Annotated in this window: 52 protein-coding genes (1 of these 52 running past the window's edge); 30 read left to right on the forward strand and 22 right to left on the reverse strand. The window is 48.1% G+C overall.

The window, feature by feature from the left end; translation table 11 throughout:
* A partial coding sequence (locus DXZ20_RS37300) for a PAS domain S-box protein (protein WP_250565665.1) occupies positions 1-2,294 on the reverse strand: 2,294 nt, incomplete at its 3' end.
* A gap of 235 nt (positions 2,295-2,529) precedes the next feature.
* Between DXZ20_RS37300 and DXZ20_RS07365 the strand changes: the two genes are divergently transcribed.
* The 4 genes from DXZ20_RS07365 to DXZ20_RS07380 all read left to right on the forward strand — a co-directional run bounded on the left by DXZ20_RS07365 (position 2,530) and on the right by DXZ20_RS07380 (position 5,089).
* On the forward strand, positions 2,530-2,799 hold the full coding sequence (locus tag DXZ20_RS07365) for a hypothetical protein (protein ID WP_163697391.1): 270 nt from the start codon (positions 2,530-2,532) through the stop codon (positions 2,797-2,799).
* A 91-nt stretch (positions 2,800-2,890) separates the two neighbouring features.
* Complete coding sequence (locus tag DXZ20_RS07370; protein ID WP_163697393.1) at positions 2,891-3,061, forward strand: hypothetical protein; 171 nt, start codon at positions 2,891-2,893, stop codon at positions 3,059-3,061.
* A 145-nt stretch (positions 3,062-3,206) separates the two neighbouring features.
* Complete coding sequence (locus DXZ20_RS07375; protein WP_163660930.1) at positions 3,207-4,280, forward strand: Rieske 2Fe-2S domain-containing protein; 1,074 nt, start codon at positions 3,207-3,209, stop codon at positions 4,278-4,280.
* A gap of 50 nt (positions 4,281-4,330) precedes the next feature.
* Positions 4,331-5,089, forward strand: a complete 759-nt coding sequence (locus DXZ20_RS07380; RefSeq protein ID WP_163697395.1) for a hypothetical protein — start codon at positions 4,331-4,333, stop codon at positions 5,087-5,089.
* A 302-nt stretch (positions 5,090-5,391) separates the two neighbouring features.
* On the opposite strand, the gene DXZ20_RS07385 is transcribed toward DXZ20_RS07380, so the two are convergent.
* The gene (locus DXZ20_RS07385) at positions 5,392-5,640 is read right to left on the reverse strand and encodes a hypothetical protein (RefSeq protein WP_163660934.1); all 249 of its coding nucleotides are present in this window, start codon (positions 5,638-5,640) and stop codon (positions 5,392-5,394) included.
* Positions 5,633-5,833 carry a hypothetical protein gene (locus DXZ20_RS07390; protein ID WP_163660936.1) on the reverse strand — a complete coding sequence of 67 codons (201 nt, stop codon included), beginning with the start codon at positions 5,831-5,833 and terminating at the stop codon, positions 5,633-5,635. Before DXZ20_RS07390 ends, DXZ20_RS07385 begins: the two co-directional genes overlap by 8 nt.
* Before the next feature lie 242 nt (positions 5,834-6,075).
* Between DXZ20_RS07390 and DXZ20_RS07395 the strand changes: the two genes are divergently transcribed.
* Both DXZ20_RS07395 and DXZ20_RS07400 read left to right on the forward strand, forming a co-directional pair.
* Entirely contained in the window at positions 6,076-6,291 is a 216-nt protein-coding gene (locus DXZ20_RS07395) for a hypothetical protein (RefSeq protein ID WP_163697397.1), read from the forward strand.
* Positions 6,292-6,446: 155 nt separating this feature from the next.
* Positions 6,447-6,782 (forward strand): nucleotidyltransferase family protein, encoded by a 336-nt coding sequence (locus tag DXZ20_RS07400; RefSeq protein ID WP_250565666.1) that lies wholly within the window; start codon positions 6,447-6,449, stop codon positions 6,780-6,782.
* Between the two features lie 355 nt (positions 6,783-7,137).
* Here the strand turns inward: DXZ20_RS07400 and bchD are convergent, their stop codons facing one another.
* On the reverse strand, positions 7,138-9,186 hold the full coding sequence (gene bchD, locus DXZ20_RS07405; protein ID WP_163660942.1) for a magnesium chelatase ATPase subunit D: 2,049 nt from the start codon (positions 9,184-9,186) through the stop codon (positions 7,138-7,140).
* Between the two features lie 231 nt (positions 9,187-9,417).
* On the opposite strand from bchD, the gene DXZ20_RS07410 reads away from it, so the two are divergent.
* A complete protein-coding gene (locus DXZ20_RS07410; RefSeq protein WP_163697398.1) occupies positions 9,418-9,984 on the forward strand; it encodes a hypothetical protein in 567 nt (188 codons plus the stop codon).
* A 79-nt stretch (positions 9,985-10,063) separates the two neighbouring features.
* Here DXZ20_RS07410 and DXZ20_RS07415 read toward each other — a convergent pair whose 3' ends face one another.
* From DXZ20_RS07415 to DXZ20_RS07425, 3 genes are read right to left on the reverse strand one after another with little or no spacing between them, the layout of a single operon-like run.
* Complete coding sequence (locus tag DXZ20_RS07415; protein ID WP_006517410.1) at positions 10,064-10,405, reverse strand: carbon dioxide-concentrating mechanism protein CcmK; 342 nt, start codon at positions 10,403-10,405, stop codon at positions 10,064-10,066.
* Positions 10,406-10,460: 55 nt separating this feature from the next.
* The gene (locus DXZ20_RS07420; protein WP_250565667.1) at positions 10,461-11,360 is read right to left on the reverse strand and encodes an alpha/beta hydrolase; all 900 of its coding nucleotides are present in this window, start codon (positions 11,358-11,360) and stop codon (positions 10,461-10,463) included.
* A 38-nt stretch (positions 11,361-11,398) separates the two neighbouring features.
* The gene (locus DXZ20_RS07425; RefSeq protein ID WP_163697400.1) at positions 11,399-12,208 is read right to left on the reverse strand and encodes a lysozyme inhibitor LprI family protein; all 810 of its coding nucleotides are present in this window, start codon (positions 12,206-12,208) and stop codon (positions 11,399-11,401) included.
* 168 nt (positions 12,209-12,376) lie between these two features.
* Here DXZ20_RS07425 and DXZ20_RS07430 point away from each other — a divergent pair, with 168 nt between their 5' ends.
* Positions 12,377-13,672 (forward strand): recombinase family protein, encoded by a 1,296-nt coding sequence (locus tag DXZ20_RS07430; RefSeq protein WP_163697402.1) that lies wholly within the window; start codon positions 12,377-12,379, stop codon positions 13,670-13,672.
* Between the two features lie 370 nt (positions 13,673-14,042).
* The gene (locus DXZ20_RS07435) at positions 14,043-15,023 is read left to right on the forward strand and encodes a choice-of-anchor K domain-containing protein (RefSeq protein WP_163660951.1); all 981 of its coding nucleotides are present in this window, start codon (positions 14,043-14,045) and stop codon (positions 15,021-15,023) included.
* Positions 15,024-15,137: 114 nt separating this feature from the next.
* Here the strand turns inward: DXZ20_RS07435 and DXZ20_RS07440 are convergent, their stop codons facing one another.
* Complete coding sequence (locus DXZ20_RS07440) at positions 15,138-15,908, reverse strand: TspO/MBR family protein (protein WP_250565668.1); 771 nt, start codon at positions 15,906-15,908, stop codon at positions 15,138-15,140.
* Positions 15,909-15,959: 51 nt separating this feature from the next.
* Here DXZ20_RS07440 and DXZ20_RS07445 point away from each other — a divergent pair, with 51 nt between their 5' ends.
* Positions 15,960-17,060: an ABC transporter ATP-binding protein gene (locus DXZ20_RS07445; protein ID WP_163660953.1), complete on the forward strand. Its 1,101-nt coding sequence runs from the start codon at positions 15,960-15,962 to the stop codon at positions 17,058-17,060.
* A gap of 480 nt (positions 17,061-17,540) precedes the next feature.
* The gene (locus tag DXZ20_RS07450) at positions 17,541-18,395 is read left to right on the forward strand and encodes a hypothetical protein (protein WP_163660955.1); all 855 of its coding nucleotides are present in this window, start codon (positions 17,541-17,543) and stop codon (positions 18,393-18,395) included.
* A 29-nt stretch (positions 18,396-18,424) separates the two neighbouring features.
* Here the strand turns inward: DXZ20_RS07450 and uvrB are convergent, their stop codons facing one another.
* A complete protein-coding gene (gene uvrB, locus DXZ20_RS07455; RefSeq protein WP_163660957.1) occupies positions 18,425-20,437 on the reverse strand; it encodes an excinuclease ABC subunit UvrB in 2,013 nt (670 codons plus the stop codon).
* Between the two features lie 256 nt (positions 20,438-20,693).
* On the opposite strand from uvrB, the gene DXZ20_RS07460 reads away from it, so the two are divergent.
* Positions 20,694-22,304, forward strand: coding sequence for a hypothetical protein (locus tag DXZ20_RS07460; RefSeq protein WP_163697404.1), 1,611 nt, complete (start codon positions 20,694-20,696; stop codon positions 22,302-22,304).
* Positions 22,305-22,635: 331 nt separating this feature from the next.
* Here the strand turns inward: DXZ20_RS07460 and DXZ20_RS07465 are convergent, their stop codons facing one another.
* A complete protein-coding gene (locus DXZ20_RS07465; protein ID WP_163697406.1) occupies positions 22,636-23,448 on the reverse strand; it encodes an SDR family oxidoreductase in 813 nt (270 codons plus the stop codon).
* Between the two features lie 188 nt (positions 23,449-23,636).
* On the opposite strand from DXZ20_RS07465, the gene DXZ20_RS07470 reads away from it, so the two are divergent.
* The 3 genes from DXZ20_RS07470 (at position 23,637) to DXZ20_RS07480 (ending at position 27,878) form a co-directional block, all read left to right on the forward strand.
* Complete coding sequence (locus tag DXZ20_RS07470; RefSeq protein ID WP_163697408.1) at positions 23,637-25,457, forward strand: M3 family oligoendopeptidase; 1,821 nt, start codon at positions 23,637-23,639, stop codon at positions 25,455-25,457.
* Between the two features lie 110 nt (positions 25,458-25,567).
* Complete coding sequence (locus tag DXZ20_RS07475) at positions 25,568-26,293, forward strand: HAD family hydrolase (protein WP_163660965.1); 726 nt, start codon at positions 25,568-25,570, stop codon at positions 26,291-26,293.
* 304 nt (positions 26,294-26,597) lie between these two features.
* Positions 26,598-27,878 (forward strand): SpoIID/LytB domain-containing protein, encoded by a 1,281-nt coding sequence (locus DXZ20_RS07480; RefSeq protein ID WP_163697411.1) that lies wholly within the window; start codon positions 26,598-26,600, stop codon positions 27,876-27,878.
* 13 nt (positions 27,879-27,891) lie between these two features.
* Here the strand turns inward: DXZ20_RS07480 and DXZ20_RS07485 are convergent, their stop codons facing one another.
* Positions 27,892-28,680 (reverse strand): hypothetical protein, encoded by a 789-nt coding sequence (locus DXZ20_RS07485; RefSeq protein WP_163697413.1) that lies wholly within the window; start codon positions 28,678-28,680, stop codon positions 27,892-27,894.
* 249 nt (positions 28,681-28,929) lie between these two features.
* Here DXZ20_RS07485 and hisC point away from each other — a divergent pair, with 249 nt between their 5' ends.
* Complete coding sequence (hisC, locus tag DXZ20_RS07490) at positions 28,930-29,970, forward strand: histidinol-phosphate transaminase (RefSeq protein WP_163697415.1); 1,041 nt, start codon at positions 28,930-28,932, stop codon at positions 29,968-29,970.
* Between the two features lie 846 nt (positions 29,971-30,816).
* Here the strand turns inward: hisC and DXZ20_RS07495 are convergent.
* Positions 30,817-31,767: a LysR family transcriptional regulator gene (locus DXZ20_RS07495; RefSeq protein ID WP_163660970.1), complete on the reverse strand. Its 951-nt coding sequence runs from the start codon at positions 31,765-31,767 to the stop codon at positions 30,817-30,819.
* Between DXZ20_RS07495 and DXZ20_RS07500 the strand changes: the two genes are divergently transcribed.
* On the forward strand, positions 31,766-31,975 hold the full coding sequence (locus DXZ20_RS07500) for a hypothetical protein (protein WP_163697417.1): 210 nt from the start codon (positions 31,766-31,768) through the stop codon (positions 31,973-31,975). The genes DXZ20_RS07495 and DXZ20_RS07500 overlap by 2 nt on opposite strands.
* Here DXZ20_RS07500 and DXZ20_RS07505 read toward each other — a convergent pair.
* Together DXZ20_RS07505 and DXZ20_RS07510 are read right to left on the reverse strand one after the other, a co-directional pair.
* Entirely contained in the window at positions 31,964-32,650 is a 687-nt protein-coding gene (locus tag DXZ20_RS07505) for a glutathione S-transferase N-terminal domain-containing protein (RefSeq protein ID WP_163697420.1), read from the reverse strand. The genes DXZ20_RS07500 and DXZ20_RS07505 overlap by 12 nt on opposite strands.
* Before the next feature lie 6 nt (positions 32,651-32,656).
* The gene (locus DXZ20_RS07510; protein ID WP_163697422.1) at positions 32,657-32,836 is read right to left on the reverse strand and encodes a hypothetical protein; all 180 of its coding nucleotides are present in this window, start codon (positions 32,834-32,836) and stop codon (positions 32,657-32,659) included.
* 15 nt (positions 32,837-32,851) lie between these two features.
* Between DXZ20_RS07510 and DXZ20_RS07515 the strand changes: the two genes are divergently transcribed.
* The 3 genes from DXZ20_RS07515 (at position 32,852) to DXZ20_RS07525 (ending at position 34,864) form a co-directional block, all read left to right on the forward strand.
* On the forward strand, positions 32,852-33,073 hold the full coding sequence (locus tag DXZ20_RS07515) for a hypothetical protein (protein WP_163660979.1): 222 nt from the start codon (positions 32,852-32,854) through the stop codon (positions 33,071-33,073).
* Between the two features lies 1 nt (position 33,074).
* Positions 33,075-34,142 (forward strand): M42 family metallopeptidase, encoded by a 1,068-nt coding sequence (locus tag DXZ20_RS07520; protein ID WP_163697424.1) that lies wholly within the window; start codon positions 33,075-33,077, stop codon positions 34,140-34,142.
* A gap of 89 nt (positions 34,143-34,231) precedes the next feature.
* Positions 34,232-34,864: an HAD family hydrolase gene (locus tag DXZ20_RS07525; RefSeq protein WP_163697426.1), complete on the forward strand. Its 633-nt coding sequence runs from the start codon at positions 34,232-34,234 to the stop codon at positions 34,862-34,864.
* Positions 34,865-34,920: 56 nt separating this feature from the next.
* Here the strand turns inward: DXZ20_RS07525 and DXZ20_RS07530 are convergent, their stop codons facing one another.
* The 3 genes from DXZ20_RS07530 to DXZ20_RS07540 all read right to left on the reverse strand — a co-directional run bounded on the left by DXZ20_RS07530 (position 34,921) and on the right by DXZ20_RS07540 (position 41,428).
* Positions 34,921-37,635, reverse strand: coding sequence for a response regulator (locus DXZ20_RS07530; protein ID WP_250565669.1), 2,715 nt, complete (start codon positions 37,633-37,635; stop codon positions 34,921-34,923).
* An 81-nt stretch (positions 37,636-37,716) separates the two neighbouring features.
* Entirely contained in the window at positions 37,717-38,373 is a 657-nt protein-coding gene (locus DXZ20_RS07535; RefSeq protein WP_163697430.1) for a YHS domain-containing (seleno)protein, read from the reverse strand.
* A gap of 487 nt (positions 38,374-38,860) precedes the next feature.
* Positions 38,861-41,428 carry a cyclic nucleotide-binding domain-containing protein gene (locus tag DXZ20_RS07540; RefSeq protein WP_163697432.1) on the reverse strand — a complete coding sequence of 856 codons (2,568 nt, stop codon included), beginning with the start codon at positions 41,426-41,428 and terminating at the stop codon, positions 38,861-38,863.
* A 772-nt stretch (positions 41,429-42,200) separates the two neighbouring features.
* Between DXZ20_RS07540 and DXZ20_RS07545 the strand changes: the two genes are divergently transcribed.
* Positions 42,201-42,392: a hypothetical protein gene (locus DXZ20_RS07545; protein ID WP_163660993.1), complete on the forward strand. Its 192-nt coding sequence runs from the start codon at positions 42,201-42,203 to the stop codon at positions 42,390-42,392.
* Between the two features lie 240 nt (positions 42,393-42,632).
* Positions 42,633-42,893, forward strand: a complete 261-nt coding sequence (rbp, locus tag DXZ20_RS07550) for an RNA-binding regulator (RefSeq protein ID WP_006517380.1) — start codon at positions 42,633-42,635, stop codon at positions 42,891-42,893.
* 80 nt (positions 42,894-42,973) lie between these two features.
* Here rbp and DXZ20_RS07555 read toward each other — a convergent pair whose 3' ends face one another.
* Together DXZ20_RS07555 and DXZ20_RS07560 are read right to left on the reverse strand one after the other, a co-directional pair.
* Positions 42,974-43,156, reverse strand: coding sequence for a hypothetical protein (locus DXZ20_RS07555; RefSeq protein ID WP_006517379.1), 183 nt, complete (start codon positions 43,154-43,156; stop codon positions 42,974-42,976).
* 15 nt (positions 43,157-43,171) lie between these two features.
* Positions 43,172-43,525, reverse strand: a complete 354-nt coding sequence (locus tag DXZ20_RS07560) for a Spx/MgsR family RNA polymerase-binding regulatory protein (RefSeq protein WP_163660995.1) — start codon at positions 43,523-43,525, stop codon at positions 43,172-43,174.
* Between the two features lie 61 nt (positions 43,526-43,586).
* On the opposite strand from DXZ20_RS07560, the gene DXZ20_RS07565 reads away from it, so the two are divergent.
* Both DXZ20_RS07565 and infC read left to right on the forward strand, forming a co-directional pair.
* Complete coding sequence (locus DXZ20_RS07565) at positions 43,587-44,258, forward strand: glutathione S-transferase family protein (RefSeq protein WP_163697434.1); 672 nt, start codon at positions 43,587-43,589, stop codon at positions 44,256-44,258.
* A 273-nt stretch (positions 44,259-44,531) separates the two neighbouring features.
* The gene (gene infC, locus DXZ20_RS07570) at positions 44,532-44,999 is read left to right on the forward strand and encodes a translation initiation factor IF-3 (RefSeq protein ID WP_348917899.1); all 468 of its coding nucleotides are present in this window, start codon (positions 44,532-44,534) and stop codon (positions 44,997-44,999) included.
* A gap of 59 nt (positions 45,000-45,058) precedes the next feature.
* On the opposite strand, the gene DXZ20_RS07575 is transcribed toward infC, so the two are convergent.
* Together DXZ20_RS07575 and DXZ20_RS07580 are read right to left on the reverse strand one after the other, a co-directional pair.
* Complete coding sequence (locus tag DXZ20_RS07575) at positions 45,059-45,625, reverse strand: hypothetical protein (RefSeq protein ID WP_163697436.1); 567 nt, start codon at positions 45,623-45,625, stop codon at positions 45,059-45,061.
* A 175-nt stretch (positions 45,626-45,800) separates the two neighbouring features.
* Entirely contained in the window at positions 45,801-46,664 is an 864-nt protein-coding gene (locus DXZ20_RS07580) for a M48 family metalloprotease (RefSeq protein WP_163661001.1), read from the reverse strand.
* 211 nt (positions 46,665-46,875) lie between these two features.
* Here DXZ20_RS07580 and DXZ20_RS07585 point away from each other — a divergent pair, with 211 nt between their 5' ends.
* Positions 46,876-49,050, forward strand: coding sequence for a DUF3352 domain-containing protein (locus tag DXZ20_RS07585; protein ID WP_163697439.1), 2,175 nt, complete (start codon positions 46,876-46,878; stop codon positions 49,048-49,050).
* Between the two features lie 117 nt (positions 49,051-49,167).
* On the opposite strand, the gene DXZ20_RS07590 is transcribed toward DXZ20_RS07585, so the two are convergent.
* On the reverse strand, positions 49,168-49,380 hold the full coding sequence (locus DXZ20_RS07590; RefSeq protein WP_006517372.1) for a hypothetical protein: 213 nt from the start codon (positions 49,378-49,380) through the stop codon (positions 49,168-49,170).
* A 464-nt stretch (positions 49,381-49,844) separates the two neighbouring features.
* On the opposite strand from DXZ20_RS07590, the gene gltB reads away from it, so the two are divergent.
* The 5 genes from gltB to DXZ20_RS07615 all read left to right on the forward strand — a co-directional run.
* Entirely contained in the window at positions 49,845-54,431 is a 4,587-nt protein-coding gene (gene gltB / locus DXZ20_RS07595) for a glutamate synthase large subunit (RefSeq protein ID WP_163697441.1), read from the forward strand.
* 144 nt (positions 54,432-54,575) lie between these two features.
* A complete protein-coding gene (locus DXZ20_RS07600) occupies positions 54,576-56,060 on the forward strand; it encodes a glutamate synthase subunit beta (protein ID WP_163661006.1) in 1,485 nt (494 codons plus the stop codon).
* A gap of 68 nt (positions 56,061-56,128) precedes the next feature.
* Positions 56,129-56,593: a thioredoxin-dependent thiol peroxidase gene (gene bcp, locus DXZ20_RS07605; protein ID WP_163661008.1), complete on the forward strand. Its 465-nt coding sequence runs from the start codon at positions 56,129-56,131 to the stop codon at positions 56,591-56,593.
* Positions 56,594-56,597: 4 nt separating this feature from the next.
* Entirely contained in the window at positions 56,598-57,053 is a 456-nt protein-coding gene (locus tag DXZ20_RS07610) for an NUDIX hydrolase (RefSeq protein ID WP_006517368.1), read from the forward strand.
* On the forward strand, positions 57,031-57,671 hold the 5' portion of the coding sequence (locus tag DXZ20_RS07615) for an alpha/beta fold hydrolase (protein ID WP_163697443.1). The gene runs 199 nt beyond the window's last position; only the first 641 of its 840 coding nucleotides appear in the window; the start codon lies at positions 57,031-57,033; the stop codon falls past the right edge of the window. The genes DXZ20_RS07610 and DXZ20_RS07615 overlap by 23 nt, the downstream gene beginning before the upstream one ends.

Consider the following 57,671-nt stretch of genomic DNA (forward strand, 5'->3'; position numbering starts at 1 on the left):
GCCTCAGCAATATGCCTGGCCAATGCAGGGAAAAAGTCTTGACCCACTGCAGCAGTTCCTAAAATCAAATTCTGTAGCTGTGACTCAGCTCGTTTGCGATCGCTAATATCCGTATCCACAACCGTGACATACCAATAGTCTCCTGCCTCATTCCACTGCACGAAGCAATTGGCCAAAATCCAACAGATGGAACTATCCTTACGGTTGAATCGATATTCCATATGATGGGTGGATGTGCTGCGCGTACTGAGAATTGACTGCAGCGTAGGTAGCACTTCCATTTCCCAATCATCCTGATGAATTCGTGCTTGCCATAACCCAGCATCTGGAAAAAGCTCATCAGCGGTATAGCCAAAATTTTGTTCGCAATGAGGGGAAATATAATCGTATTGAATTGAGGCATCTGGATAAAAGCGAAAGCGGGTAATACCTGCGATCGCCCTATCTAAAACCTCACTCAGTTGTTTTTGGGAGTTTTTTAGCTCTAACTCTAATTGTTTGCGAGCTGTAATGTCCTGATAGGTTCCCAATACCCCAACCACCTCACCTGCCAGATTATGTAGCGGCAATTTATTCGTTTCCGCCCAAAGCCGTCTACCATCTGCCTTAACCAAGGTTTCGATAATTCCCAGCTTGGCCGTATTAGACACCATGACTTGCAGATCGTCAGCTCGATAGCCTGTCGCTTCGGTCCGAGGCCAGGGTATCTCGAAATCCGTTTTACCAATGATGTCAGCAACAGAGTCTAAGCCAGCATTTGAGAGATAGTTACGATTACACCCCAGATACACACTGTTGAGATCCTTCCAAAAAACTGAGAGCGGGAACGTATCTAATACAGTCTGTAAGAATTGCTCCCGCTCCTGTAATTCAGCAGTGCGTTCTGCCACTTTATCTTCAAGGGCTTGGTTAAGCTGTTCCAGGGATGAGATTGCTCGCTGACGTTCTAGTTCAGCTGTCGCCCGAGCCGCAAACGACTGCAGAATGGCTTCGGCCCGTTGGGGCGATTGAATTGGTTGAGTATCAAGAATACATAGATCGCCTATGACATTCCCTTGGGCATCATGTAGAGCAATACCTAAATAGCTTTCTGCCCCCATCTCAGCCAAATCTAAATCATCCGGGAAAGACTGCTGTAGCAAAACTTCACAATAAAAGCGTCCCGCCCGTAGCGTCAGTTCGCAAGGAGTCTTTGCTGGATGATAAGAAGTCGGTGTATGCAGCTCACCATGGCCCCAAAACGCTAAGGCATGTAGCTCTTCCCCAACTAACTCAGTGATAATGGCGTAGGCCACACCCAGGGCTGAGGCAATATGACGAACCAACGCTGGGAAAAAGTCCTGTCCCGTGGTTGCAGCAGTGCCTTCAATTAGATTTTGCAGCTGTCGTTCAGCCTGTTTGCGATCGCTAATATCGCGAATCATAAACAGAACTTCATTATCACCACTTTGAATCACCCTAACCTCTTCATCCCGTATCTGATCACCTAGCTGTATCTGTTGTTCATAGGTTTGAAGTACGCCTGTACGTAACGCTTCTTTCAAATAAAAAAGCTGTTGCGTCGCCACCTCCGCCGGAAGCATCTCGATCATCGATAGCCCAACAGGATTCACATCCTCAGGAAATAACGTAATATCTTTTTGATGCGTCACAATTTCGCGATAGACACCCTGAGCATCTACACAAAAAAGATAATCTGGAATAGCTGACAGAATTGCTCGATTTTTAACTGCACTTTGATTCAATACCGATTCAGGGACATGGAGCAAAGTAGATTGTCTGGAACCACTATCCTGTAGCCCGTTTTCTTGACAATCATCCTCTCGCTGATCTGGTAGATTGAAGTCTTGTTGCCATTGTTCAGCCTGTTTTAAAGCTAACAACCTTTGTAACGTTAATTGGGTGACGACTCCCGCCAGATACCCCTGCCCATTTAGAAGTAGTAAATGCCGGCTATTATGTCGCTGAAGTAAATCCAAAGCAAGATCTGCGTCAGTAAAGTCGGACTCACCCAGGGTCAGTGCAGCAGAAACTATGACGTCCGCTATGGTCAAATCATCGAGGGCTAGTTGCCGAGCAGTCAGGCGCACCACATCTCGCTCCGTCAGTATGCCAACCACAGAGCCTGCCTCTACAATGACAACGCAGCTGGCTCGCTCACCATAGCTATCCTGTGCACCAGCCATCTGGTCAACAGCAGTCATAACCAACGTCTCCGAGGAAACCACTAAAGGATCCCGAATAATCGCAGAGTCTAGATCCAGTGACCCAGAGCCGATGACACGAGTGACCATAAATTTTCAAAAAAGAATAACTGTAACGAAACAACAGCAGCGACGTATTAAAGACAGCTATCTCAAAGCACACATCTACGGACTAGTGTCAAAGAATAGTATCGTTATGTCAATTTTGCCTGGGTTTTAAGCGTCTTCTCATAGGTACAAGGTAACATCCTCCTAACGTTGGAACTGAGTTTAGCTTAACCTCAAACTCTTCACACTGTAATTGTGGGGATAATTTTGTCTTGCCATGAATCCTTTCGCAGTTAGTTTTGTTGAATTTCTGATTAAAGCGGTCCAAGTCTACTTTACCGCCGGCTTAATTTTCGCTGTTATTTTCTCCTTATTTGGTGTACAGCGTACCGACTCCGGAGCACAAGGATTTGCCCCATTCTTCCGGCTACTGATTATTCCAGGGGTCAGTATTTTTTGGCCCCTCTTTGCCCTACGTTTAGTGGGTGGAAAACAACATCCCATAGAGCAAACGGCACACCGACAGGCTGCGAAATTCACTCAGTAATTCATTTAGCGACTTATAAGAAAATACGGAGGTTTATGTGATTATTTCACGTCGAAAAATCCATTTATTCTCATCAATAGCTCTGGCAATTATGATGCCAATCATTTTCATTGCAGGGCTCCTATTTCGACCTACCTACGCGACGGTCACCCCGGACACCGATCAATTACTCAGCCATACAAAAGAGCAAAAAATTGTTGTTCAGCCTTCAAAAAAGACTGGATCTGACCAAAATCCCATTGCTGCATTTTTAGAGCAGTAGGCAACAGGTATATGCTCTAACTGCTGATTTTTAAGCTTCAGTGTTGTGTGTACAGTACCCCGTGCTTACACCCGCCACCTATGTACCCAACCTTGCAATCTGACACACCGTTAACCGCACATTTAAGCAGTGATTTCGTCTTGCCATGAGTGTTTCCTATAAATCAATACAGTGGAACCGACAGAAGCTAATCTATGACGCTATCTTGTTAGGCACTGTTGGTCTATATGTTTATATCTTTCTCACTGTCGCCCATCATACAGGTACAAGCTTAGATACTAAAGGAATCCGGATTCGCGCCTATGGGTCTGCGGCATTTATTCTACTCAATGTCATCTTATCCATCGGCCCACTGACCCGATTAGACAAACGATTTTATCCTCTCTTGTTTAATCGACGCCACATGGGTGTCACCATGTTTTTTCTCGCGTTGATTCATGCCATTGGTCTCAATCTGCCAGTGCTGCCCTTCAAAGTTGATGGTGTGCTCACCTGGTATCACGATTTTGGCAACCTGGAGCCGCTGGTTAGTCTTTTTGTTAGCAATACTGAATATGGCGATTTTATTCGTTTTCCCTTTGAAACCCTTGGCGCTGTAGCCCTCGTTATTTTCTTTATTATGGCGGCCACCAGCCACGACTTCTGGCTCGTCAATCTAACAGCTCCCATTTGGAAGGCGCTACACATGGGGGTGTATTTGGCCTATGGTCTGGTGGTTAGCCATGTGATTTTAGGTCCTTTAGAAACAAATCAGCATCCCCTACTCACCCTTGGTGTAGGCATCAGTCTGGTGTGGATTGTTGGGTTACATTTATTCACGGCTTTAAGGGAAGCCAAACTAGATAAGCCGTTTACCGGTAGTACTAATGAAGCAGGGTTTGTGGATGTCGGCAGCCTTGATGAGATTCCAGAAAATCGAGCAAAAATTGTCACCTTAGCTGGGGAGCGAGTGGCCATCTTTAAATATGATGGCAAGCTCTCAGCTGTTTCTAATGTTTGCCAACATCAAAATGGTCCCTTAGGGGAAGGAAAAGTTGTCGATGGTTGTATTACTTGCCCCTGGCATGGCTATCAGTACTTACCGGCTGAGGGAGCATCACCACCGCCATTTACAGAAAAAATTCCCACCTTTGAGATCCGAGTCTTTGGCGATCGCATCTGGGTCGATCCCATCGCTAAACCACCCGGCACACATGTTGAGCCAGCGGTAATTGGTTAATTCCAATATTCTCTTTAGTTTCCCCTCAGTACAAAAGTTTGGACAATCCAATGGCTCAACGCGACGATTTTTATATTGGCTATGCGCCAGTGCCACCCAGCGTGCGACGGTTATTGTTGTGGTTTATACCGGTATTGGTATTATGCGTCTTAGGGTTAGCGCTCATTGCACCACCCCTGCATTTTGATCAGGCTAATCCTGGGCAAGTCATCAACAAGTCTCAAGTATTCGAAGGTCTGTTATTAGCAGAGCCGTCACCCCATTTACTGGTCCCCAATCCTGAAGCACCGGATCAGCCCTTTAAGGTATATCCCCTATCAGGAACCAACAAAATGCTACCCAGACCAACTGTGATGGAAAATGCAGGTAGCTGGGTCAAGTTACAGGGTACGCTAATCCGCCGTCCACCCTATGAGATGTTGGCGGCCCGGTCGGCAGAAACCATAGATATCCCTGCTGGGGCGGAGAGAGTAGAGGAGCAAACAGTGTCGCTAGGGGAGTTTGCGATCGCAGGCGAAATTGTCGATGGCAAATGTTATCCCGGCATTATGAAACCAGGCCGTACTAAAACCCACCGGGCCTGCGCTATTCGCTGCATCAGTGGTGGCGTTCCACCCGTATTTCGCGCGGGCAGCAAGAATGGTCAGTCACTATACTTCTTGCTATCAGACCTTAAAGGAGAAGCCGTCAATAGCCGCGTGCTTAATATGGTGGCTGATCCAATTAAAATTACGGGCGAAGTTATGCAATACGGCGATTCCTTTATTTTGAAAGCAGATCCAGCTACCTATGAGCGATTACCGGCATAAGCTTTAACTCAAATTTAGGTACAGCCAGAACATCAATCAACTTATCTGGTCTTACCATTGGATACCTACATCACCTTTTTTTCCTGGAGCTGACGCGCTGCTTAGTTGAGCAATACAAGGGTGCGATCTCAATATCCTACGCCTTGGTTATTTTAGGCAGAATAAAATCCTTTAAAGAGACCAAGACATGGCATAGGAAATAACGAAGCCTAACAATCTTTGATTGAGACTTTTGTCGGTTGTGTTCAACAGCCCAAGCATTAAATTGTTTAGAAAACGATTCAGTTTCAGCGTGCATTTCCTCAATTTGAGCCCTCATACTCTGAATCTGTGCCTGAAATTTGGCGTTGGAGTTCATTAATATGTTTCCTTAGTTCCGTATGACCATATCGCTGTTCATCAATGAGCACCTGAATCAGCTCTGAAAGTTCGGCAAATTGAGTTTCTTGACTTTTATCAATGGCATCCACCCATTGCAGCATCATCGTCTGAGCATCTTTTAGATCTTGGACAGCTGCTTTCAACTCCTTAATATCTTTCTTATCACTCATTGTCTTCGTCAACCTTATCCAAATGCTGTTGGACAGATTGAAGCTGTCGCTGAATGAGAATCTTGACCTTTTGGGTATAGCTCAAGGTTTGCCAGATGTCAGCATCAATCCCTGCCGCCTCAGGATAACGATCAATATCGGCAACAAGTTCGCCAATGTCTACCATTTGTCGCTCTCGTTTAGCTGGAGCCATAGGTTACTCTCACGTTGGACCTCAATATATTAATCATACAGCGACCAACCATGGTTGACAATGTTGACAATGTCAAATTCTGAATAGTTATTCAACTAGAGCCAGGTAGGGCAGGCAGTGCTCACTGACACTTTTGCAAGTCGCCTAACCCATCTGACTATCAACATTTCAGCAAGCAGCAAGCATAGGGTGCGATCACACTGAGGTACAGATAGCGAACAAAATCCCCACTACACATCAACATGGGAAAAGCCATCCTGCATCATCGATGCTCCATCAAATGTGGCGAAATATTAACTGCCTTCGAAGCAGAACGAGCAGCAGGCATTGACCGATCTTGGAAGTTTATCGATCGCACTATTCTTCCAGGAGAGATGCAATTCATTCTCAAATCAGAAGCCGAAGCATTAAAAGCATGCCACAAGACAAAAAACACTGGAAGCGCCGAGGCCGAATGATAGTGTTTTGCTTTGATGTTTAGCCCAGTCAGGTATTCAGGGCAAATAGACCTGGTTGTAAAAGCAGTATAATTGCCTAGTGCTAAAATACTAGTAGCAATCCTTTAGAGCTGCTTACCGATGGCTAAAACGGCATTGGAGCTAAGCCCAGAAGAGTGGAAAAATATTCATTACCCAAACGGGCTATTACACCAGAGCTACAGGCCCATTGGGACAAAGCATGGAAATTGATTCCCGAGTTAGCAAAGCTGCTCCGTCAAGACTTTGGAGCGAAGCAGATTCAGGTATTTGGCTCAGCCATTAAGATTGACTACTTCTCAGTAGAATCAGACATAGATTTGGCAGCTTGGGGTATTCCAGTTGATAAGTTTTTCAAGGCCATCTTAGCCGTTGATGAATATGATCCTGCTTTTCGGGTAGATTTGGTAGATCCTGTATTTTGTTCTGAACGATTACTAAAAAGAATTGAAGAACAGGGCATTGATGTATGAACGAGCGGTTTATCTACCTCTCCAACAGAATTATTGATGAGCTAAACAAGATAGACCTAGCTACGCAACGTGCTTTCAGCGCATGGCAAGACTTTCAAAACTCTGGAAACGAGTTCTTTTTAGATAGTTATGGTAGAGCCTGTATTCGGGCAAGTCCGTGCAGAGCTGATGGCATTTACTGGTTTCCTTAAAGTCGTGGCTGAGCAGTAGCCGAATATCTAATCATTCTCAAATTAGAGGGTGACGCATCAAAAACAATGCCCCAAGACAAAAAACACTGGCAGCGTCTAGGACGAATGATAGTGTTTTGCTTTGAATTTAGTAGATACTTGTTCTACCTCTTCCCTGCTAAGCCTTATGACTGCAAATCCGCCAGTGCTCCACGGGCCATATTGGCAATGGCTTTATCCGTTGCCTTAGGTAACTGATAATACTTACCGCCCGCTGTCTTTGCCAGTTCCTTACCAAAGCCGGTAGAAACAAACTTGCGCTCAGTATCAATAATCAACAGCTGAAAACCAGTCATACGAATACGGCCAGCTATGTCTAGCAGTTCTGCTTTAATGTCCGGCTTCTCGCCCTCTTCCATGGGTTCTCCTAAAGAACGAGCCAGGGGCACATTCCCGCGACCATCAGTAATTGCAATAATCACCACATTGCCCGTATCACCAGACTGTTGCGCATTGGTACCCACGCGCACGGCCTGACTGAGGCCATGGGCCAGGGGAGAACCACCACCACAGGGCATTGTCTCCAACCGACGGCGGGCAGACGTGATCGAACGAGTCGGTGGCAACAACACGTCTGCCTGTTCTCCTCGAAACGGAATCAGGGCTACCTGATCGCGGTTTTGGTACGCATCTGTCAGCAGACTCAGAACAGCTCCCTTTGCCGACTGCATACGATTTAGCGCCATAGAGCCAGAGGCATCCACAACAAAAATGATTAGCGAACCCGCCTTACGAGCCAATCGCTTCGCTCGAATATCACCCTGCTCAACAATCACCTTGCGCTCAGGTTGACGGGCACGACGTGCCTTTTGATAAGGGGCAGCCGCTCGCAACGTGGCATCAACGGCAATGCGCCGTACAGGACCCTGGGGCAAAATCGGCTTAATATAGCGACCTCGATCTTCAGAGATCACAAGACTCTGTTTTCCCGAGCTGCCTTGTCTACTCATGGATTCAGCAAACAACAGGAGAGATGGGTCTAGAACAACACCCTCAGGGTCAAACAAAAACTCTTCTGGAATACTCGGAGGAGACTCTTCTTGTTCCTCATCAGGTTCATCGTCGTCGTTATCATCCTCGTCCTCATTCTCTTGGGACTCGTCTTGATCATCTTCTTGCTGATTTTCTGGCGGTGGGGGCGGTGGGGGCTGCTCATCTTCCGGTGGCGGCTGATCCATGTTCATGGCACGGGGAATAATCACTAGTTCCACCGCACGACGTAGATCATCCGCATTGATTTCAGTGCGACCGTCTAACGCAGCACTGGCCTTAGCCACCCGCACAGCAAAAAGTTCAGCACGATGGCCTTCTACACCACCGCGAATGGCTTCTGTCACCAGATACTGAACCTGGTCGGGAGTAATGACAACATCCTTAAGCCACTCGCGGGCCAAGATGATCTGGGTTTTAAGGTTGTCAATTTCTTCAATATACTCGGCTAAAAAGCCTTCTGGATCATCAGCGTAGTTAGTTGCCTGATCGGTGGCGTCCACCCGCTCTTCCATGGTCAGCGCCCGGTCGGCGGAGAGTGCGATCGCAATCCGGTCCAACAAATGCTGTCTCAACACCCCCTCTTCCGGGTTATAGGTCGCCACCAACAATGGTTTACAGGGATGCTGAAAACTAATACCCTCACGCTCAATCTGGTTACGCCCTTCCGTTAACGTCCCCAGTAGCAGGTTCGAAATCTGATCGTCTAGCAGATTGACTTCATCAACGTAGAGAACGCCGCGATTGGCTTCAGCTAGCAAACCTGGCTGAAAGACCGATTCACCGGTTTGAATGGATTTTGCCACATCCACAGAACCTAGCAACCGATCCTCGGTTACCCCTAAGGGAATCTGAATAAAGGGAGCCGGAATAACTTTGGTGGGTAAATCATCTAGATTCGTGGGATCCCCATGATCGCCAAAACGATCAACGGTAGCATCGTCCCACTCACGCATATTGGTGGGGTCAGCATTGGCATAGGATCCATCGATGATCTCAATCGGGGGCAGCAACTGGTGCAACCCTCTAGCCAACACAGACTTGGCTGTGCCGCGACGACCAGCAATGACCACACCGCCTAACCCAGGATCCACCGCAGCCAATAGTAAAGCTAACTTAATTGCATCCTGGCCAACGACAGCCATCAGTGGAAATGTAGTGGGCGTATCCGCGAGGGCCTGCATCTTTTCTATCTACTCAACTTAATAGTTACTGTATCACTGCTTTTCAGCAATCGTGCCCACGAAAGTCGGCCACTTAGGAGGTGCAGGCTCAGATGTTCAGCCTTTAGAATTTGACTTACGCTGTTGCCAAGCTTATAAAAGGAACAATCTGTCCTTGCCTATCCGTACTCGACAGATTGATTCATCTCACCATGTAAGCAGCGCCAGACGATAAATCTCTGTGAGTTCCCGATGCCTGTTGCTGCCTGTAAACTACTGACCTATAAGGGCCAATACAGCACGTGCCAAATTAAGGTACCAGATATTGATGAAAAGTTGCCTGCCGTCAAAGTAAGTGGTCAATACTACAGCCGGTTTCGCCGGTTTGAAGACGCAGAGGCTGCCATGAAGGCATTGGCCAAACTGGCTCGAAATGGAGATGTGCTGGCATTAACCAAACAAAGCAAAGATAGCTACGTCATGTGGGCATTGGAACTAGAGGCCCAAGTTTTCAAAGGCCCTCGAAAGGATGGGCGACGATGGCCAACGTGTGGACCAGCCACATGCTTGATACTGGGAGACGCAAAACAATATAACCAGGGCTATATACAAGTCCCTGACCTGGCCGACCCCATGGTGGCTGTACAGTATGACGACCAATTTTATAGTGTCTATCGGCCAGGATTGGCAGCTGGTGAGGCACTCTATTTAGCGGCCCAACTAACAGGTCGAGGCAATGATAGTGCGATCGCATCTACTTCAAAAGGATACGCCGTTTGCATGCTAGAGCCAGAAGCAACAGCCCATACCCCAGAGTGAAGTAAGTATCTAAAAAATAGAGTGTCGAATTCAATTTCAATAATTCAACACTCAATACTCAAATCTCACGACTCAATCCTTAACGTCGTCCTGGCAAAATAGGTTGCTCTACAGCATTACGGAAGCGCTGCACATCTTCGCTAAAGTCAATGGGTAAGACAGCGACCACGTTCTCGTGGGGACGAGGAATAATCACCCAAGTTTCTAGGACTCCACCGGGAGCATTTTCCGCAGCTTCCACCCCAGCTGCCATAGCCGCTTTGACTTCGGATACATCACCACGAATATTGATGCAGAAACGTGCACTACCTGCCCGAATGTAATTCACCAATGTGACTCGTCCTGCTTTCACCATCGCATCTGCGGCGGCTAGTACAGGGGGAAATCCCTTTGTTTCTAACGATCCTACTGCCTCAGGCATTGTCGCTCTCCTTAACTACGAGCCTAGATTGGCTTTGATTTTATAACTCCAACGTCTATTCTACGGGAGACACGGGGGCTTGAATAGCCACAACGGGTTGCGTTTGCTGAACAAACGTTTCAACCTTCGTAAAGTAGTCCGGCCCAGCCGTACTTGCCACATCGTTATGCCCTGCTTCGGGAACTAGCCACAGTGACTTGGGGGAGGGTGATGCAGCATAGAGTTGCTCTGACATCGCTGCTGCAGTTGTATCGTCTTCTAATCCATGGATATAGAAAACGGGTAGCTGCAGATGGGGCACTTTAGCAAGAGAATCAAACCGCTGGGTCAGAATCCAATTCACCGGCACCCAGTCATATTGCCCAGTTAATTGGACGGCCTGTAGCATTGAGCTAAAGGTACTTTGCACAATCAGCCCCGCTGCCGGGCGGTGGGTCGATAGTTCAATGGCAATGGCTCCTCCCAAGGAATGGCCAAATAGCCACAGCTGCTGGTTCGGGATCTGCCGAGTTTCCGTGAGATAGCGATAGGCTGCGATCGCATCCTCATATACCCGATCTTCATTGGGAAAGGGGCCAGGACTGAGACCATACCCCCGATAGTCCACCATGAGCACGTTAAACCCCATCAACTGATAGCGATGGGCTAGCCCTAAATTTGCACCAATATTCTCGCTATTACCATGGAGATACAGCAACGTCAGTGCACGTGCAGACAACGTTCCTGGTAAACCAGGTAGCCACCACCCATGTAACCCGTTACCAGGAGAAGATCTTCCTTCTGGGCTAATCCAAACTTCTTCGTAAGCTAACTGTTCGTCTGCTGGCGTTTGGGTTAATACAGATGTGGGCGAAAAGATCAGCTTCGTTTGATAAAAGTACAACCCAACACAAAATGCACCATAAATACTGGCAGTAGCTAAGGCCAGTGCCAGTAGACCTTTATAAACCATCATTTACAGCATTACCCAGAAACTCAAACTATTGACCACAACTACAACGACCACTCTTCTTGTAGCGCCTCTAGCTGCCATACGCGGGTCTCGGTGATTGCCGCCAGACAAGCCTTAACATCTCCAGCTGATGGCAAATTAGCCTCATACTCACAGTGGGCATCACGATAATCCAGCCAGGAAAGCTGAACATCCGTCAATGCCTCCCCTGCATCACCATCGGCTAACGCCTGCACAGCCTGATAAACCTCATTAAGCTGGGCATCGGCTGCCGCAAAATCAGTCTCGGCAGTAATCGTCTGTCGCAGCTCAGCGATACGATTATCCGTTATTTGCTCCATACAGCTAGCTTGAATCAGAGGCGCGATTGAACCACCTGCAAAACGATCACTCTCAAACGTGCACTCGGCGTCACGGAAGACAAGCCAACGTTCTTCAGCTCTAGTCAGCAAATCTTTTGAAGCCTCATTCAGACCTTGCTTCACCTCCTGATAGACATCATTGAGCGCCTTATCAGAAACGGCATAATTTTCAGCCGCGCACTGATTCATCTCCTGCTGGGTAGCCAATTGACCGCAGTCCTGTTTAGCTAAAGCTACCGGAGAAGCAGCAGGTGGCGGCGCAGCAGCCTCGTTGGACGAAGCAACCGGTGGCGTCACAGGCACCGGTTCAGCCGCTTCACCCTCGGTCGACTCGGCAGCAGATGAAGCCTCTTGATTAGTTGCTGTAGACGTATCATCAGCCCCATTGGTAGGCGCAGTCGTCTGCTCTGCGCGTCCGCAACTGACCAAAGCCAGGAGTAATGCTATAGAGACTAGTTTGGACAATAGTTTATAAGACGATTTATCCATGGTTTCACAACACCAGCTCGCACCATTGGAGTGTAACGCACCCGCTTTTAGCTATGGAAAATCTAAAGAATAATCAGGGTTTCTAGCGTAGAACAGACCAAAAGCTATAGGTTGAGCGCAAGCTTCTTAACGGTGGGCTGACGGCCCAATGATTCCTGATTATTTCCTATGCAAATCGTCGCCTACCTTTACACAGATCCTCGTCTGGAACCTCCAGTCGATGCCAATCTGTGGGGCTGGGAGGTTGATCGCATCTACAAAGACACTCCCTTTGCCCCACAGCGCCCTCAACTCCAGGAACTATTAACCCACATCCAAACTGAGGCACCGGCCTATCTGCTAATACGACATCTTGATGAATTAGGGGATTCCTTAACATCGGTCGCTGAAAATCTCACGCTCATCGAAACGGCAGGAACGGTGGTGATTGCCACAGAACAGGACTATCAGACAGCCGCAGCTGGCACAACTCACCCGCAGCTACCCATAGTCCTCGCTCAAGTACAAGCCAATCAACGCCAACGCCGTATTCGCCAAGGACATGCGGCCAAACGGCTAAAGGCCCTGCCACCGCCAGGCAAAGCCCCCTATGGCTACCGCCGTGGCAAGCAAGGCTACATCATTGACCGAGCCACTGCGCCGATACTAAAAGCCTTCTTTGAACAGTTTTTGTTATACGGTTCTCTGCGAGGCGCAGTGCGCCATATCGCGAAGCAATATGGTAAAAAAGTATCCGCCTCCACTGGGCGACGCTGGCTAGAACATCCCATCTATAGAGGTCACACCCGCTATGGTGATGGCGGCATCATCCTCAATACCCACCGTCCTCTTTTAGATGCCACCGAAGCAGCCCAGATCGATCGCCTACTACGTCGGAATAGTGCATTACCGTCTAAAACAGCGAGTGCGCCGCGTTCTTTAGCGGGTCTAGTTAGCTGTCAACAGTGCCAGGCAAAATTTACAGTGAGTCGGGTCAGTGCCCCCCGGCGTGCTAAAGACTACACCTATATGCGGGTGACCACCTGCCCAGAGAAATGCAAAGCTCTACCCTACGAAGAGCTGCTAGCTCAGACAATTCAGACTATTTGCCACGACCTGCCTAAGGCGGTGGCTCAGCTCTCTATGCCAGACCAAAGTCCTAAAAATGCGCTAGAGGTTGCGATCTCAACACAAGAAGCCATCCTCAACCAGTTGCCTCAGCTAGTAACCGACGGCATATTAGACCAGACAACAGCTGATCTACGGGCCTATAGCGTGCGCACCAAAGTTGCCCAACTTACTCAGCAACTAGCCCAATTACCCCCAGTCAATCTTAAGGAACTCGCTCAAGCGGTTAGCATCCCTCAATTCTGGGAAGATCTCTCAGAACCAGAACGCCGCTTTTTCTTTCGCGAATTCATCCGTGACATACAGGTTATCCGTTCAGGAAACAGCTGGACACTTCAGGTATTATTTGCCTTCTAGTCAACAACTAAAGTTGTTGACTAGAAGGCAAATAAAAAGAGAGCACCTAAGCACCATGGCGAGATAGACATACAGACATTGCATGGACATCTCTCTAAACGATTGCGCAAACAAAGCAAGTATATTAGCGGATGCATACTGAGAGAAAGACACGACGAGGCCTGTAAGATCCGCAAAAATCCTGAGGACAACACCACAACAATAATTAATCCTTGCTGGAAATTCTATAAAAGTCTCCTTAAAAGCTACGAGATGGCTCAAATCTTCATACACAACATGCGTATTCATCCGCATTTCGACAACATTTTTAGGCATTAAATTTGACATACAAGGGTCAAGAACTAAGTCACAAGACGTCAACAAAACAATCATGAATCAATTCAATATCCGTGCTGCACTAGGCATGGCAGTCATAGTGAGTGCGATAGGAGCAGCACCCACCTATGCCTTCACCCTAACAGGGGCATCAGCAAGCTTCGACAACGCACGATTAGTAAACGGCAAAACTGTTGGTAGAGCGGCTAACAACAGTGATTTTGCCGACTATGAGCAAGCGGCTTTTACTAAAGACTCAGATAACTATGTTGAGTTTTTTGATTACAACGGGGTCAACCAAGTGCGTTGGGGCGATCCTGTCTATGACTACTACAGCTACTCCAAAACGCAAGAAGCAGGTCATCGAAAAATATCGGACTATGGGTCCTACCGCACCAGCAACGGTTATCAATATTATGGATCCCATAAAGACCGAACAGCTCAAAAAAGTGGTCTTGGTTTCGCGGGTGTCAGCAATGTCGATTTAGGTGTAGGTGAGATTTTCAATCTTGGTACTCTCAAGCACTACAACAACACAATTTGGTCAGATGGTCGCATCGCAGAGAAAACCGATTTCAGCCTAAAATTAGGCTTTGGCGATACTGGTCTAGGTGACCAGACCTTCAACTTCGCCCTTAACATTGATGAGACTAGCAATAATCCTAATAATCATGCGGGCGGCCAATGCCCATATCAAACCACTGGCTCTGGCTGTTCTGATAAAATCACCTGGGATTTTGCCATTGACTCTGAAAGTAGCTTTGAGTTTGAAGGTGAAGAATACACCCTTGAGCTAGTAGGCTTTAACGACACGCCTAACTTCGATGCTGGCGGCGTAACAGACTTTATCTCCCAAGAGAATGGCACTAGTCAGGCTAGTCTGTTTGCTCGCATCGTTAAAGTAGACGACCCTGATAATCCTGATGAGCCCACCGCTGTGCCTGAGCCAGGAGCGCTGCTAGGAATAGGCGCATTGGGATTGCTCTTGCATAATACCCGCCGCCGCCAACAAGAGGCTGCTATTGCTGAGGCTTAACAAAGCCCCAATCGCCACTGGCAAACGTCTCTGCAACAGAGCAAACACCCCAGACCTAAGAACTTTTTGTTTCTCAGGTCTGGGGTTTTCTTAGCTATGGCAATCTGTTCTTGCTTACCCTTGTGAGGGTTCATCCAGCATCAAAGGATACCAAGGCTCACGATCATTTAACTGCCAAATAGAAATTACTAGAGCGCTGGCCACTGCCAACCAAATCACCATGGGCAATAGCAGCTGGCCTGCCAAGGGCACAACTTGCCAGTAACTCACGGTAACGACAACAGACGAAACCAACGGTCCAAGAATAACCACAGGCACCGCCAAGCCCAGACGCCCTTCCACCGTGAAGACTGTATTCCAGGTATCTCCCAAGGCTAAATGGATAATAAAAATAGCTAGGGGCCATGTTAAGTAGGTCTGGCCTAAAGCTTGCCACACTAGATAAGAGGACACCACCCGTAAGACACCAATACTCATCCAAATAATCGGAAACGCCAGGGGAGGAGGAGCCCAGCCAGGACGTTTGACATTACTGTAGGTGGTGCGAGTTCGTGCATTGTTCAAAGGGGAAAACAGACGGGACCGAATGGCTAGCACAATAAAAAATGCGATCGCAGCTCCCACTTTGACCGTTTCAGACCATGCCTGGGTCAGCTGCTGTAATCCCCACAAACTGATGATCATCAGTCCAATTTGAGCCAGGGTGCCAACGACATATCTCCCTAAAGCAGACCAGTCAGCTTGACGCCCCTCTGCGGCTGGCAGCTGCGTTGCATCGTCTAGACGCACACCCATGATGGCATTCACCATCGACTCCACCTTGCCAAACAGGTTCGTTTTTTCCGCCATAGTCGCTGCTAAGTTACTCCCATTACTATCTATCATGATTGCCGCTACTATTTGGGGAAAGAGCAACCCAACCAAAAACGGCAGTTCATGGCAAATGTTCGGTTTGAGCGCGTTACTAAACAGTATGACAACGGCTTCGTCGCGGTTAAGGATCTAAATTTAGAAATTTGCGATCGCGAATTCTTAGTCCTTGTGGGGCCTTCAGGCTGTGGCAAAACCACCTCTCTGCGCATGTTAGCAGGGCTGGAAAGTATCAGCAGTGGTAACTTATACATCGATGAACGCCGGGTCAATGACTTACCGCCCAAGGATCGAGACATCGCCATGGTGTTCCAGTCCTATGCCTTATACCCCCATATGAGCGTGTTTGATAACATGGCGTTTAGCCTCGAACTTCAGGGCGTACCTAAGGCAGATATTCGTAAGCGGGTGCAGCAGGCAGCTCAGCAACTGGGCATTGATAGCTTACTCGAGCGCAAACCCAAACAACTGTCCGGTGGTCAACGCCAGCGAGTGGCCGTGGGTCGTGCCATTGTGCGTAACCCATCAGCTTTCCTAATGGATGAGCCCCTATCTAATTTAGATGCCAAACTACGGGTACAGGCTCGAGCAGAGCTGAATAAACTTCACAAACGATTGGGCACCACATTTATCTACGTTACCCATGATCAAGTAGAAGCCATGACCATGGGAAGTCGTATTGCCATTATGAATCAAGGCATTCTACAGCAGGTGGATACGCCCCAAACAATCTATGAAAAGCCTAACAACATTTTTGTAGCAGGATTTCTGGGCAGTCCATCAATGAATTTCTTGGATGCCACCCTTAGACGCCATGACGACAACTTATTAATTAAAACTGATAGTTTTAGCTTACCACTGTCAAGAAACAACGACACTATCCACCCTTACATCGACCGCTCAGTTACTCTTGGTATTCGTCCAGAAAGCATTTACCACCCTGACTATTTGCCTCCTGGCATTACACCTGTAGACATTCAAGCTGAGGTATCCGTGGTTGAACTTATGGGGCATGAATTAATTGTTTACGCCACCTTAACCGATGGTAGCGAGATTGTTTCCCGCCTCGATCCAAGAGCCGTTATTGTGCCAGGGGAAATCATTACCCTACAGCTCGATCAAAATCGCATCCACCTCTTTGATAACGAAACAGAACAAACAATTTAGCGGACATTTGACTGTCAGCACAGGCTCGGTCAGCCACCTCCTCAAAACAACAGTGTCTATTTTTGTTTTTTCCACAACCGTAATTTATCCAATCTAGAAGGTATAACTTGATCACTAAAATGTGTAGTTTTCTGCACATTTTTTTGCGTAAGAATACTAAGATATAAAGTTATGAATACCTAACCTACGCAATTTAACTAGCTCTAATAAAGAGTCCGTGAACTGAAGTGGTCAATTTAGTTCTAAGATGTGAATATTAATCAAGGTTAATACAAGCGTAATCAGCCGCCAACTACCATGTCCCCTGACGGTCTTTCGATTAGCTATTCCCAACCGACCTTGGCTACAAGGCAAGATGCTATTGAGCAAGCGGTTGCGAATCTAATGCAGCACGCCCAGCATCTACGAATCAAAAAACTCTTGTTTAGCGTTTGTTATGGGACGTGGGAAAACGAGGCTGCCGTACTAAGCAGTGTTCCGATGAGTTCGTTGGTATCAATTTTGTTGGGACGCTACTCTACCCTGCAACAATGCCGCAACAGTCTCTACCAAAAAGCAAATAACCTGAATCGTAAAAAGGTTTACATTGCGATTGCAAACGTTATTTTATACTATCTGCGCAACGTATTTCTTCCCCAAACACCACTCTCCCCATCTACGGATCAACAAGCTGATAATCTAGCCGCCTCGGTACAATCACGGGCTAAATCGGATCTTTACCAGCCTGTAATCAATGAACTCAAAAAATCAGATAATTTAGGCGTTATTAAGACGTTTCTGGGGTATCTAGGACAGTCCCCTGGGAACATCGCTGACACAGCTAGTACTGATTTACTGAGTCTTGTGCAGTTGGCCCATCGCCAAGCACCAACGCCTTTAGAACTAAAGCAGCGTTTATTGGGGATCTTAAAGCATCAGAGGCATCTGCCCTCTTTTACTCACTCGCAGATAGTAGCCCGACAAATTTTAAGGGCATTTCGCTCTCTTTACGTCACTGGACCTGCACCAGTGGTCACCACACCTGATAGCCTCACCACGTTGGAGCAAGCCCTCTCCAGTAAATGTGATCCCGACAAAGTCCGAGTACTGCTTTATTCCATTCTTTACGGTCCCTATGCAGACAGCCCGCTACAACGGCAAATCTTGCAAGCCAAAACACTACGCGATCTTTTAGAGGAAACGTTTGACTACTGCCCGACCTACGGTGACTTTGAAAGCAAGCTGACAATCCTGGCCCACTGTTTGGAAACATCCGATGGCCTGAATCGAGCCCTCAAGGTCATGCTGGTCTCGTTATACCGCTATTACACTAAGGACAAAAAGCTATCGGTATAAAATAGCTTGCTTGTTTATTAGTGGGCCTATTATTCAGCAGGTGTCCGCTTGCCGAGTAGCTTTTCTCGTAGATGCTTGATGCGATCGCGAAACTTAGCCGCTTCTTCAAAGTCCAGCTCCTTGGCAGCCGCTTTCATTTGCTTCTCCAGCTGACTAATGAGTTCCGGGATATCTTCCAGGGCAAGATCGTCACTATGCTCATAAACTTCTTCCAATTCTTGGGCATTGAGACGCCGTGATACCTCCAAAAACGAGAGAATAGCGTTGCTCTTCCGTCGAATAATGGGCTTTGGCACAATGCCATGTTTTTCGTTGTAAGCCTTTTGAATTGCCCGTCTACGCTCAGTTTCGTCAATGGCCCTAGCCATACTGCCAGTCAGATTATCAGCATAGAGAATCGCCTGCCCCTGAACGTGTCTGGCGGCTCGACCCATGGTCTGAATCAGGGATCGCTCCGCCCGTAGAAACCCCTCTTTATCCGCATCTAAAATCGCTACCAACGAGACTTCAGGTAAGTCCAACCCTTCCCTTAGTAGGTTTACTCCCACTAACACATCAAAGTTACCGTTACGCAAATCTTGAATAATCTCAATCCGCTCAATAGAGTGAATCTCAGAATGTAAGTAACGGACTCTCACCCCCTGTTCGTCAAAATACTCAGTGAGATCTTCTGCCATCCGTTTGGTCAACGTAGTCACTAGGGTGCGCTCACCCCGCTGAGCCCGATCCTGAATCTCTCCTAATAGGTCATCGACCTGCCCTGTAGTGGGTCGTACAAAAATCTCAGGGTCTAATACCCCAGTAGGACGAATAATCTGCTCCACAACCCGTTGTTCAGAGATTTCCAGCTCCCACTCACCCGGTGTAGCAGATACAAAAATACAGTTTTTGACCTTTTGCCAAAATTCTTCTGCTTTCAGAGGGCGATTATCAGCAGCGCTGGGTAACCGAAATCCATGATCGATTAAGACTTTCTTACGAGCCTGATCACCGTTGTACATCCCCCGCAACTGAGGAATCGTAACGTGGGACTCATCAATCACCAACAGCCAATCTTCAGGAAAGTAGTCCAAAAGACATTCGGGGGGATCTCCTGCGTGGCGTCCGGCTAGATGGCGAGAATAGTTTTCGACGCCATTGCAGTAACCCACCTCCCGCAGCATCTCCAGGTCATATTTAGTGCGTTGCTCTAGACGCTGAGCTTCGAGTAGTTTGCCTTCTTTTTCTAGCAACTCCAGCTGCTCTCTGAGTTCTTCTTGAATGCCGTTACACGCTGCTTCTAACTTATCGTCCGGGGTCACAAAGTGGCGAGCCGGATATATGTTGAGGGCTTCCATACTCTGAATTGTCGCCCCAGTCACCGGGTCTACATAGCGAATGGCATCAATTTCATCGCCGAAGAACTCCACTCGGATAATGCGATCCTCGTAGGCCGGACCAATTTCTAACACATCGCCTTTCACGCGAAATCGTCCTCGACCTAAGTCGATGTCGTTGCGCGTATATTGCACAGAGGCCAAGTCCCGCAGTACCTGCCGCTGGTTTATTTCCATGCCTACCCGCAGCGGGATCGATGCCTTTAGATATTCTGTCGGGATTCCTAAACCATAGATACAGCTGATGGAGGCCACCACAATCACATCCCGCCGTTCAAATAGAGAACGGGTGGCAGAGTGTCGCAGCATATCGATTTCTTCGTTAATCGATGCGGTTTTGGCAATGTAAGTATCTGTAACCGGGATATAGGCCTCAGGCTGATAGTAATCGTAATAACTGATGAAATACTCAACGGCATTGTCTGGGAAAAATTCCCGCAGCTCGTTACAGAGCTGTGCTGCCAGCGTTTTATTGTGAGCTAGAACCAGGGTGGGGCGTCCTATGGTATCGATGACCCGAGCAACCGTGTGAGTCTTCCCGGTACCGGTCGCTCCCAATAAAGTTTGATATTGACCTCCAGCCTCTAAGTAGCTAATTAAACCTTCAATTGCTTTGGGTTGGTCACCCTTGGGTTCAAAGGGAGCTTGAATATCGAAGTCATTCATGGGCGGCTGGCGCTAAGAAGGCACGTACTTCACTGAAACCATCAACACAAAGGTAGACTTTACGATCTTAAAAGTAATGTCTAAAATTCGCACAGCTGTTTTTAGCCATCATCTACTGCAATGGCTTATACCATGACAGTTTCACAGGTGGGGTTCTACGTCTTTACCATTTTCCAGAACCGCTACCCTAGGAAAGACAGGGCCGATCCTAGTCGACCCGATTAGACACACTTGATAGCTCACCGTGGGGGTATCTATGAAAATCTGGCGTTGGGGATGTATTGGACTAGTAGTTGCAATCAGTGCCTGCGGTCCTGGCGAACAAGCGACCGCTCCAGACAGCCCTGGTCCAAATGGCGCAGACGTGACCACCACCGCAGCTGCAACCGCCGCCTGCGATCCCATGGAGAGTCAGGTACCGCTACAGGCTGCCACTGAAGTAGACCTACCCTTCGAGCGCTTTGACTTTCGACCAACTGAGGTAGAAGCTACTGAGTCAACACTGATCTTTAGGGGAAGGCGCTATGGGTTTACGTTTTGTAAACGCGATCGCACCTGGGGCGTAGAGGCCCTGGAAGTTGCCCCACCTGTGGAGGAAGACTACGCTGAATATTTCGAATCCCTGGGTGATCCAGACTATGAAACCATAGCCAGCCAAGAGCAAAGCTATCAAGCACGGGTCCGCCTTGACGCCTCCTGGGTTGAAGGATCGGAAACCCTTGAGAATGATCTAGAACAGGTAATTTTTGAACTGATCAAACCCGGGGATAGCGAGCCTACGGCTCAAGTCCTATATACCAACACTGACATCATTGAACGTGAACTAGGGGCAACGGCGGGTGTGCCAACCATCACTCAAACCCTAGTGACCGATGATGCTCTGTGGTGGTCCATTGGATTTGAGCAAGGTGAGGGAGCCAGTGGCATTGCTACAGTGGTGCAATATCAGCTCGATCAGGATGAAATTGTCCTCTGGCAACCATCTGAACTCGGAAATGCTCAAATTACCGATCTGGCCCTGACAACGGCAGACGATGAGGCCACCCTCTGGTTGGGTACCCAATACTCAGGGGAGGGCAATCCATTTCTCCCAGCCAAAGGCTTGGTAGCATTCCGTCCAGCAGACAATACAGTGAAGACGTATACCGTTGAGAACAGTCCGCTCATTGGAGCCATCCCCACTCGACTCTGGGCTGAAGAAGAAACATTATGGGTGGCCACCGCTAATGGCGTATGTGAAATAGACTGGACAGCGATTGATACGAATGATAGTTGGGCCTGCTGGCGCTTTATAGCCAGGACTGATATCCCAACCGATCAGGATTTGTATGCCAGTCTGCTAGCTGAAACACCTATGGAACAGCTAGATGGTACAACAACGGTAGAGGTGCTGTGGTTAGCAGACACTGACATCAGCACCCCCGAATCTTCAGTGCGATACGAAATTAGCTACGAACCAGGCATTACCACTGAAATCAGCCAAGGTGCCGACTATTATATGGGTCCAGAAGAGAATCCGGACGATGGATATTTTTGGTGGCCAGGTCAGGACTGGAGCTGGAATGGAGAACGCTTTGTGCGTCCATGGGATCAGGTCGCTGTGAATTATGTGGGTGGTGGTCCCCAGGGGATTGGCCCCACTGAATATGAGAGTTTTGTTGCCGATTGGCAAGCAATGCGGGGGGAGTTTGAATTATTGACCCTGACGCCTGACGTTACAGAAATCATCTATTACTCTGCCTGGATTGACGGAGAAGATCTGGAACCTTGGGTAACAGTGACTGAGGCGGCGAATGCTCCCCTTGATACTGCAAATCCGACGGATGTGGTACTGACAGATTTGAAAAAGGCGGCGCAGAGTAATTAGCAAAGATCTTACGAAATCCGAATTCATTAACCCCCGCTTAAAAGTGAATAACCCTGTAGGGGTACTCCCTTGTGGATACCCTTCGATATCGGGGGTAGGTAACCAGGATTTTGCATTATTATCGTTGGTTAATCTGATTTCTCATGCTCAAAATTCATCATCTCTATGTTGTATTTGCATAGGTATGAGAATCTCGTATACATCAATGTTTTATGATGAGCAACAACGTCTCAACAGATGTGCCATCATGCCGGGGCATTAGTCTTGGCATGGTGTTTTAACTCACCCCCATGAGAGATAGCAATGTTTTAGAGGTAGACTCTACAACATCCTAAGTAATAGCCGCAAAGAGCTGAGACCATTCGATGGCAGGCGGTCGTGGCCCCTGATTAATGATTTCGAAAGTTTGCTGCTCAGTGACGAGATGCTGCAAGCACTCAACACAGACAGCAGCCACATCTTTGCGGCTGGTCTGGCCAAGCAATCGATCTCCAACCCCTAAAACCACACCTTGTTTTCCACCAGTGGAAGCCTTGATCAGGGTATTGAGATCGTAGGAGGTGTAAGGACCATCAATCAGTCGGCCTGGACGGATAATGGTGTAGCGACAGCTTGAACCACGCAGGGCAGCTTCGGCAGCTGTTTTAGCATCTAAGACACCATACGTATTGAGCAGGCTGAAGGGAAACTCTTCTTTACGCTCCACACCTAGGGAAGAGACTAGAACAAAGCGCTGTACCGCACTCTTCTTAGCAACCTCAATCAGGTTTTGTACACCCTGGCCATCGGCAATTGCTGGAGAGTTTTTTGTATGGCGCTGGCGATAGTCAGTATCAAGAAAAATACGTCCCCACGCTAAGAACTGCTCCAGGGGCTGGGCAGGTAAATCCACTTGCCATTTATCTGAAGGAAACGCCGTTGTGCCACTGCAACAGAGGATGGCATCGATTCTGTCCAAGGCAGCCGTTAACGTATCGAGCAATCGCAAGTCTGCCTGCACCAGGTCTACCCGATCGCCAAATAGTGAACGGGCTTTGACAACATTGCGGGTTAAGGCCCTAACCTCGTAGCCCTGACCCAGGGCATAGGCTACGGCTAACTGACCGACCCCACCGGTAGCACCGGTGACCAAAATTCGCTGCATACTCGGTACTGAGATCGCAATAAACTCCTTCCCTCTCAGTTAACCTTAAAACAGCAGCACCACTCAATCAAAGGTGGCTAGCCCCAATCCAGCCGATTAAAATTTAGGGACCCCCCTAAGGACCACCCTTAGGCCCCCCTAAGGACCACCCTTAGGCCCCCCTAAGGACCATCTGCCCCCACATTGCTATGCCTCAACTTCGTCAAACTTGGGATAACCAGCATTTCTTCAAAGGTACCGACGATCCCCAGATTGCAACCGCTATCGCTGAGATTAGGGACAACGTTGGGCAAATCTCCATGGCCTGTGCCCCGTTTGCAGAATACATTGACAGTGCGGAAACACTTCCTGAACCAGAGTTTGACACCCTGCTTGGCTTATTACGCGGCATTCACCAAACCCGCACAGAGTTGAACAAACAGCTGGGCAATGTGCGCACTTACATCACGACGGCCCTGAGCGTAGATGCCCAGGACACCCATGCCAGCGCCATCATGCCCACACTGCAGCAGATCAGCGCAGAGGTGAGCCAGGCACTCACCCCCATGCAGGTGTTTCTCAATCGGGTTCGCTCTGAATTTGTGGCAGCTGTGGTCGCGGATCCGGTCTTAGTAGAAATGGCTTTTTTACTGGTGCATCAACGCAAACTCAGAGATCAACTGCTCAGTGTTGCAGAAGAGAATTTAATTACAGGCCTGGCGGTAAACGGTCTGCATACCTGGGGCAATCTCTACACAGAGCTGGCGGGTACCCTTAAATGCACAGTTAACGGAGAGACCATGGGTCTGGCAAAAGCCGCTAATTTGCAAAGTGACCCCAACCGAGAAACTCGACAGGCCGCCTGGAACGCGATCCGTAACGCTTGGACTGGCCATCAACAAACTGCATCCACCATTCTCAACGCCATCAACGGCTGGCGACTAGAAGAAACGCAAAAACGGGCTCAGGTGCGTGAACTCCATTACCTAGACCGCAGCTGTCATCAAAGCCGTATTGAGCGGGCTACTCTAGATGCGTTGATGGCAACCACCTATCAGCAACGTTCCATTGGGCAACGCGCTCTGAAGGCCATGGCACAGGTGCTCAACATTCCCCAGATGGCACCGTGGGATTTACAAGCCCCAGCGCCTACCATTGGCGAGCCCAAAACAATTTCATTTGACGCAGCCATTACATTGATTGCCGATGCGTTTCGACAACTAACCCCAGAAATGGGCGACTTTGCCGTGATGATGGCTGAGCAGGGCTGGATTGATGGGAAACCTACCCCCAACCGAGCCACTGGAGCTTACTGTACTCGGTTTTCCGACCCCCGTGAACCGCGTATCTTTATGTCCTATGCGGGCACGATGACCAACGTCATCACCCTGGCCCATGAACTGGGTCATGCCTGGCATAACTGGGTCATGCGTGATCTGCCCCCCATGCAAACCTATTACTCCATGACCTTGGCGGAAACTGCCAGTATCTTTGCTGAGACCTTAGTGCGTGATGCTCTGCTACAGCAAGCTGAAACACCGGCTCAAAAGTTAGAGATTCTCTGGCAAAATGCCCAAAGTGCAGCGGTCTTTTTGCTAAATATTCCAGCTCGGTTTGAGTTTGAGAAACGACTGGTTGAAGCACGGAAACAGGGTGTTGCGATCTCACCTGCGCTCAAGACCATGATGGCTGATAGCTGGCAACTTTGGTACGAAGACAGTCTTTCAGACTATGACGACATGTTTTGGGCTACTAAGCTACATTTCTCTATTTCTCAACTGGGCTTTTACAACTATCCTTACCTATTTGGCTATCTCTTTAGCCTCGGCATCTATGCCCAGCAAGACAACTATGGAGCCGATTTTAACACCCTCTATACTCAAATTTTACGAGACACTGGCAGCATGACAGCAGAAGAGTTAGTAACTCAGCACCTACAGCAAGACATCTCACAATCTCAGTTTTGGAAAGCCAGTCTGAGCATTGTTGAAAAGAGTGTTGCCTCATTTGAACAATTGGTTGACAACTGATGCCGTTGTGCTCGCCAGAATTTCTTGTGGAGACTATCCCGATGAACGTGCCTAATGGCGCTAACCTAGTGAAGCACTTCCGCGCATCTGGCATATAGGGCAGATTCACCATGGTCACCAGCACGTCCCTCGACTGGATTTTTTTTGACTGTTTCAATACCCTGATCGACGATTTTGATACCTCTGGCTATGAAGCAGGGTTAGCACCCATGTATCAGGTGCCAGTGACAGCCGGGCTCTATACAGACATTGAAGATGTACGGGCTGATTACCACCGCTGGCGGTTAGAGTATATTGCTGGCAAACCCCATGAGCAAACCTTACAGGAGCGGTTTCGCAATCTATTGGCAGTCTACCGCCCTGAGGCAGATACGGCGCTAGTTGACCAAGTGCTCGCAGAAATGGAAGTTCAGTTTATGGAGTGCTTTCCCGCTACACTCAGACTACCTGCTGGCGTAGAAAGCATGCTGCAACGCTGGCAAGACCAGGTGTCCATGGGGGTAATCTCTAACTTTTTCTTAGCAGATTGGCCTGGCAAAATGCTGGAGCGCTATGGCCTGAACGTATATTTTCAGTTTGTACTGGACAGTGCCGAATGTGGCAAGCGCAAACCGAGCGATACCATCTACCAAATGGCTCTAGAAGCAGCCGGAAATCCAGCCCCTGAGAGAGTATTGTTTATTGGCGATCATTTAACCAATGATGCGATCGCACCTCAGCGGTTGGGAATGCGATCCATTTACTTTGATCGCTCGGCTGAACGCGCCTCGTCATCGGCTGCACCAGCTGACATCAAAGCCATCACTCACTGGGATCAATTTATCCCTTACCCTTAATAGAACGCAGGAAAACCATTATTCATGAAATGTGGCAAAAAAATACGACTAAGGTATAAGGCTAAGTCTGACACATCTTGCTATGGGCGAGGGCAATCTACATAGAGGCACCCTAGAGAAAGATAAATGTAGCGAAAAATGCCACCGTGTAATTAAGGTGTTTTTTAAATAAAAATAAAACTTAAATTATTTTCGTCATAGATAATTAAAGCACTAGCCAGATATTAACCGTCTTTATTATGAGCCAAATCCCGCAGGCCGCAGTCATTATTACTAACCAATAAAATTAATCATACAAAGTTAAATGCCTCTTAAACTCTCTAGGATCGCCAGTGTAATTCTGTCTGCAGTGATGATATCGGCTCCATTGACTGGGGTTGGTCGTCAAGTAGCCAAGGCTGACACCACAGCTTCACCTGCGACTAATGAGGTTAAACCCAAAGCACCAGAGGACAAGGCATCACAGACAAAGCCAGAGCAAAAATCATCGGCAACCGCTGAAATTAGTCCCAAAACTCCAAAGAGCAAGCCATCAAAGCCAGAGCAGCCTCAATCATCTGCGACAACCAAGACGTCAAGAAACTCAACCTCGCCAGCTCCCATTGAACCCTTTATCCAAGCTGATGCTGTGGCGTTAGGACAGTGGTTAGTCACCAAAACCGTAAAAAACCTGGTAGACAACCCCGCAGATAGTGCCGCTAAGCCAGCAACACAACCTAAAAAACCAGCAGGTTGGCCCAGTCCACCGAACAGAACCGCATCTGCTGCCAAACCACAGCCCGCTGCCCAACCGCAAACACCGACTCTACCAAAAGTCGCGGTGCGCGCACTACCCCCTGAACCCTCTAGCAATCCCACAATTGATAACTACACAGAAATGCGAGTCGCTTTGACGAAGCAGGCTCCTGATGTGTCAATCGCTGCATCCGAAGGGGGGGTGCTCGTGAGCACCAACGGCGAACTTGTGGAAAATGTATCAGCGGGTATTAGCTATCAAATCAGTGCTGACGAGCGAGGGCTATTTGTAAATGGCCAACCGGCCCCAACAGCCCTCTGGGTTGAACCAGATAATGGTTATGTAGCGGTTGGCAATCGGTGGTATCGCGGACGCTTACTGCTGTTATGGCAAAACGGCGGAGTCATGGCTGTAAATTACGTCATGCTTCAGGAGTATTTATACAGCGTAGTTGGAGCTGAAATGTCTGCCAGTTGGTCTTTAGAAGCCTTAAAGGCCCAGGCCGTTGCAGCGCGTTCCTATGCCATCGTACACACCGTTCGCCACCAGCGAAGAACCTACGACTTGGATGATACGCAACGGTATCAAGCTTATAAAGGTATTGCCACGGAAGCTAGCTCCACCCAGCAGGCCGTCCATGAAACATCCGGAGAATTTATTAGCTATGGCGGTGGTGTGGTGGAGTCATTATACGCGGCTAATCAAGATATTGTTGACGATGCCCATAGTGGGTACGGGATGAGTCAAACCGGAGCCCTAGATTTGGCAGAACAGGGCTATCGCTATTATGAAATCTTGTCTGCATACTATCCTGACACATCGGTAGGACGCATTGACATTGGTGAGTAGGGTCACTCACTGCTTAAGAGACTTTGATGCTCTTACGTGCCAGGTTACAGGTTAGATTTTGCCCTTCGATCACCACCGGCCCTAGCACAGTATGAACAAGTAGCCGAGTAGCATCAGCTTTAATTACTGACTGTAGATTAGCCGGAACCTTAGGTCTCTGGAGGGGTTCCGAGTGATTAGCCACCAATTCATCATGATAGGGATATTTGCTAGCCACTAATGTGTCCTTGGCATGGCGTTTTCGGACATTGACACGCAGTCGCTGTCTTTGCGCATTACGATCTAGCCACACCACAGTATCTGCCAGGGACAGGATTTGTTCTCCGCGCCAGGTTTTGACATAGATCGTCCCGGTATCACACAGCATGTGTTTAACCGGATACCATTGCTTGTGGCACAGCAGCAGAATATCCATCAGCTGCATACTACGATGGTTGACCCACCACGTTTTCCAAAAAACAGACGCTGCCTCACAGTGAATCTGATACCCTGCTGGCACACTATGGTGATCATACTGAGCAAACGTTGCCTTAGACGAGCGCGCCTGTTCCAGACTGAGCGGAATAAACCCTGCTTCAAGGGCAAACTGATGGAGCAACGCCCAATAATCAGAACTTAAACGGATGACAATATGGGGACACTTAGTCGTGAATCGCCCTTTGGCCAATAGCACTCCTTGGGTGGTGAGCAACTGAATCTCATCCAAAGCCTTCTCTACACGTAGCTCGCGATTGGCTAAAAGAGATTCTTCTCCCCTCAGAAATGTTTTAATCAGAGCACTATTATCTATGGCGATTTTCATGAACAGTTTTATGGTGTAGTAGACAGCCGTTGCAACCGACGTGCCGCAACTAGGTCAAGGAAATTTTTTCGCCTGTAAGTTTATCCATAGAATCTTACAGTTAATCTCGATATTATTGAGATCGACTACAGTATTCCCACCTGACTAAAGGATGACAGCGTCTGATTAATGCTCTTCCTCTCTTTTTAGCAAAATCACGGACATCGTTAACAACATAACTGCAACAATATCCGTGAATATAATGGGGCCATGAGATATTTTCGACCCGTTATTACAACAGCCACTGGCCATCAGCCTAGCCCCTATCGATCCCCCAACCAATCCATCATCAAGCTCAATAGCAATGAAAACCCCTATCCCCCCTCGCCAAATGTACTGAAACGTCTAAACACGTTTGATGGGGAGTGGTTACGCCGTTACCCCGATCCCTATTCGCAAGAATTCTGTCATGCAGCGGCAGCGGCGTTAGGCATTCCTTCAGATTGGATTATCGTTGGCAACGGCTGTGATGATCTGCTCAATATATTGATGAGGGCCTGTATAGATGAGACACGAACGGTTGTTTATCCAACGCCCACTTATAGCCTTTATCGCACTTTGGCCCAGATCTGTGGCGCTCAGATTATTGAAATCACCTACGATACACAATTCTCTCTACCACTGGAGAAAATTGTGCAAGCCGATGGAGCTCTCACGCTCATAGCATCACCCAATAGTCCATCGGGCCATCAGATTCCCATGGCTGAGCTCCGGCAGTTAGCCACCACCATTCAGGGGCTATTAGTGATTGATGAAGCCTATGTGGACTTCGCAGAAGAATCGGCGTTAAGTCTGACGCAAACCCATGGGAATGTTCTGGTACTGCGAACCCTGTCTAAAGGCTATAGCCTGGCAGGACTACGATTTGGCTTTGGCATCGCTCAACCTGCATTACTCGCAGATTTATTTAAGGTGAAAGATAGCTATGGAGTGGATGCGATCGCAAATTGTGCTGCTGCTGCCGCCATTGCCGATCAGACCTATAAAAATCAGTGTGTAAACCAAATCAAATTAGATCGACAGCACCTCACCTTAGCCCTACGCAAGCTAGGCTTCCAGGTGCCACCATCCCATGGCAACTTCGTCCTGGCCACCCATCCAGAAGCGCCAAGGCTCCATGACGCCCTTAGGGAGCATGATATTTGGGTACGCCACTATCCCCAAGCCCATTTAACCAACAAGCTTCGGATTACAGTGGGCACACCAGAGCAGAATCAGCGGCTTTTACAGGTGCTAACAAACTTACTATAAGCAGTCAGCAGGGGATGAGGAGTTCCCAAAACGAAAGCCGAGAATACTCCACCTTTGGACAATGTAAAGCATTAACACAATTAGATACATTAATGGATGAAACTAAACCCTAGAGCAACACTGAGAACCATGCATCCTTCACAGAGAGCATAAGCATCTTGAGCGAGAAGCGTATCTTATCTGGGCTAGCTTAGCGGGAATTCCAGTGTCTCTAAATATCCTGTCACACAAGTCTCCTAAGTTCTTTTACTTAGGAGACTTTTTTATAACCCAAACAACCATTGTCAAACGCCACTCGTCACCCTACAACAAGACAAAACAAACATATATTTACGATCTGTTCACTTTAGATAGAATTAAGGCGCTTGCGCTTAAATGATCATCCTCTTACCCCATCACTCATGCACCCATCTACAGCCCCAACATAGGTCTTTATTTTTGTGCAGCCCCCTAACTCGTGCCTGTAAGCAGTCCTAAAGAGACTTTATCCATACCGTAAATCTCACCACATTGAACTCTCTTCAGGATCTCTTCCCATTGCACTAATACTGCACTAACACTTAGAAGACACGATCTCAAAAAAGCAAAAAACTAGTATTTCTATCAGGCTTCACATAAACCAACCAGTAAAATCGTTCGAAATCTAAAATCCTCCTTAACCCTTAGGCTAAGCAAGAATAAAACAAGTTAAATTGCAAACAACACTAAATCACGGAGAAGCATTGAACATCTAAACCAAGGAAGTTTTCCTACAGAACCTCCCACTCTAGAGGTTGCTTTTCTGACTCAGCTCAGAAGATCAAACCGAGAGTAAGTTTGGGTATTCAATCTCTCCGAAATATCCTGTCACACCATCTCCTGAGCTTTTTGCCTGGGAGATGTTTTATTGCTTGGGTCTAAAGCGTCTTGGGTACTCTCTTTCAACAATTCCATAAATGCAAACACGGGTGGCGGTAAGAGGGCATCAGCAAGTGTGGCCACACAAATGATGCGATAAATCGGTTCTGGCAAACTGCACACCTGCACACCAGGGGGAATAGGTTCAGCAGCAAGTCGGGGACTAATGGCTGCGCCTAGACCTTTGGCTACCATATTCACGATGGTGGCGTCAGACCGAATTTGATACGTGGGCGTTAACTCCACACCATACTGGCGGCCATGGTTGATGACCATGGCATCACAGCTATCACCGTCAGGTGCCATAATCAGCGGATAGGTCGTTAAGGTTTCCCAGGTAAGGGGCTCGGGTAATGCAGTATCCGGGGGGAACAGCACCACAAACTCATCCTGGGTCAGTTCTGAGGCTTCTAGATCTGGAGCATGGGGTAAGTAGGTAATTCCCACATCTGCCTTACCCTTGCGCAAATCAGATTCAACATCAGGACGGTCATCGTATTCGGCAATGGTGATTGCGATCGCAGGATACCGCTGACAATATTGCGCAATCACCTCCGGCAAAATATGGGTAGCTGCACTGCGAAAGGCCGCAATCCGCAACTGCCCACCCTCAAACCCCTTAGCCAGGTTGGCCTGCTGATAAATATCCTCAATTAAATGCAGCACATGGCGGGCGCGCTCGATAATCTGCTGCCCCACGGGTGTGGGCACAGCCCCGTAGCGTCCACGGGAAAACAGCACCACCCCTAGATCCTCTTCCAAGGTAGCAATGGCATAGCTTACAGCTGACTGCGATAGCTGCAGCTGTAGGGCTGCCTCACTAAAACTACCGCCATCAGCCACAGCAATTAGCACTCGCAGTTGCGAAGGTTTGAGTTGCCCCAGGCGATCCTGTCCCATGATGTGCGTAAAAAGTGACCCACACCATTGTGACAAGTTCTTGGCCATTAACCTATGGAATCGACTGATAGCATCTATGGAGTGGTTTTATGTCAAGGCAAATGGATACCCCGTAGGGGCTGGCCTTGTGCCTACCCTGGGACAAGAGGCGACGGCAAAGCAGGGCAACCATAAGGGATTGCCCCTACGGATATTGCTATTTTTCTAGGTTAAAGAGCAGTTTCTTTTCGTCATCAGTGAATGGCTTCGGGGCCGGATTCACAATCTTTGCCCGCCCATAGGCGCGCTGTACAGCAGGTCGAGCAGCAATTGCATTAAACCAACGTTTTAGATGGGGAAAATCATGGAGGTCTTGCCCCTGTTTGGCATAGGGGACAATCCACGGATAGATCGCCATGTCAGCAATAGAGTAAGCGCCAGCAACATACTCGCGTTCGACCAGACGCTGATTTAGCACTCCATATAGCCGCGCTGTTTCTTTGACATAGCGATTAATAGCATAGGGAATTTTCTCAGGGGCATAGCCAGAGAAATGATGATTTTGCCCCAGCATGGGCCCCAGCCCCCCCATCTGCCAATAGAGCCACTGCAACACCTCGGTTCTAGCTCGTAAGTCCGCCGGTAAAAACTGGCCCGTTTTTTCTGATAAATATTGCAGAATTGCCCCTGACTCAAACAGGCTAATGGGTTCACCACCGTCCGTAGGAGCCTGGTCGACAATGGCCGGGATCCGATTATTAGGCGCAATCTTAAGAAACTCAGGCTGAAACTGCTCACCTTTGCCAATGTTAATGGGGTGAATTGTGTAAGGTATGTTTGCTTCTTCGAGGAAAATCGTGATCTTGTGGCCGTTGGGCGTCGTCCAATAATAGAGGTCGATCATGATTAACTACTTTGTACGAAAATCTTGAACTATTCTAGCGTAGGTTTCAAGATTGGGCGTGAACTGTTGAAAGTTCTCAATTACCATGGATAACTCACGAAGCATCCAGTTCACGACTTCCATCGGAGACGCGTTACGAACGACTTCGCTCAGTTGGCTGAATGTGGCAGGATAAAGCAGTTGCATAGGTGAGCAGAGAGCATGGCCCTGTCCAAGGAAGAATCAAAACAGCTATTAGAACGCATTATTTTTGAAGAAACAGCCCCAAAAGATTGGGTGCAAGATGTATGGGGTCTAAGCCCAATGCACGGCGACGAAGCAGCCAAACTGTTAGATATATTCGATGCCCTGATTGAATGCTGTTCTGAGGAGAAGCTAGAGAATTTAGTCCAGGGTCTGATTCGATCTCAGGCGGAGGTATAGCATGGGCATCTGGGATGTTGATCGCTTCTTTTCTATTATTGAGGAGTTAGTCCTTTGCCATTCCCCCAGTGGCGTTGAAGGAGAGATAAATCAGTATATTCAGAAGTGGCTGGACAATCTTGGTGTTGAACATTGGCACGATGAAGCCGACAACATTGTGATTAAAATCCCAGGTCGTACTAGTAATGGGGCGATTGCTGTTACTGCCCATAAAGATGAGATTGGTGCTCTTGTTAAAGGCATTGAGTCTGGGGGCAGGCTACAGGTCAGACGTTTAGGTGGAGCCTATCCCTGGGTTTATGGTGAAGGTGTAGTCGATCTGCTCGGCGATAAGGAGACTATCTCAGGTATTCTTAGCTTTGGGTCTCGCCATGTTTCCCATGAGTCTCCCCACAAATCTCAGCAAGAAGGTAAAGCAGTACGCTGGGAGACAGCCTGGGTAGAGACTAAACTCTCAACCCCAGAATTGGTGAGGGCTGGAATTCGCCCTGGAACACGGATGGTGGTGGGCAAACATCGTAAGCGTCCGTTTCGTTTAGGGAATCATATTGCCAGTTATACCTTAGACAACAAAGCATCGGTCGCTATTTTGTTAGGTTTGGCAGAGCGGGTCAAAAACCCTCCGGTAGATGTATATCTGGTGGCCTCTGCCAAAGAAGAAGTCGGTGCGATCGGGGCCCTATTCTTCAGTCAACGACAGAAGTTGAGTCGGCTGATTGCGTTGGAAATTTGTCCCCTATCTCAGGAGTACCCAATTGTTGATGGTCCCAGGCCTGTTTTGTTCGCCCAAGATAGCTACGGTCTCTATGACGAAGGACTGAATCAGGAGTTGATCTCAGCGGCGTCCACTGTCAGGATTCAGCTTCAACAGGCAGTGATTTCTCAATTTGGTAGTGATGCATCAATTGCGATGAAGTTTGGCCATGTGCCGAAGGGAGCTTGTTTGAGTTTTCCGACGCAGAATACCCATGGATATGAGATTGCTGATTTGGGTGCGATCGCAAATTGCCTCACTGTCCTCACCGCATACTTAAACAACGGTGTTCAATCATGCAGCCACAACGGATAGGAGCCGCCTCAGCCCAAGACTCAGAGTGACTAAACTAAGCTTTATCACCCCACGTTACACTGACAAAAGTAGTCAACCAGGAATGAGGTATGCAATTAACCGGCAACGAGAATCTGGCTAATCGCACCTGCTGGGTGTTCGACATGGATGGCACATTGACCCTTGGTATCCACAATTTTGAAGCGATTCGAGCAACCTTAGAACTACCGGTAGGCACACCCATTCTGGAATCATTACGTCAGTTGCCCCCAGATATTGCCGCCGTTAAATATAAACAGTTACGAGAGATTGAGTTAGACCTAGCAAGTCAAGCCACTGCACAGCCTGGAGCCCATGAACTATTAGAACTGCTCATTAGCCAAGGCAAACAAATTGGCATTCTTACCCGAAACGGCAAAGATATTGCCCATGAGACCCTCGATGCTTGCGGTTTGATGGATTTTTTTGAACCCGCCCTCGTACTCAGTCGCGACTGTCATGCACCAAAACCAGAACCCGATGGTATTTTAGCGCTATTGGATACTTGGGAGGCTCCATCCACCGCAGCCGTGATGGTGGGAGATTATAAGTTTGACCTGATGGCGGGGCAGCGAGCGGGCACAGCAACGATCTACATTGACACCGATGGCGAGTTTATGTGGTCAGAGTATGCAGATTATGGGGTGCGATCTCTAAAGGCTGTGGTTGATTGGCTAGACACACCTCAGCCGGTCAATTTCTAATCAGACACTTAGCCCATGCATAACACTAGTGAACAACAGAACGAATTTACTCCCCTCTAATTTGCTCCCCATTTTGCAAGCATACCCTGGATTTGTTCTAGGGCATAGGGTTTACTAATATAGTCATCCATGCCAGCTGCAAAACAAGCCGCTTGGTCCTCCTGCCGGACATTAGCGGTTGCTGCAATAATCTTTGGGCGATCTTCACCCCATTTTTCAATGATTTGCTCAGTTGCTTCCAAGCCATCTATTTCAGGCATTTGAAGATCCATGAAAATAATGTCATAGTGCTGACGTTCTAAAGCCTCTAAAACTTCCAATCCATTAGCCGCTAGATCACCCGAATAATCTAACTTCGCCAAAATCCGTAACACCACCATTTGATTTACAGGGTTATCCTCAGCTACTAGAATCCTGAGGGGCGGGCGGTTTCCAGAGCCATTGCCAGATACATGGGCCTCAGATAAAGAGTTAGCATCTTGGGAGAAAGGTTTCGCAGTGCTATCACAATTATTTTGTTGTTTTTCAGAATATTGTTGAGAGTTCTGTTGAGCTTTAACAAGGTCAGTTACAGCATTCCACAAGTTTGCATGCTTAATGGGTTTAGTTAACCAAGCATCGAATAGCTCTTCTTTATCATGGGGTTTGCTAACAGCGCCCAACATAATACAAGGCAAGGGAAAATCAAGTTGAAGCGAGCGAATCTGCTGAACAAGTTCCAAGCCATCCATACCTGGCATCTGGACATCGATAATAGCTAAATCAAACTGTTGGCCTCGTTTTAGGCTGCCTAAAGCAGCTTGAGCCGATGGCACAGTGTCTGGTTTTAGTCCCCATTGACTGCACTGTTCTGCCAGCACCGCACAACTCGCATGACTATCATCAACAATCAAAACACGGCATGCTTGCAGAACTGGAACTTGAGGGTTTAGATGCAGCTGTGATTGTGCGTCTGCTAATCGAGTTTGCATGGAGAAATAAAAGGTTGAACCTTGCCCCACATCACTGGCGACCCAAATTTCACCTCCCATTAAGGTTACTAAGCGTTTACAAATAGCCAGCCCTAGGCCAGTCCCCCCATATTTTCGGGTCGTAGAATTATCAACTTGAGAAAAGTCCTTAAAGAGTTTAGGAATTCCATCGATCGGAATGCCAATACCGGTATCTTTAACGAAGAATTCCAGGATTATAGGAAATTCAGGTTGGATAGTTTCCAGTGTTTTTGAGTCTATTGTTTTTGAGTTTAGTGGTTCAGACTGCCTCAGTCTCACTGAAATCAGAACCTCTCCTTTCTCTGTAAACTTAATAGCATTACTAACTAAATTCATTAAAATTTGACGTAGCCGATTCAAATCACCTTGAATGCATAGGGGAACATCACTGGCAATTTGATATAACAAATCTAAATTTTTCTCTAAAGCTTCACTGGCAAAAAGATCTAGAACATCTTCGATACAGTGCCTGAGTTCAAAGGAAGATTCTTCGAGAACCATGTAGCCTGATTCAATTTTAGAGAAGTCGAGAATATCGTTAATAACGCCCAGTAAGCTATCACTACTATTCTGAATAATATCGACATACTCTTGCTGCTCAAAACTTAAATCAGTATTTAACAGTAAGCTCGTGGTACCAATGACTCCATTCATCGGTGTTCGAATTTCGTGACTCATGTTGGCCAGAAATTGAGACTTAGCCTGGCTAGCGATTTCTGCTTTTTTCTTCTCTTCACGAATTGTCTCAAACTGGCTCTGAATTTGAGTGGACATTGCTTTAAAGTTTTGAGCTAAAGCCCCAACTTCATCATTTCCCTCAGGAAGTTCTCCCAAATACTGAAAATGACCTATCGCCATCTCATTCATGGCATTTTTTAATTGTTTCAGACGAATAAGTAATGATTGGGCGCTACGAATCTGTAGCAAAGTGAAGGTAATCAGTAAAATAAAGACAATGGTAAATACTAAAACTGTTTGCAAACTAGAAATCTGCCGTTGGGACTGGAGCTGTTCGGTTGTCAAATCGAGTAAATCATTGACTTCCTGCTGGCTGTTAGAAATATTAGGGGCAATTCGATCAAATTGCAGAGAGGCTTCAGCCGTAGAAAGCTCCAACTCTAACGTACTGTACATTAGTTCAACAACTAGCTCTCGATATTGTTGAACTTCATCCAACAAAAATGACTCGAAGGTGACAGGACCTATAAATTCAGACCTGATGATGGCTTGTTCCAGGTCTGTAACTTGATTAACTAGCCGATCTGACAGACGCATATCTAGGGTGCTGATGAAGTCTCGCTCATAAAGTTGCATTCGAAAGAACTTGGAAATCAAAACCTGTTTATCAGAAACATCGAGTTCTGCTTGAATGCGATCTTTAACCGTTTGGAGTTCAGTTAACGTTCCTGTGCCATCAGTAGCAGCAATACGAGACTGAATTTCTAAGGTTTGATTAACCGATTGCTCATACTTATCAACAATCACTAAAAACGTTTCAAGGGAATCGATAATCTTATCATGGTCATTCTCTTGACAAATTTCTATCAAGTCATATGCAATCTGCCTTGTCCGATCAAGGTGATCCGTAAACTTAGAGGAGGCTGAAAGATCTTGAACCTGATTAACCTGGACCTCATCCAATCGAGCCATGAGCATTGATGATTCCATCTGATTCAAGTTCTCTTTAATCGAAAGAAGTTGCTCCTGTTTTTGAATTAGAGCATTATGTTGAGCCCGATCTTGAAAATCCAGAAATGCCAAAGTTGCAGTAGCTGCCAAGGCAACCACTGCAAAGGAAGAAAAGTTAGAGAGGAACTGCAGTCTTTTGCGAATCATAAAACCGAGCCGACTAGGTTTGGTTTAAAGCTCCTCTGGAGATTTAAACTGAATAGTGGGCCAGTTAGCAGCAACTTTCTGAAGGTTACCCGTACTATCTAGTAAGAACTTCTGCTGCACATCCTCATTGAGGAAAACATATAAGCGAGACTTAATCACAGACCACACTTGCGGATCACCATCAAACTTCTTTCGCAGGACAATACCAAACGTGCAGTAACCGCCATTGGCAGGCGCATATTTTTCAGGTTCACGGCTAAATAGATCTCGATTCTCAGCAGTTGCAAAGTACCAGGTTGCATCATGCCAGACGAGGCTGTAACTATCCTGGCCTTTTACTGGCCCACTTTCCGTAAAGTAAGAAACTGGATCATAGCCCCGCAAAGCAATGCCCTTCTCATCCAGGTTCATATGAACCAGATTATGCGCAGCTTGAACTAGCCCAGTTTGAGGAGCAGCCTCAGGTTGAGAGGCGGTTTCAGTTTGAGAGGTGGCCTCAGGTTGAGAGGTGGCCTCAGGTTGAGGGTCAGCCTCAGGTTGAGGGGCAATCTCCTGGAAGGTGGACGTATCGGACACCCTAGCATCAGGTCTGCAGCTACTTATACCAATTACCAACATCCCCACCCCTAAAAGAGCTGGAATGGATGAGGTGATAACGTTGACGGCTTGTTTTCTAATCATAAAGAGTCCTGCACGCTAGCTTTTGATCGTTGCTCATTCGAGAAGTAGCGAGAATATGATTTTCCTAACTGCATACTCCAGTTTAGCCGTTGGATTGGGCAAATAACCTTTGAGCAGGCTACTACGCTACGCAAATGTGCTGAGCGCGGATTGGCATACGTTAGACCAAATGCTGCATAGATCTATCAACCGAGATAAAGTGTACCCCTCCTTTATACAGAGCTATATGCTGTAAATCAGCAATACAGTAACGAGCTTATTCTTATATTGAGACTCCGATAAAGTAATCGTTTAGAGCGCACATCTTCTGCTGTGGATTCGTAGATGAAATCACCCACACTTATGAAGTTTTGAGAAGCCAAGATAGTGACAAGGAAGCAGGGGGTGGAGTTTATTCAATGGGATTGAGACTTCCCCTATATCGGGACTGAAGGGCTCAGGCTGTCCACTTACCTCAGCTAGCAAAATATTTTGTTGTTTTGCAAGACTAATCAACGCAAACGATAAGTTTATACAGGATGGCTGTTATGCCTATAGTAAAGCCATGAAGAGGCAGTATCTTTAACCAAGGTTGTCGGGCGATACGCTGGGTGAGTACTATGCTCAGTAACGCTCCAAATATTAGGCTAACGCCTTGCAAAAAAGCAATTACAGCTGGATGTGCTACGACTACAGGCCCAGTGCTTGCCAAGCCAAAACTGGCTAAGGAAACGGGGATAATACGCCCTGCCTCAGTTAGGCCAAGAGAAAGATAATGGGCCAGACTGCCCAATAGAACGATGGGTAGCCAGCCATAGGCAACTTGAATAAACGGGCGGGCTTTCAGGCGAGGTTGAATGAGATGGGTGAGTTTATGAGTGGCCCAGGCCATGGGCCATGGAGCAAAGAGCAGCAGGGTGGTTGCGATCGCATGTCCCCCAAATCCCTCAACCCGATGCGCCACGCCTAACAGCTCTGCCACTGCCGGTAGCCGATGCACAAAAACCGCTCCCCACAGCAATAACAGCAGTGCCACCTCATGGTGCGCAGGCGTGTGCGTGGTCCATAACTCAATGCCAGGGGGGCGTAGATTAAACTCCACCGACCGATGGGGACATGCTTTTAGACAGGTCATACACAGCACACAGTTTCGATTATCCACTAGCTGAGCTGGATGAGAATAGACTGGACAGCCACCAGTCTCTTGCCCTTCTCCTTTAGCTGGTCCACCTTTGTAACATTGATAGGTGCTACAGGTGGCTGAACAAATACCTGTTTGCCCCCGCAATTCTGTCATAGAGAGTTTCGCAAATAGTCCGTTCATGCCACCAATGGGGCACAGGTAACGGCACCAAAAACGCCGCTCAAAGAGTGCGGAACAAATCATGGCCCCAGCCGTGATAATCAGCAATAGCCAGGCAGAGAGATAGGCCGTGTTTTCTAAATTCCATAGTTCTTCCCAGATCAAAATGGCGGCAAAGCCTGCATATAAAATCCAGCCTCCCCAGCGCTCTGCCCACTGCCTTGGCCATTCCCCAAGCTGTCTGGGCCATAGCCATAGAGAGAGTTTTTGAGTAATTTCTCCATAGATCATAAAGGGGCAAACAGCACACCAAAGACGACCCACAAAAGGAAATAACAACAAAATTAATGGCCACCACCAGGCCCAAAAGAAATTCAGGGCAATATTGGCATCACGGGTTTGGGGACCGAAGAATAATAAAGCGACCACTAACCCATAGAACCAGCTGGTAAAACCAAAATTGATGCGATCAGGCCACCAGGGACTACGTAGGAACTGCCGTAATTTTGGATAAGCGTTGAGTAAATTCAGACGAAATCGATTGGGTTGTTCACTGGCGGACCAAAAGACTTCTTCATTCAGGCGAGGAGCACATTCTGCCTGTTCAATGGCCCGTTGCACTAGGCTATCTAGTTCCTTGAGATTGCTAGGGAAATCATAGCTTTGTAAACGACGCAATGCTTCGGGGGTCAGCCTAGGCTTACGGATTCCGCGTTTTCGACAGTAGAGCTGAATGTAGTAGTTGATTTGGGCTTCTATGTCGGCTTTTCTCACCCGGAGGGGAGGGACTTTCACCTGTTGAGGAGACAGGTTTGCAAAGGGTGTGAGACTCTTTTCTGAGATCATCATGATCCAGGCAGCACTCTCCTTGACTGCTGATGGTGCATTGCCTGGCTGAGTAGTGGGTTGATACTGGCCTGTTTTGATCAATCTCAGAATAGCGGGGCGTAGTTCAGGATCTAGATCCTGAATGTTGTTCAGCAATAGGGTGCCCTGGTCTAACCAGTCCAACAGTCCTGGACGACTCTCGCCTTTACCAAATAGCTCAATGGCCCGCAAGGTTTTGCAATTCACCTTAATCATGGGTTCTTGTTTGTAGTGAGACCCAAAATGGATTAGGGCAGCCAGGTTATCTTTTTCTAATCCTGGCTCACCAAAAATAAGCACTGGGTCGCGCCGTCCGTGGTCATCGGCCATCACACTTGCTGCTGTACGCACGGATTGCCGTAGACGTTGGGCATAGCGACTAGCGCCGACCACGCCCCGGCTGACCTTGGGTACTAAGTAGGGGCGTAGTTCTTGTTGGCGCTCTTGTTCGTAAAGTAGCTGGGCAGACAGCTGTTCAACTTCTTCAGCCAATAGTTCGGAGAGCTGTTGGCTGAGACTTGGATGTTCGGAGGCGATCTGCCTTAGTTTGTCAGCAGATAGCTGCCACAGCTCACAATCTTCGAGGGTAATGATGGTGTAATCGGTGGGCTGCTCTAGCAGGATTTCTTGTAAGTGTAAAACTACCCCCGGCAACAGCTCTACAATCTGGGCCATAGACGTCCGCTGGCTACGGTAGCGTTCTAAATGACCGGCTTTCAGAATATAGAGGGCATCGGCTTGGGTATCTTCGAGAATAAGACGACGGTTGGCTTGGATAGAGAGCGGGGTTAGGTTGGTTGCGATCGCAACCAAGACCTCCTCTGGCAATACCTTGAGGCATGTGGCCTGCCGCAGCCAGTTAACCCGCGTTGCCACCTCAGCCATCTCAGTCGCATACTCCGCCATGATTGATGCACCCTGACTATTCAGATGGTTTGGATGATGACACAATCACCCGCCACACCACAAATAGTAAAAAACTTAGATAAGTAATCGTAAATACCCAGTTCTGCCAACTATCGCCTGCTTGAATAACGTCTATATCTATCATATTTATTTACTTATAAGCCAATGGTGTAAGCGGGAATTATCATATGACCTTTGGGTATCGATTAGCATACAAAACAGGGTAGATACAGAGAAAAGGCTGACAGTTGACTCCGCAAAAGTGTCTTTGTCGCAACAAAACTCTCCATTTATCGCACTGTTGAACCATGGTTCTCTTGTGATTGACTGCTATTAACCTGTTAGCGTGGCTCAACAGCAGCCTCACATACGCGACGAGATTTATGTTGTAGCTTCGGCACGGGTGAGTTTATCAACGACCCATCTCGCCATCGAGTTGAGCCAGGAGAGGTTTTATTCGTACTAGCCGGTAGGAAGCATCGAGTTGAGATTTTTTCAGAAGACTTTGGTAAATGGGTATTTTTCCATGGCCCTGGAGGTGTTGAAAGACCATTGGTTGAGTAGTCGAGTTGTTGCCAACTAGTGCAGTTCAGCACTAGTTGGCATCCTCCAATAGATAGTGCGATTTTGCTAACCAAGTCGAATTGATTTCTATAAGCTATAAGTGAGGATCTGCTCAAAAAGTTTCGGTAAACCGTACGGTAACGAACGATAAACGATTGAAGTAGTCGCTAGGATCAATTAACCCGGCCCCATTGACAGGCTGTTCATTATGCTGAGCAAAAACCTAAAACCTACTGATAATCAAGACGCATGGCTACAAAAGCCCCTTAAAACGCTTAACCGTCGCACATTACAAGTCTCCCATCCCCACTGGAGTGATAGTGAGCTAAATCAAGCTATTTTGATGCTTGATCTTAAGCAAGACAACCCTTATGGCGATTTGGGTGTAATTCTGACATAAATTTGCCGGTCTAGCGCAAAATCACTCCTGAGGAAATCTATAGGCCTGGATGTAAAAGATTTTTTATCAAGCCTTCCTCACAAGTCGTCCAGGCAACGATTCTGGCCCGAATTTCTGTGTTAAGGTGACCCTGGATGAGCAGTCAACTGCGGCTAGTCAGTTCGTCTATACCTATCTGGGTGCCAGCTGTCTAAGTGTTACTCTCGTCAGTTTTTCATCTTAATTGTTTGGAGAAGGTCCATGTCCATTTATGTAGGGAATATCGCCTACACGGTTTCGCAGGAAGATATTCAGGAAGTATTCGCAGATTACGGTACCGTTAAGCGAGTAACTGTTCCTATGGATCGCGAAACCGGTCGTCCTCGCGGATTTGCATTTGTAGAAATGTCTGCGGATGCCGAAGAAGACGCTGCTATCGAGGCCCTTGATGGAGCTGAATGGCTCGGTCGTGAGATTCGTGTCAATAAAGCACGCCCTCGGGAGGAAAGACCAAAGCGCTAACCCTGGCCCATTCTATTTAATTCAAGGTTTATCAGAAGTGCCACATTTCTGTTACAAATGTGGCACTTCTTGGTGTGGCTTTATTGCCAAAAATACGTACCCAAAAATACTGCGGCTGTTCCTCCAAAAAGTACCGCCCAAATCAACCATTCTGTTGGAGTAATGCGTTTAGGATCAAACTTAAACCGATTGGTTTGGGGCCGTTTTTGAGGTACTTTTCCATATTTAGGATCTTGTTCTTTTCTGCGTTTGGCTTCTCCCATGGGGTACTCCCTTTGTTAAATTAGCTTTGCCTGTAACTCGCCTTCTTTTACCCGGAAGCCTACTAATACAGCCTGATCATCTTTGACAAATAGAGGCCGCTTGAGAAGCATGGCGTCTTCCGTAAAGGCGTCTATCCACTGAGCATCACTCCAGGTTTTCTTTTCTTCTCCTAAGGCGCGATAAGACATGCCGGATGTATTACGCATCGGCTTAGCAGTTAGTGTCGTCACCCAGTCGGTAATTTGCTCACGACCAGGGGGATGCTCTTTAGTATTGATAAACTCATAGTCAACACCGTTAGCATCGAGCCATGTCAAGGCTTTTTTACAGGTGCCGCAGTTGGGAATGCCGTAAACCTGGAGCGCCATAGTTACTTCAGTTCTGTGATTTGCTTACGGATGTTAGCATTTTCCAATTCAGGTGTTGACCATGGGTTTTAGATTAATTATTGGTAATAAAAACTATTCTTCCTGGTCTTTACGGGCCTGGCTATTTTTGACTGAAAGTGGTCTGGCGTTTGAAGAGGTTCGCCTGCCGCTGTTTACAGAAGCCTGGCAGCAAATTAGTCAATACAGTCCGGCAAGACGGGTACCGGTACTGATGGATGGAGCAATTGCGGTTTGGGACAGTAGTGCCATCTATGGCTATGTGCGATCTCAACATCCCAGGGCCATTGGTTGGCCCACAGACCAAAAGGCCCAGGCCATCGCTCGCTCCATTGCGGCTGAAATGCACAGCGGTTTTTTCGGTATTCGAGAACAGCTGCCGCAAAACGTTCGTGCGCGGGTGCCTGTGGAGCGCGCCAATCTACAGACATCCACCCAACAGGAAATCAGTCGCGTTGAGCAAATGTGGACCCAAGCCTATGACACCTATGGTGGACCCTGGCTATTTGGCGATTTTTCCATCGCAGATGTGGTCTATGCCCCTGTGGCCCTCAGATTCGTCACCTATGAAATCCAGCTAATGCCTACGGCCAGGGCGTTTGTAGATGCAGTAAAGGCATTGCCCTCTATCCAAGCTTGGGCGAAGGCATCTGCTGCAGAATCAGAAGCAATAAGCTTTATTGATCAACTACACATTGCTGACGATAGTGAATAAACTAGGGTCATACCTGATGTGCCTTTTGCACAGCTATATAAGGTAGAGTGATTATTCTTTACAGAATCACAATCTTTGCTGTAGATCCGTTGCATTATTGAGGCGGTAAGCTACGATTAGGAAATTCGTTAGATTGCTGGGGCATGAATAAGCTCATGGCTACTTTTATGAAGTGAGTCTAGTTGATTCGTATCGTTCCAGCAACGGCATTGTCCATTTAGTCCTGTCGCGTTCTAAGTAAAGAGGGAAAGACTTATCGTACAGAAACATCGAATCAACCGTCAGATCAAAGCTCCGCAAGTATTGCTGATTGACCACGAAAACAATAATCGTGGCTTGACCGATACTAGAGATGCGCTCAAGCTGGCTGAAGAAGTAGAGCTGGATCTAGTTCTAGTCTCTGAAAGTAAGCAGGCCCCTGTGGCTAAGATATTGGACTATGGTAAGTTTCAATATCAGCAGAAAAAGCGCCAAAAGCAGAGTGCACGCACCACCGTTAAAGAGGTAAAATTTCGCCCTAACGTTGGTGAATCTGACTATCAACTGCGTATCAACCAAGCGACTCAGTGGTTGGGCAAAGGAGATTCTGTTAAGTTCCGCGTCCGTTTGAGAGGACGGGAACATCAGCACCGCGACCGGGCACTGGAACTGCTGGAACGCATTGTTAAAGATCTTAAAGAAACTGGCAAGATCCAATCTTTTGATCGGCGTGCGCTTGTTTTACAGCTCATGCCAGCATAACCAGCTATTAGCTTTTTAACTGGTTTAAAGCTCTAAGTCATTGTTCCCACGGTAATGACTTAGAGCTTTTCGTGTTGACTAACCATGGTTTCAATGTCTTCAGCGGCCAGTTTTATGGCATCAGAGCTGAGGTTGGTGGTAACCGGATAATGATGCCTACCTAGCTGGGTGTATATCGTAATAGTGACTTGCTCTAATGTTTGGTCACTGGGAACTAAGTGGGGTAGCAGATGAGAAGATACTTGAGTTAACACATCCAGCAAACTTGATCGATAGGCCTGTAGCGTAAAAATTCCGGGTTCCCATTGAGCAATGTCATCAGGACCAAGATTCTCCGATTGGGTGGTGAAACGTTTGATCTGGTTAATGGCAGGATGGGCCATCAGGGTTAAAAAAAGCTGCGAAGTAATGTTATTTGTGGCCGTCGGTAGACAGCTGGCAAAGTCAAACGTTAACCATAAAAAACGTAAAGGTCTTGGTGACTCGCTCGTATTCTGTTGTGTGGTCACAGGGTGGTCCTTTTGCATGGGTGCTTTATGATACCAGGGTTGTGCGGGGAGTAGGGAGTGCAGAAGTGGGGGACGAGCTAAGACAATCTGAGAGACCTGTAAAAACAAAACTGACATTGCTGATCCTCAGGATGACTTTAGCTGGGAGACACCTTCAAATAGCAATGGATCTAGCCCGGTGCATCTCCTAAATCAGCAACCGAAAAAACCATCCCTGATCAAGAGGGATGGTCCGACAAGATTTTTGTATTATCTCCTTTGGTCATCTTGCAAGGAAATACGAGACTAATTTTTAAGCAGTAACTAGCTCTTTTTCAAGTTCCAATAATCGCTCTACTCGTTTATCGGTAGATGGATGGGTGGAAAACAATCCGCTAAACATTTGTTTGGGGACAGCGTGCATAATCATCAAAGGCTCATAGGCTGGGTTGCCGGTCATGGGCATTTGTCTAGCACTGGCTTCAAGACGCTTGAGGGCGTTGGCAAGGGCGCGGGGATTACCCGTAAGTTGTGCGGCACCGGCATCGGCTGAAAATTCGCGAGTGCGGCTAATGCCTAGCTGGATAACGGTTGCGGCCATGGGAGCCAGGAAAAGTGTGGCCATGAGGGCAATGGGATTAGGACCGTCGTCGTCATTAGATCCCCCCATGCCACCAAACCACATGGAGTATTGCAGCATCTGGGCTAGAAATGAGATCGCACCGGCAATGGTTGCAGCCACAGCCTGGGTGAGGGTGTCACGATTCATAATATGGCTCAGCTCGTGGGCAATCACCCCTTCTAGCTCATCAGCGGGGAGCATTTCCATAATGCCCTGGGTAACAGCTACAGCAGCATGCTCAGGATCGCGCCCCGTGGCAAAGGCGTTGGCTGACTGGGTGGGTAGCAGGTAAACCCCGGGCATCGGAATATCAGCCTTTTTCGCTAGCTTTTCTACCATGGCGTGCAGTTGAGGTGATTCTTCTCGACTGACGGGTTGAGCACCGTGGGCAGCTAGGGCAATCTTATCGGAGTAGAACCATGAGCCTAGGTTGGTCATGGCTGCAATCAGGATGCCAAAGATGACGCCACCTGTACCACCAATTGTGTAGTAGCTAATACTGATCAACAGAGCGCTAAGAACACTCAGCAATGCAAGAGTTTTAAACTGATTCATACTATCTCAACCCTTTGATTTCGCCATTACGCTTATAGTACTGAGAAAAGTAGAGGCTAGACAGGGATGGCAATCCGAACCTATGACCGAACAGTTGCTGATGAACCGTAATAAGAAGTATGGAAGTTGTAGATAAATCTACGGTTGTAGGTAAATCTACACATGGGTGGGGCATCTAAATTTAGTTGATTACTGTAGGGAGTTTTGATTTGTGATTAATCGATGGGGAACGGCAGCGATCGCATTAGCTTTTTTCGCCACACCTCTGGCTGCCCAAGAGCCATCGTTAGAAAAGTCAGAACAGATTGAAGAGTCTGCCCCTGCAGTGCCAGATCGGTCAGAAGGTGTGCCTGTAATCTTAGAATCCCCCCTTGAAGGGTCCGAAGCGATGCCCGTTGCGAAACCTGAGTCGGAGGAGACAATTGACGAGTTTGAGATTGAATCAGCCATTGATGTCACTGAATTAAGGGCGTCCCTAGAAGAGCTGCTGCCAACCTCTGCCTCAGCGCCACCCATCATCGCAAATATTCTGCCTGTAGACACGCCGGCAGCCATTATTGTCAATACTCGCGACGATGCTTGGTCTGCCCTCAAGCAATATACGCTGTTTGCACAGCTGAGTGAGGCCTTTGGTGTGGAGCCGAGCCCCCAGGCTCTGCCATTGTTACCGTTGGGGATGAACTATGCCGAAGATGTGCAACCCTGGGTTGGAGATAGCGTTGCGATCGCACTGCTACCCATACCTAGTGTTCGCACCATCAACCCGGTAGAACGGATGGTCACCATTTTGCCCATCGAAGATGCCGCCGCTTTTATCGACTTCATTCCCACCCTGGCCGAAGCCCGCACCGCTTTACCCGAAAAGCATTCCTACAGAACGTTTCCGATTTGGCTCTGGCCCGATGAGTTTGTTCCCTACGACTACTCCTGGGATGACTTTCCTGAAGAGATTGAACCAGAGGAGTTTCCAGCACCAGTCGAATTCAACTCTGCTGATCTGGCCTCCCCTAATGCAGCCCTCCGCAGCTATCGCCAACCCGAACCTCCCTACATTTATATTCCTGACGGGACCTATTCAGAGGACGGCTACACCATTCCTGGCTATGCCGTTGCCCACCTGGGGAATTACATTGTTGCCGCCGAGACTATTGACAGCCTGCGTCAGTGGATTGAATATCAAACCCAAGATGGTCCTAAGCTCACTAGCAATCCAAGTTTTGCGAAGACCCAAAGCCACCCTCAAGCACAGAACAGTTTAGCCATCATATATGGCAATGTCGGTCAGTTGCTGAGCTTTGAGTTTAGTAATCCGTTTCAAGACTTTGGTCTACCACCAATTCCCCAACCCAGCCTGAGTGAGCGGGCGGCCATGTCTAACCTGTTTAGCAATGTCACCTTTGATGCCTTGATTTATCCTGAGGACAAAGGCATACACCTAGAAGCTCATCTTTATACCGAAGGTGTACTACCAGATTTACCCCCCTCTCCCAATGCCGATCACTCTATCTTGGGACTGATCCCTGCAGCCACCTATTTCATGGGCAGTGGCTACGATATCAGCGGCTTTTGGAATGATGTGTCGTCAGCTTTTTCTCTAAATGAGATGACAAGCGGCCTGATTGAAACAGCCCGCTCCATTGTTGCCCTGGCAACAGGGCTAGACCTCGATACCGACATTTTGGGATGGATGGATGGAGAATACAGTATTTTTCTGTTCCCCAGCCAATCGGGGTTGTTAAATTCATTTTTTCCAGGTTTGGGCCTAGAAGCGGGCGTCTTGTTAGAAACCAGTAACCGTCCGGCGGCTGAAATAGCCTTAGCCGCCTTAGATGATGTGGCTGGCGAAGATGTCGCACTATCTACAGAAATTGCAGATCACGCGACAACCAATTGGCTATACGACATTAATGGCGATAGTCAGCGGGAAAGCGTGCTAACGCATACATGGATTAATGACGATACCCTGGCCTTTACCAGTGGTAACGGTGCCATGGAACGATTGGTCATGCCAGCAGGGTTTCATGCCCTCAGTCGCCACAGCACCTTTCAAAACGCTACTTCCACGTTTCCCACACCCAACAATGGATACCTGTATGTCAATGCCAGTTCTACACTCGCATTTTTCTACAACCTATTTGGCTTTAACCAGGCAACTGACCCTTGGGCTGCCGATATCCGCGGCTACTTTGGTACAGTTCGGAGCCTTAGCTTGAGCACCTCTAGCAGCACACAACAGTTTCAGATTGATGCTTTGCTAGGGTTGGCTGCCAGTGACCCACCGGCAGCCGGAGCAGAGGAAGAGAGTGCTGAAGACATCGAGACGACAGAAGAGACTGCTGACGAGGCCGAGACGACAGAAGAGACTGGAGCAAATGGGGAGGAATAAGTTAAAAGAGTTTACAGACCTGATTTTACCTTTTCATAACAAAACTGCTGCTGGCGTATCGTAACGTTACACCAGCAGCTCAACTAAACTCACAGACCTAAACCTTAACACTCTTCCCTAATAGCTCTCATCACCGTCAACATCTTTTAGCGCTAACAGATGATTAGCTTGTTGTAATCGCTCTGCAATATTTTGACGCAGAGTTTCATCAACCTTAGGATCAGCTAAGACTGCCTGTGCTAGCTGTCGATATCGAGCACTGGTGACTACATCAACCCGTTCTAAATCATTCAAGTTCTCATAGATGGTTTTTGGAGAAGGCTTTTCCATGAGACTCCTTATATAGTTACTATTGCTAATCTGGTTACTATTGCTGATCTTATAGTCAACAACACCATTGTGTTGCAAGGGGGTAAAGTCCAATAGGAGAACGTCGCTAGAGCAAAGAAAACAACACAAATTGCATTATTTCGTATCAAAACTTAAACCTTTAAATGAGTGGTATGCGCTATGCCTCCTGAAAACCTTACAGAGGTCTCAAAAGCTGATTGACTCGACGTTTTGTCAAACTGTTACAGTTGACGTACCATGTCACGTGTAACAATTTGACAGTTTTATTAAGGAACTGGGTCAAATTGCTTTTCTCGTTAGAGAATTAAAGCTCCTCTTGAATTGCCTTGGGCAATGGTGATGCAGCTGCTTGTGTCACGATTGACGAGCCCTGCAAGCTAAGTTTCTCTAGCTGCCCTTGGGAATTCTTGTCAATACTTGCGCGTTTGTCAAAATACACTTCTATGACTAGTCATCAATTGCCTCCCAAGCAGGGTCTGTACGATCCTCAATTTGAGCACGATGCGTGCGGAGTCGGCTTTGTTGTGCAAATAAAAGGACTAGCCTCCCACGAGATTGTGCAGCAGGGGTTACAAATTCTCTGCAATTTGGAACATCGTGGAGCGTGTGGTAGCGAAGTAAATACAGGGGATGGAGCCGGTATTCTAGTGCAGCTGCCCCACCGCTTTTTACAGAAGGTGGCTACAGCGGAAGGCTTTACGTTACCTGAGGCTGGGCAATACGGTGCAGGGATAATTTTTACGTCGCCAGACCCACAGGTGAGAGCTGAGAGTCGGCAACGATTTGAGTCGGTGGCGGCTCAAATGGGCCAAAAGGTTTTAGGCTGGCGCGATATTCCGACAGACAATAGCACCCTGGGTGCAACAGCGCAGGCTAGTGAGCCTTTCATGCAGCAGGTGTTTATTCAACGTTCAGCAGACCTGGAAGACGATCTGGCGTTCGAAAGAAAACTCTATGTCATTCGCAAGATTGCTTACAATGCCATTGGCAAGTCAGGGCATGATACCTACTGGTATCCGACTAGTTTGTCATGCCGCACGATGGTTTATAAGGGAATGTTGACACCACCCCAGGTGAGAGACTTTTTCCCAGATCTAAGCGATCCCGATTTTGAAAGCGCTCTGGCTCTTGTGCATTCTCGCTTTAGTACCAACACCTTCCCCAGTTGGGAGCGGTCTCACCCTTATCGATACATTGCTCACAACGGTGAGATCAATACCCTGCGCGGCAACATTAACTGGATGGTGGCCCGGCAGTCCATGTTTGAATCAGAATGTTTTGGTGATGACATGGCCAAAGTCAAGCCGGTCATTAATATCAACGGTAGTGACTCAACCATTTTTGATAATGCTTTAGAGCTGCTGGTTTTGTCAGGAAGATCATTGCCCCATGCAGTGATGATGATGATCCCTGAACCGTGGACCGGGCATGAATCCATGGACGATGCTAGCAAAGCATTTTATGAATACCATGCCTGTTTGATGGAGCCTTGGGATGGTCCGGCATCGGTGGCATTTACCGATGGCTCGATGATTGGCGCGGTGCTTGATCGTAACGGTCTGCGACCTTCTCGTTATTACGTCACCAAAGATGACCGAGTCATTATGGCCTCAGAAGCAGGGGTGCTACCTGTGGAGCCGGAGCAGGTACTTGAGAAAGGACGGCTACAGCCGGGTCGCATGTTCTTGGTCGACATGGCGGCTGGTCGGATTATCGGCGACGAGGAACTTAAGGCAGAGATTGTTAACGCCCAGCCTTACCGCCAGTGGTTGAATCAACATCAGGTCAGCCTGGAAAAGCTGCCTGCTCAGACGCCACGGGCTGAAATCGCTGGAGGCACGCTGCGACAGCGGCAGATGGCATTTGGTTATACGTTTGAAGAGCTGCGCATGCTCCTGACACCGATGGCTCAGAATGGTGTCGAGGCGATTGGTTCCATGGGAACTGATACGCCCCTAGCAGTGCTCTCAGATCGGCCTAAGCTACTGTATGACTATTTTCAACAGCTGTTTGCCCAGGTCACCAATCCTCCCATCGACTCTATTCGAGAAGCAATCATCACGTCGGCGGTGACCACACTAGGTTCGGAGCGTAATTTGCTAGATCCGCAACCTGAGAGCTGCCGATTAATTCAGCTGAAGACTCCGGTAATTAGCAATGGTGATTTGGCTAAGCTGCAAAATATTGATGAATCTGGGTTTGCTGCCCTAACCCTACCGATTTTGTTTGATCCTCAGACAGGGGTGAAAGGGTTAGAGGCAGCGATGGAAGAGATTTGTGCTCGGGTAGATGATGCGATCGCAACCGGCACTAACCTGATTATCCTGTCTGATCGTGGCATGGACGCTAGACATGCGCCGATCCCAGCACTGCTTGCCGTTTCCGGTCTGCACCATCATCTGATCCGAACAGGGACACGCACTCGCGTTGGCATTATTCTCGAATCCGGTGAACCTCGGGAAGTGCACCATTTTGCCGTTCTCCTGGGTTATGGCTGTAGTGCCATCAACCCTTACCTTGCCTTTGAAACCATTGAAGGCATGATTGCTGATGACATGCTCATGAGCATTACCCCCAAGGATGCCTACAAAAACTACATCAAAGCAGTTACCAAAGGCACTATCAAAATTGCCTCAAAGATTGGTATTTCCACATTGCAGAGCTATCGAGGGGCTCAAATTTTTGAAGCCATTGGTCTCAACCACAGCGTCATTAATAAATACTTTACCTGGACCGCCTCCCGCATTGAGGGTATTGGACTGGATGTAATTGCCCAAGAAGCAATTATGCGTCACGGCCATGGCTTTGCCGAGCGCGGTGATATTCCGATTCTAGATGTGGGTGGTGACTATCAATGGCGTAAAGAGGGTGAAGCGCATCTGTTTAATCCAGATACCATCCACACGCTGCAGCAAGCGGTGCGCTCAGGTGATTACGAAACCTATAAGCACTATGCGAACTTGGTCAATGACCAGAGCAAACAGCACTTTACCCTGCGGGGGCTATTGGACTTCAAGCCACGTCAGCCCATTCCCATTGAAGAAGTAGAACCCATTGAAGCCATTACCCGCCGGTTCAAAACTGGGGCGATGAGCTACGGCTCCATTTCTAAGGAAGCCCATGAATCCCTGGCCATAGCCATGAACCGCGTGGGAGGTAAATCCAATACCGGTGAAGGAGGCGAAGATCCCGAACGGTTTACCTGGACTAATGAGCAAGGCGACTCTAAAAACAGTGCCATTAAACAGGTGGCATCGGGACGCTTTGGTGTAACCAGTCTCTATCTCTCCCAAGCAAAAGAGATCCAGATCAAAATGGCCCAGGGTGCAAAACCTGGAGAAGGGGGTCAGCTACCTGGACGCAAAGTATATCCCTGGATTGCCAAGGTCCGTCACTCCACGCCCGGTGTGGGTCTGATTTCTCCGCCCCCCCACCACGATATTTACTCCATTGAGGATTTGGCTGAGCTGATCCACGACTTGAAGAATGCTAATCGTGCAGCCCGCATTAACGTCAAACTCGTTTCTGAAGTGGGTGTGGGCACCATTGCGGCAGGTGTGGCTAAAGCCCATGCCGATGTCGTCCTGATCTCCGGCTTTGATGGTGGTACGGGGGCCTCTCCTCAAACCTCCATTAAACATGCAGGCTTACCCTGGGAGTTAGGACTCGCAGAGACCCATCAGACATTGGTGCTAAACAATCTGCGTAGCCGCATTGTTGTTGAAACCGATGGGCAGATGAAAACTGGCCGCGATGTGGTGATGGCCGCATTGTTGGGTGCAGAAGAGTTTGGTTTCTCCACAGCACCGTTGGTCTCATTGGGCTGCATCATGATGCGGGTGTGCCAGAAAAACACGTGCCCAGCCGGGATCGCGACCCAAGACCCCCGCTTACGTAAAAGCTTTGTGGGTGATCCTGACCATGTGGTGAACTTTATGCAGTTTATCGCCCAGGATGTGCGAGAGATTATGGCTGAGCTGGGTGTACGCACCTTTGATGAGCTGGTGGGTCATACCGACTGGTTAGCTGTGCAGGCTGCTGTTAACCATTGGAAGGCGAAGGGCGTAGATCTCTCCAAGATTTTGGAACAACCTCAAGTTGATGACAGTGTAGGGCGTTATTGCCAGATTCCCCAAGACCATGGCCTGGATAAGTCATTGGATATCACCACTCTGTTGGATTTATGTAAGCCTGCCATTGAGACTGGTGAAAAAGTCAGTGCTACATTGCCCATTTGCAATATCAACCGTGTGGTCGGGACCATTCTCGGCAATGAGATTACTAAGAAACATTGGGAAGGTTTGTCAGAAGATACCGTGCATCTGACCTTCCAGGGTAGTGCTGGCCAGAGTTTTGGAGCTTTTGTTCCTGCTGGTGTCACCCTGAAGCTGGAAGGAGACGGTAACGATTACTTAGGCAAAGGTCTGAGTGGTGGCAAGATTGTTGTCTATCCACCAAAAGCGTCTACATTTGTGCCTGAGGAGAACATTATTATTGGTAACGTAGCCTTTTACGGCGCTACCGGTGGTGAGGCTTACATTTATGGCATGGCTGGGGAGCGCTTCTGTGTGCGCAACTCAGGTGTACATGCAGTGGTAGAAGCGGTTGGTGACCATGGCTGCGAATATATGACGGGGGGTAAGGTGGTCGTGTTAGGCACCACTGGACGCAACTTTGCAGCGGGTATGAGTGGTGGCATAGCCTATGTGCTGGATGAAGCCGGAGACTTTGCCACCCGGTGTAACACTGAGATGGTGGACTTAGAACGTCTGAAGGAGGCAGAAGAGATTGCTGATCTCCGCGAGATGATTGAAAAACACCACCGCTATACCGGCAGTCATAAAGCAAAAACAGTCATCGACCATTGGGAAAGTGTCTTGCCGAAGTTTGTCAGAGTGATCCCTCGTGACTATAAGCGCGTGATTCAGTCTCTGCAGCAGGCGTTGCAAGATGGTCTGAGCGGTGATGATGCGCTCTCGGCTGCATTTGAAGCGAACATCAAAGATGTTGCACGAGTTGCTGGTAACTAGCCAGTACTTCGTAATGTTGGCTTAAATTTGACTCATTATTTCCATCATCGATATCAGTTTTGGCCAGTTTTATTGTCCCGGTGGCAGTGCTCGCCTTGCAAAAATCACAATACGTCATTCCTTTTTCAATCTACGACTTCTCCCATGGGTAAACCAACAGGCTTTCTCGAATACACTCGCGAAATTGCGCCAGATGTCTCACCACTGATGCGAATTTCTCATTGGCAAGAGTTTCATACGCCATTGCCGGATGACCAGCTACGCAATCAAACAGCGCGCTGTATGGACTGTGGCACACCCTTTTGCCATACGGGGAATACCATTAACCGCATGGCCAGTGGGTGCCCCATCTATAACCTGATTCCTGAGTGGAATGATCTGGTGTATCGAGGTCTGTGGAAAGAGGCTCTGGATCGATTACATAAGACCAATAACTTTCCAGAGTTTACGGGGCGGGTATGCCCCGCGCCCTGTGAAGGTGCCTGTGTATTGGGGATTCATAATCCGCCAGTGACGATTAAAAATATTGAGCACGCCATTATTGATAAAGGCTGGGAAGAAGGTTGGGTTGTGGCTGAGCCGCCAGTTCAACGCACTGGGAAGACAGTTGCCGTGGTGGGTTCTGGCCCCGCTGGTTTATCGGCAGCAGCCCAGCTCAATAAGGCTGGCCATCTGGTCACGGTATATGAGCGAGCTGATCGACCGGGGGGATTGCTGATGTATGGCATTCCCAATATGAAGCTTGAGAAAGAAACGGTGGTGATGCGTCGTCTCAAGCTGATGGAGCAGGAAGGCATTCGATTTATTTGTAATGCCGAAATTGGTAAGGATTTGCCAGCTGAGCAACTGGTTAAAGACTATGATGCGGTGATCCTATGTACTGGTTCAACTCGACCTCGAGATTTACCCATTGAGGGACGTGATGCCAAGGGAATTCATTTTGCTATGGAGTTTTTGACAAAAAACACCCAAGCAGTGATGGATCCTACGCTGAATGACCAGGCAATTTCTGCTACGGGCAAGGACGTGGTGATTATCGGTGGTGGTGATACCGGCACCGACTGTGTAGGCACCTCTATTCGTCATGGCTGCGCCAGTGTTACTCAGCTAGAGATCATGCCTAAGCCACCAGCGGAGCGGGCTCCTAATAATCCTTGGCCCGAATGGCCCAAGGTTTACCGTATGGACTATGGCCAGGAAGAGGCTGCTGCTAAGTTTGGGGGCGATCCGCGAGCTTACCTATCCACGGCGACTAAGTTTGAGGCGGGGGACGATGGCCAGGTCAAGGCGATCCATGTGGTGGATGTGGCCTGGGAGAAAGATGATAGTGGCCGCTTCCAAATGCAAAAAGTGGCAGGCTCAGAGCGAGTCATTCCGACGCAGCTGGTCCTGCTGGCCATGGGATTCCTTGGACCAGAACAGCCCATTATCGATGCCCTGGGTCTGGAGCAAGATGGCCGTAGTAATATTCAGGCTGAATATAACAAGTACACCACTAGCCTACCTGGGGTATTTGCTGCGGGCGACTGCCGCCGAGGTCAAAGCCTTGTAGTATGGGCATTTAATGAAGGTCGTGGAGTGGCGCGGGAATGCGATCGCTACCTGATGGGCCATACCGATCTGCCGTAAAGACGATCGTCTGACGAGAAAGTATACAATCTTAAGGGCAAACTTGATGAGTAAGCTCTTAAAATTCAATGACATTACAAGTGGGTGATCCGGCTCCTGACTTTAGCTTGGCTGATGCAGACGGTAATACCGTCAGTTTGGCTGATCTAAAGGGTCAACGTGTGGTGCTATATTTTTATCCTCGTGATAATACCCCTGGGTGCACAAAAGAAGCCTGTGCGTTTCGAGACAACTACGAAGCCTACCAGGCCAAAGATGTGGTTGTTTTAGGTGTCAGTGCAGATGATGCTAAGTCCCATCAAAAGTTCATTACCAAACACGACCTGCCCTTCCCACTGTTAGTGGATGAAGAGGCCAAAGTAGCCACTGCCTATGGCAGCTATGGCCTCAAGAAATTCATGGGCAAAGAGTATATGGGTATTAGTAGGAGTACCTTTGTAATTGGCCCTGATGGGAATTTAGAAAAAATCTACCGCAAAGTAAAAGCTGAGAAACATCCCGTTGAACTACTGACTGCCCTCGACGAACTTTGAATCCATGCCGCAGTTTTGGCGACCAGTCCGTACCCTTTTGGGCTTACTTTTGCGACGACCTTTAGTCGGTACGTGTGTAATACCGATTTTGCCCGATGGTCGCATTGTCTTAATTCAACGCCGTGATAGTGGGCGTTGGGGTTTACCGGGGGGACTGGTCGATTGGGGTGAAGATATCGCCACATCTGCCCAGCGCGAGCTACTGGAAGAAACAGGTCTAGCTATCCTGAAAATTGGTCGTCTGGTCGGCGTATATTCCCATCCAGAGCGTGATCCGCGGTTTGATTCTATTTGCGTCGCCCTCGAAGCCTATGTGGATGGTGAATTTTATATTCGTGATAAAGCTGAGGTAATGAGAATCGCAGCATTTACAGTGGATGACATTCCCCGTGGTAACCTAGCCCACGATCACGATCAACAGCTACAGGACTACTTTAATGGAGCCATTGTTTTGGCCTAGTGCTGGCCAAATGCCCGTACGCAACCTGCGCCGTAAGCTTCAGTACGGTCAGCTGTTTTGGCGGGAAGTGGGGCGAGGTCAGACAGTCATTTTTCTGCATGGCTCCTGGCATGACGGTGATCAATGGAGCGAGACCCTAGCTCTAATGGGTCGGCAGTATCACTGTCTGGCACCTGATTTAATTGGCTTTGGTGAGTCAGAACGCCTACAAGATAAGACAGCCTACTCGATTGCGATGCAGGTAAAGACACTGGCAGAGCTACTAGACTCCCTGCGCATCGGTTCCGTTGTGCTAGTTGGCCATTCCCTAGGGGCTTGGGTAGCAGCTCGTTATGCCCTGCGTTATCCAGAGCAGGTTAAAGGACTATGTGTCCTGGAACCCGAAGGTTTTGCCTATACTCCTAAGCGTTGGCGGCGAGAACGTTGGTTGATTAGTCCTTTGAGTGGATTATGGTTAGCGATTACTAAGCCATTTGCTCGCAAATCCACCCCCGGTCAGACACCTACCTGGTTGCAAAATTATCATTGGCGACAGCTATTACGGCGTCATCCTGCAGCCTGCCGGTTACTCTTCCAGCGTCGCCGTAATGTGTTAGAACCTGAAATTGTTGGCGGCCT

This window comes from Adonisia turfae CCMR0081, from assembly GCF_011009555.1.
GTDB lineage: Bacteria > Cyanobacteriota > Cyanobacteriia > Phormidesmidales > Phormidesmidaceae > Leptothoe > Leptothoe turfae.

Excerpts from the sequence above, each read along its gene's own strand:
- DXZ20_RS07365 (WP_163697391.1), top strand. The coding sequence starts at position 2,530 with ATGAATCCTTTCGCAGTTAGTTTTGTTGAATTTCTGATTAAAGCGGTC.
- DXZ20_RS07370 (WP_163697393.1), top strand. The coding sequence starts at position 2,891 with ATGATGCCAATCATTTTCATTGCAGGGCTCCTATTTCGACCTACCTAC.
- DXZ20_RS07375 (WP_163660930.1), top strand. The coding sequence starts at position 3,207 with ATGAGTGTTTCCTATAAATCAATACAGTGGAACCGACAGAAGCTAATC.
- DXZ20_RS07380 (WP_163697395.1), top strand. The coding sequence starts at position 4,331 with ATGGCTCAACGCGACGATTTTTATATTGGCTATGCGCCAGTGCCACCC.
- DXZ20_RS07385 (WP_163660934.1), bottom strand. The coding sequence starts at position 5,640 with ATGAGTGATAAGAAAGATATTAAGGAGTTGAAAGCAGCTGTCCAAGAT.
- DXZ20_RS07390 (WP_163660936.1), bottom strand. The coding sequence starts at position 5,833 with ATGGCTCCAGCTAAACGAGAGCGACAAATGGTAGACATTGGCGAACTT.
- DXZ20_RS07395 (WP_163697397.1), top strand. The coding sequence starts at position 6,076 with ATGGGAAAAGCCATCCTGCATCATCGATGCTCCATCAAATGTGGCGAA.
- bchD (WP_163660942.1), bottom strand. The coding sequence starts at position 9,186 with ATGCAGGCCCTCGCGGATACGCCCACTACATTTCCACTGATGGCTGTC.
- DXZ20_RS07410 (WP_163697398.1), top strand. The coding sequence starts at position 9,418 with ATGCCTGTTGCTGCCTGTAAACTACTGACCTATAAGGGCCAATACAGC.
- DXZ20_RS07415 (WP_006517410.1), bottom strand. The coding sequence starts at position 10,405 with ATGCCTGAGGCAGTAGGATCGTTAGAAACAAAGGGATTTCCCCCTGTA.
- DXZ20_RS07420 (WP_250565667.1), bottom strand. The coding sequence starts at position 11,360 with ATGATGGTTTATAAAGGTCTACTGGCACTGGCCTTAGCTACTGCCAGT.
- DXZ20_RS07425 (WP_163697400.1), bottom strand. The coding sequence starts at position 12,208 with ATGGATAAATCGTCTTATAAACTATTGTCCAAACTAGTCTCTATAGCA.
- DXZ20_RS07430 (WP_163697402.1), top strand. The coding sequence starts at position 12,377 with ATGCAAATCGTCGCCTACCTTTACACAGATCCTCGTCTGGAACCTCCA.
- DXZ20_RS07435 (WP_163660951.1), top strand. The coding sequence starts at position 14,043 with ATGAATCAATTCAATATCCGTGCTGCACTAGGCATGGCAGTCATAGTG.
- DXZ20_RS07440 (WP_250565668.1), bottom strand. The coding sequence starts at position 15,908 with ATGATAGATAGTAATGGGAGTAACTTAGCAGCGACTATGGCGGAAAAA.
- DXZ20_RS07445 (WP_163660953.1), top strand. The coding sequence starts at position 15,960 with ATGGCAAATGTTCGGTTTGAGCGCGTTACTAAACAGTATGACAACGGC.
- DXZ20_RS07450 (WP_163660955.1), top strand. The coding sequence starts at position 17,541 with ATGAGTTCGTTGGTATCAATTTTGTTGGGACGCTACTCTACCCTGCAA.
- uvrB (WP_163660957.1), bottom strand. The coding sequence starts at position 20,437 with ATGAATGACTTCGATATTCAAGCTCCCTTTGAACCCAAGGGTGACCAA.
- DXZ20_RS07460 (WP_163697404.1), top strand. The coding sequence starts at position 20,694 with ATGAAAATCTGGCGTTGGGGATGTATTGGACTAGTAGTTGCAATCAGT.
- DXZ20_RS07465 (WP_163697406.1), bottom strand. The coding sequence starts at position 23,448 with ATGCAGCGAATTTTGGTCACCGGTGCTACCGGTGGGGTCGGTCAGTTA.
- DXZ20_RS07470 (WP_163697408.1), top strand. The coding sequence starts at position 23,637 with ATGCCTCAACTTCGTCAAACTTGGGATAACCAGCATTTCTTCAAAGGT.
- DXZ20_RS07475 (WP_163660965.1), top strand. The coding sequence starts at position 25,568 with ATGGTCACCAGCACGTCCCTCGACTGGATTTTTTTTGACTGTTTCAAT.
- DXZ20_RS07480 (WP_163697411.1), top strand. The coding sequence starts at position 26,598 with ATGCCTCTTAAACTCTCTAGGATCGCCAGTGTAATTCTGTCTGCAGTG.
- DXZ20_RS07485 (WP_163697413.1), bottom strand. The coding sequence starts at position 28,680 with ATGAAAATCGCCATAGATAATAGTGCTCTGATTAAAACATTTCTGAGG.
- hisC (WP_163697415.1), top strand. The coding sequence starts at position 28,930 with ATGAGATATTTTCGACCCGTTATTACAACAGCCACTGGCCATCAGCCT.
- DXZ20_RS07500 (WP_163697417.1), top strand. The coding sequence starts at position 31,766 with ATGATGTGCGTAAAAAGTGACCCACACCATTGTGACAAGTTCTTGGCC.
- DXZ20_RS07495 (WP_163660970.1), bottom strand. The coding sequence starts at position 31,767 with ATGGGACAGGATCGCCTGGGGCAACTCAAACCTTCGCAACTGCGAGTG.
- DXZ20_RS07505 (WP_163697420.1), bottom strand. The coding sequence starts at position 32,650 with ATGATCGACCTCTATTATTGGACGACGCCCAACGGCCACAAGATCACG.
- DXZ20_RS07510 (WP_163697422.1), bottom strand. The coding sequence starts at position 32,836 with ATGCAACTGCTTTATCCTGCCACATTCAGCCAACTGAGCGAAGTCGTT.
- DXZ20_RS07515 (WP_163660979.1), top strand. The coding sequence starts at position 32,852 with ATGGCCCTGTCCAAGGAAGAATCAAAACAGCTATTAGAACGCATTATT.
- DXZ20_RS07520 (WP_163697424.1), top strand. The coding sequence starts at position 33,075 with ATGGGCATCTGGGATGTTGATCGCTTCTTTTCTATTATTGAGGAGTTA.
- DXZ20_RS07525 (WP_163697426.1), top strand. The coding sequence starts at position 34,232 with ATGCAATTAACCGGCAACGAGAATCTGGCTAATCGCACCTGCTGGGTG.
- DXZ20_RS07535 (WP_163697430.1), bottom strand. The coding sequence starts at position 38,373 with ATGATTAGAAAACAAGCCGTCAACGTTATCACCTCATCCATTCCAGCT.
- DXZ20_RS07540 (WP_163697432.1), bottom strand. The coding sequence starts at position 41,428 with ATGGCGGAGTATGCGACTGAGATGGCTGAGGTGGCAACGCGGGTTAAC.
- DXZ20_RS07545 (WP_163660993.1), top strand. The coding sequence starts at position 42,201 with ATGCTGAGCAAAAACCTAAAACCTACTGATAATCAAGACGCATGGCTA.
- rbp (WP_006517380.1), top strand. The coding sequence starts at position 42,633 with ATGTCCATTTATGTAGGGAATATCGCCTACACGGTTTCGCAGGAAGAT.
- DXZ20_RS07555 (WP_006517379.1), bottom strand. The coding sequence starts at position 43,156 with ATGGGAGAAGCCAAACGCAGAAAAGAACAAGATCCTAAATATGGAAAA.
- DXZ20_RS07560 (WP_163660995.1), bottom strand. The coding sequence starts at position 43,525 with ATGGCGCTCCAGGTTTACGGCATTCCCAACTGCGGCACCTGTAAAAAA.
- DXZ20_RS07565 (WP_163697434.1), top strand. The coding sequence starts at position 43,587 with ATGGGTTTTAGATTAATTATTGGTAATAAAAACTATTCTTCCTGGTCT.
- DXZ20_RS07575 (WP_163697436.1), bottom strand. The coding sequence starts at position 45,625 with ATGTCAGTTTTGTTTTTACAGGTCTCTCAGATTGTCTTAGCTCGTCCC.
- DXZ20_RS07580 (WP_163661001.1), bottom strand. The coding sequence starts at position 46,664 with ATGAATCAGTTTAAAACTCTTGCATTGCTGAGTGTTCTTAGCGCTCTG.
- DXZ20_RS07590 (WP_006517372.1), bottom strand. The coding sequence starts at position 49,380 with ATGGAAAAGCCTTCTCCAAAAACCATCTATGAGAACTTGAATGATTTA.
- gltB (WP_163697441.1), top strand. The coding sequence starts at position 49,845 with ATGACTAGTCATCAATTGCCTCCCAAGCAGGGTCTGTACGATCCTCAA.
- DXZ20_RS07600 (WP_163661006.1), top strand. The coding sequence starts at position 54,576 with ATGGGTAAACCAACAGGCTTTCTCGAATACACTCGCGAAATTGCGCCA.
- bcp (WP_163661008.1), top strand. The coding sequence starts at position 56,129 with ATGACATTACAAGTGGGTGATCCGGCTCCTGACTTTAGCTTGGCTGAT.
- DXZ20_RS07610 (WP_006517368.1), top strand. The coding sequence starts at position 56,598 with ATGCCGCAGTTTTGGCGACCAGTCCGTACCCTTTTGGGCTTACTTTTG.